Consider the following 57671-nt stretch of genomic DNA (forward strand, 5'->3'; position numbering starts at 1 on the left):
CTTTGTTGGGTTTATGACTATAGAAATAAGTGTTCTTATTGATTTCAGAAATTACAAAAAAACTTAGGAAGATACGGCTAAAACTCAAATAATTATAATTAATTTTTGTTAATATAAGGTATCGGCAATAAAGGATAGAACAACTGACATTACTTAATAATAAGTAAAAGATTAAAAGACTTAGATCATAATTAAGGATGTGAATTCAATGATAACAAGGCTAGTGATAATTGCTGTAGCGCCAGCAATTGCCTTAGGTGTAGCAGTTTACTTAAATGATCGCTACGATCGAGAACCAATTGCTTTACTTTTTAAAACATTTGCATTAGGAGCCCTATCAGTTGTTCCCGTTATTGTTGTGGAAAGATTTCTTATTAGTATTAATATATTTACAGGCCTTTTGGGTGTAGCCTATACAGCTTTTATCGTAGCAGGCTTTACTGAAGAATATTTTAAGAGGGCAGTTGTGTTACATGGAGGAGCCTATCACAGTAGACATTTTAACGAAAAGCTAGATGGTATAGTCTATTGTGTGTTTTCTGCATTAGGTTTTGCAACTGTAGAGAACATCATGTATGTGGTATTCCGCTATACAGGCAACTACTATGTTGGAATTCTACGAGGAATATTATCTGTGCCTGCCCATACGTTATTTGCTGTAACAATGGGCTATTATTTGTCTTTGGCTAAGTACTTAGAAGATGAAGGAGAAAAAAGGAAATATTATGCTAGATCCCTTTGGTTACCAATGATTCTACATGGGTTATTCAATTTTATCTTAATGGCTAGAATACCATGGTTAATGGCATTGTTTATCCCTTACGTCATTTTCCTATGGTATATGAGTATTGTTAAATTAAATGAATATACAAGGGATAGTCGGGACGAATTTAATCGCATTAATGAAATCTATGTTGATGAGGATAATAAAGGTGAAAAAGAATAGAAAATAGGTTAAAATAAAAGAGGTACTAATATAACATCAGAAAAAGGGGGATATAAAAATGTTTTATGAGATATTTGATAATATAGATGGTGTTATTTTTGATTTAGATGGGACATTAATTGATTCTATGGGAATATGGTTACAGATTGATGCAGATTATTTAGGAGCAAGAGGAATAGCTGTTCCTAATAATATGAATAAGATGACAGAGGGGAAAAGTTTTACAGAGGTAGCCAATTTGTTTAAGGAGACATTTAAATTAGAAGAATCTATTGAAGAAATTAAGGCAGAGTGGATTGGTATGGCAAAGGATTATTATGCCAATAAGATTCCCCTAAAGGCTGGGGCTGAAGAACTTTTAGTTCAGTTAAAGACTCAAGGCAAGAAAGTTGGATTAGGAACAAGCTGCTCGAGAGATTTAGCGATGGCAGTATTAAAGCAACACAATTTATTGACTTACTTTCAAACCATCGTAACCTCCTGTGAGGTACCTAAAGGTAAGCCCTCTCCAGATGTTTTTTTAAAGGGGGCAGAATTATTGAAAATTTCGGCTGAAAAGACATTGGTATTTGAAGATACCATAGCAGGGGTACAGGCTGCAAAGGCGGCAGGTATGAAGGTTGTAGCCCTATATGACCTTCACGCAGAAGAGGATCAAGAGGAGCTTAGAAATTTAGCCGACTACTATTTAGAGTCTATAGAAGAACTAGGCATAAAAGATACTGCCACTGCTTAATAATAGATGGCATAATTGAAACCATGTGATCTAAAAAATATCTAAAGAAGATCTTCCTTTTGAATTAGGGAAGGTCTTCTTTATTATAATTTATTTCAACCTATTGAGATAGTTTTTCAATAAGCTCTTTAAATCTCTCATCTTTTTCAGAAATAATACTTCCATGTCGGGTAGCGAGGGTTACACTTTCCCTATGATCTATTAGAAAAACTAAATACTTTTCATCTAATTTAATTCCTGTTGGAAGGAGTAATATACGAGTATCTTCTAATTTGCCCTTAAAGGTTTCAAGTTCTACAAATCTAGTAATCATGATCATGTTATTACTATTTGGTGTAATTGATGCAGGCTGAATTAAAAGTATGTAGTCTGCCATTTTAATTAAATCTTCATCATTTTTTGCTTGAATCACAATTTCAGTATCATTCTTATACAAATTAATGTTTTTTGATTTAAGGTTCTTTATATATTTTTTTATTTCTGTAAAACTATTATATTTTTCTTCTTGAAAGGGTACTATGTACTTTTGCTGGCTAGGGTTTTCCAAACGCTTTATCCTATCTCTTGCTGCATCTACACTAAAAACAAATTCCTCTAACGGAACATAGAAATCATGAGGATATACTGTAGAACTCATTTTGTTAAGCATAAATAGATAGTCTTCATTTTTTCTAAATAGGTTATTTGTTGCATATAGGTAAATAATATCCTCTTTTACATCAGAGAGAAGGTTTTCAGTAACTTCTACTCTAAACATACCTATGCTTTCTTCGGGAATGTCTAATACGCTACCTACTACAATATGGGTAGAGATTTTAGTAACAGCATTTTTAAAGGTTGGCTCCCAAAAATATGATCTAGTTACTATATTTTCTGGATTAAAATAATTGAATTCATTAAAAATTGGACTTGTATGACGATAAGATAAGTAATAGATACCTAAAATAATTAATAGCAAAATCAATCCTTGATTAACTAATTTTTTCATAACACTTCCTCCAAAGATTAAAAAGATACTTACAATATTATACAGTTTATTTATATTAAATACAAAGAATAGGTAATACAGTCAATAGGTAAATATAATCAATAACTAACCTGAATTGAGGAAATAGAAATAAATAATAAAAAATCATTAAAAAATAAATAAAAAATAAATAAAAAGGCACTTGTTTGATCCTCTAGAGTTGGGTTTTCCTCAACTTGTAAAGGATAAATAAGTGCCTTATTAATTGAGGAAATAGCATAATATCATAACTATAAATCTATATAAGGGTTATGGAATTTCCTCTATTAAGTACAATTTTTTACTTGGAGATTATTCTTACCATTTCTTCAATAGTTGCATTAGTTGGGATATCAAATGTACCAGACTTTAATCTTGAAGCTAGGTTTAGATTTTCAGCTGTCTGAGTAAAGGCAGAAACATCATCAATTAAACCCTTCTCTTGAAGTATTCTACCGATTCCAATACCAGGAGTACCACTAGGAATTGTAATTCTTTTAATTTCAACAACAACTAATGGATCTGTAGGTGTAGTTTCTGGAGATTCGTTATTACTGTTGTCATTGTCTTGATCTTCTTCATTTTCGTTATCAGCATCTTGATCTAAATCCTTCTCTTCTTCATCTTCGTCTTCCTTTTGAAGATCAGTAGAATCCTCTTCTTTACTATCTTCATCAAGGTCTACAATTAAGGGATCTTCCACCTCAATAGGATTAGGATTAGCTAGAGCTACAGTACTGAAATCAAACCAATTTCCAAGGTTTAAAACAACAACAGCCAACATTGCAATTGCAATGGCAATTGCCAAGAGAACATCTGTAAAGTCATGGAGCATATCTTTAATCTTTTCCATCGAATTCATTCCTTTCTAAACGAAGCTTCTGTATTAAGAATACCATATTAAAGCAGTATTTTTCAACACACTAATAAATGTAATTAAACTAAAGGAACATTCTATGAGGAAATTACATCATAATATCGTAGAATATCTGATTAATTAAAAATTAAGGAAAGTTTACATTCATTGATGTAAGTTCTAAAATAATTATTCATTTCCTCAAATATATGGATAGAAAGGTAAAGTTGTACATTTTTATCTTTATGAACAAAAAGAATAATATCTTCAAAAATATATGAAGGGCTAAAGGTATGATATACTTTGTTTGTTACTTGATTAACGAACAAAAAAGATGGAGGTAATTTAAATGAAAAAGACATTTAAAAAAATGATGGGATTAGCATTAATTGCTGTAATGTTGGTTACGACTCTTGTAGCTTGTAGCAGTACTGAAACAGGAAAAAATGAAAATGATAAAGTTGTTGCTGATCTAACAACAGATGTCGTTGTTATTGGGTCTGGTGGAGCAGGTCTAGCAGCTGCCATTGAAGCCAAAGATGCAGGAAAATCTGTTATTGTAGTGGAAAAAATGCCTATGGTAGGTGGTAATACCCTTAGAGCAACAGGTGGATTAAACGCTGCAGGGACTAGCTCGCAGGCTGCATTAGGTATCGAAGACAGCCCAGAGAGCCATTATGAGGACACTATGAAGGGTGGATATTATAAGAATGACCCTGAATTGGTTAACATATTGGCAGAAAATGCAGCAGACGCAGTAGAATGGTTAATTGGTTTAGGTGCAGATTTAAGTGACGTAGGTAGAATGGCAGGAGCAAGCCAAAATCGTTCCCACAGACCGACTGGTGGAGCCCCTGTAGGAGCCCACTTAGTATCAGTATTAAGAGATAGCGCTTTAGAAAAAGGGATAGAAATATTAACTCAAACAACTGCTACAGAAATATTACTTGAAGATGGAAGCGTTGTAGGAATCATTGCTACAGATAAAGATAATAAAGAATTTACGATTAATTCAGAAACTGTCATTATTGCAACTGGTGGATTTGGAGCTAACACAACTATGTTTGCTGAGTATGATCCGTCTCTAACTGGTTTCGGTTCAACAAATCATCCCGGAGCTACTGGTGACGGAATTGCTATGGCACTGAAAATTGGTGCAGCTTTAGTAGATATTGAAGAAATCCAGACTCATCCAACGGTTGTACCATCTAATGGTTATATGATTACAGAAGCTGTTAGAGGGAATGGTGCTATTTTAATCAATAGAGATGGTGAGCGTTTTGTTAATGAATTAGGAACAAGAGATGTTGTATCAGAAGCAACTTTAGATCAAGAAGGAAGTACTGCTTTCCTTTTCTTTGATGAAGGCGTAAGAGAGAGTTTAAGTGCAATTAATGGATATGTTGAAAGTGGTTTAACTATTCAAGGAGATACTTTAGAAGCATTGGCTTTAGAAGCAGGAATCAACTTAGAAAATTTAGAAGCTACAGTAGAGGCTTATAATAATGCTGTACAGGAAGGGGTAGATTCTACATTTGGTAGAGATGATCTACCAAGATCCCTAGAAAATAGTCAGTTTTATGTAATTGAAGTAGGTCCTGCTGTACACCATACAATGGGAGGCCTTAAAATTAATGAAAAGGCAGAAGTTTTAGATGAAGCAGGAAATCCTATAGTTGGATTATTTGCAGCTGGAGAAGTAACAGGTGGAATCCACGGAGGAAACAGACTAGGTGCTAATGCTTTAACAGATTTAATTGTATTCGGAAGAATAGCTGGAATTAACGCATCAAAATAAAGAGAAATTAACCCCCCTTTTATTTTAGTTAAACTCCCCTTTATAGTAGATTGTATCAATCTATAGAAAGGGGAGTTTTTATATGAACTTATTTACTCATTAAAATTTATTAATTATGGACTTTCCTCAAATCTCTAGTACTGAAAAGGAACAAAATTACATAATATTTTTCTAAATAGTTATAATATCCTTAAAAGGGCATATATAGTACTAATCTAAACAAAGATCGTGGGGAGGGTTTAAGATGGCAAAAAAGCCAAAAAAAATAAGTGATCCTGTGGAGTTAGAAAAGGTAATTAAAAGATCAAGCAAAAAACCTGTTTTTATTTTTAAACATGATGCTATGAATCAAGAAAGTGAAGATGCATTTCAAGAATATGTTGATTTTATAGAGGACACAGAAGAAAATATTATTTTTACCGTTATTTATGTAAGGGAGGATACAGAAGTATCGGAAGCCGTGGAGGAATTATTAGAAATTTCCCATGATACACCTCAATTAATATTATTAATTGATGAAGAAGTGGCTTGGGATGACACTGGTGATAATATAAATTTTGATAACATTAATGACGTTGTAAATGAATATATCACAGAATAAATGATATAGAGTCCATTTGTTTATTTTTACCTCTCGACATACTTCAATAGTTGCACGATCTTCGGTAGAGTGATAAAATAGATTAGTAGCAACTAGTTAAGGAGAGGTAGGGGGAACAGATGAAAAAAGAAATACTAGAGTGGGTAAAAACAATTATATTGTCAGTCTTAATCGCTCTAATCATAACGACTTTCGTAAAGCCCACGATAGTTAGGCAATATTCTATGATGCCAACATTAAATGAATACGATTTTTTGTTAATAAACCGATTTCTCTATAATAGAGGTACACCACAGCATGGTGATATAGTGGTTTACGAATCATCTTTAAAGACAAATTTAGGTAGAAATAAACTTCTCATTAAACGAGTGATTGCTGTTCCTGGAGATGAACTGTTAATTCAAGATGGCTATGTATATCTAAATGGAGCATTACTTGATGAAGATTACATTGCAGAGAAATATACAGAAGGAAAAGATTTTGAAGATACACCAATCATAATACCAGAAGGAATGATTTTTACTATGGGAGATAATCGATTCCATAGTATGGATAGTAGAGATACTGCAATTGGCTTAGTATTAATTGATGATATTGTGGGAAAAGCTTTTTTAAGATTATATCCCTTTAATAAAATTGGACGGTTAAATTAAAATTAATGGATTCCCAGTATGGGGGTCCTTTTTAATATCATCACACCTTTGGAGAGGCTATTGCTATAACAGATTTAAAATGATAAAATCTAAACATAAAAAAATTGGATATATTGTATATTATTTAGGTGGTGGGAGCATTGGAATTACAGTATAAAAAACTATACAAACCTATCATACTGGCTATGATATTAGCCTTTTTAGTAACCTTTCTATATCAACCGACCTTAGTTAAAAATTTTTCCATGAGGCCTACCTTAGAAGAGAATGATTTATTAATTGTAAATAATCGTCTAATGAATAGTAATAAACAACCGAAAATTGGCGAGATTATTGTATTTAAAACCCAGTTTAAAAACAGCGGACATAAGGAAATCACAATGATTAAACGTGTAATTGCTTTGGCAGGAGACAGGATTATTATTCGTGATGGGAAGGTATATGTAAATTCAACACAAATTGAAGAAGCTTACTTAATGGAGCCCTATACAGATGGTGAAATTGAGTTGCAGGTTCCAGAAGGGAAAGTTTTTGTGATGGGAGATAATAGAGCAGTAAGCTTAGATAGTCGAGATGAAAGTATCGGTTTAATTCATTATCATGAAATAATTGGTCGGGCGAGATTTAGGATTTTTCCTTTTTCAAAAATGGGTTTTATAAGAAATAAAAATAGTTAATCCTTATTTGGTAATGAAAAGAATTTAATATATATCAAGACATCTCAATAAACGAAAAGCATTATTTGCTAAATCAATAAAGAAATAAAAATAATATTTTAGGAAAACCTAATTATGAATCCATTTATAAGAGGAGGCTATAATTATGAAAGTAAGAGATTTAATGACCACTAATATAACCGCAGCAAATCCTAATACTCCCATTAATGAAGTTGCAAGAACAATGAAGGAATTAAATATCGGGGTGGTTCCAGTATGCGATGACAGTAATCGACCAGTGGGAATTGTAACAGATCGAGATATCGTAGTAAGAGGGTTAACATCTAATATGGCATCAACTGACCCTATAAATAAAGTAATGTCTACCCATGTGATATCTGCAACGCCAGATATGCACGTTCATGAAGCAGTTCGTCTAATGGGGGAAAATCAAATTAGAAGACTTCCTGTGGTTGAAAATGGACGTATTGTTGGAATTGTTGCTATAGGAGACTTAGCAGTTACAAATATCTACGAAGATGATGCTGGACAAGCATTAAGTGAAATTTCCACGCCAAGTAGACCAATGATGTAGCTTTAAATTAAACATACTTTAAAAAGTTCCTGCCTAAAAGCAGGAACTTTTTTAAATGATATAGAAAAAGTAGGGTATATTATATAAGGGTTTAATGATCCAAATAGAAATAATAAAATAAATGCATCATACAATTATATGAGGGCAAATATCCTATAAGGGGGATTTTATATGACAAAATCAAATAATCAAAGCAAAATAAGGGTAGAAATCGAAAACTATGGAACCTTTCACTACGATAAAGGGGTAAAAATAGAAGAAATCTGTCAAGGTTTCCAAAATGAAAAAAACATAGTCGTCGCTGCCCTTGTAGATAATGAACTTAAAGAGCTACATAACAGCTTAGATGATGATACTGAAATGAAATTATTAACAGCAACATCACCTATTGGCTCTCGTATTTACCAAAGAAGTTTAGTATTTGTATTTATAAGGTCTTGTATGGAGCTATTTTCTGGATGCCATGTTTCTGTTGAGCATTCCATTAGCAGAGGTTTATATTGTGAAGTCCATTATAAGCGGGACTTAGAAGCTAAAGATGTAGAACGAATTGAAGAGCGAATGAGGGAAATAATTGAAGAAGATGTTCCATTTATTAAAAGTCGCCTACCTGTAAGTGAAGCTAAGGATATTTTTAGAGATTATCATCAGACAAGTAAAGTTAAACTTTTAAAATATAGAGAAAAACCCTATATTAATATTTATCAGTGCGGATGGCTAAAAAATTATTTTTATGGGTATATGGTTCCTTCGGCTGGTTATTTGAGAAAATTCAAGTTAAAATACTATGCTCCAGGAATCGTCATTCAATATCCTAGAGCCCATAATGGTGGCGAGATACCAGAATTTGAAGAACACCCAAAACTATTTAAGGTTTTTAGAGAAAGTGAAAAGTGGGGAGAGATTCTTGAAATAGATTATGTTGCAGCTCTAAACGATTTAATCGTTGCAAAAAGAGAGGGAGAATTTATTCGGGTACAAGAAGCATTACATGAGAAAAAAATTGCTGAGATTGCTGATTTAATTCAAGAGCATATAAATGAAAAACAGCTAATATTAATTGCAGGACCTTCATCGTCAGGAAAAACCACCTTCGCCCAAAGATTAATGATTCAACTGAAGGTAAATGGGATGAAACCAATTTCTATTTCTTTAGATGACTACTTTGTCAATCGGGAATTAACACCCTTAGATGAAGATGGAAATTTTGACTTTGAATCCCTATATGCTATAGATATAGACTTGTTTAATCGAGATTTAGAAGCATTATTAAAGGGAGAGGAAATACAAGTACCCACCTTTAATTTTCACACAGGACAAAGAGAATATCGTGGGAATAAATTAAAAATTAATCCAGGGCAACCGGTTATTTTAGAGGGTATTCACGCCTTAAATGACGAACTTACAAAATCAATCCCTAAAAATCAAAAGTTTAAAATATATATTAGTGCATTAACTCAGTTAAATATTGATGAACATAATCGTATTCCAACTACAGACTCTAGGTTAATTCGAAGAATTGTAAGGGACTTTAAATATCGTTCAAATGATGCTACTAGAACACTTTCATTGTGGCAATCGGTAAGAAGGGGAGAAGAAAAGAATATTTTCCCTTATCAAGAAGATGCAGATGTAATGTTTAATTCAGCTTTATTTTATGAACTAAGTATTTTAAAGAAATATGCAGAGCCTTTATTAAGGCAAGTAGATCTCACCAGTTCCTATTATTCTGAAGCAAAAAGGTTATTGAAGTTTTTAAGTTACTTTGTAGCCCTTGAAAATGAAATAGACATACCAAGAACATCAATTATTAGAGAGTTTATTGGTGGAGGCGCCTTCTAAAAAGTATTGACTATAAAAATCTTTTAAGATATCTTTAAAAGAGAAACTTAACAAAGGAAGGTGCCATGAAATGGAACAAAAGTTAAGGGATATTTTAAAGACAAATAGAAGTTATATTAACAATGGAAAGTTGCCCACCTACATACCTGAACTAAGTAAGGCAGATAAGAATGCATTGGGAATTTACATTTCTGACTTAAATGGTGAAGAGTATGGCGTGGGCGACTACGAATACAAATTTACAATACAGAGTATTTCTAAAGTCGTGACATTATTATTAGCTTTAGAAGACCGGGGGCCAGAGGAACTATTTCAATTTGTAGGGATGGAACCAACAGGGGATTCATTTAATTCAATGATGAAACTAGAAATTGTTAGTCCCTCTAAGCCCTTTAATCCTATGATCAATGCTGGTGCAATAGCTGTTACATCTTTAATTAAAGGGAGTCCTGAAGAGAAATTTCAACGTATTGTTGATTTATTTCAAAAAATCACTAATAATCCTAACCTTCAAATTAATGAAAACGTTTACCTTTCTGAAAAGAAAACTGGAGATAGAAATAGGGCAATGGCCTATTTTATGCGGGATGTAGGGGTTATAAAAGGGGATGTTGAGAAAAACCTAGATGTCTATTTTAAACAGTGTTCCCTAGAAGTGACCTGTAAAGATATCGCAAGAATAGGTCGATTTTTAGCTAATGATGGAATGTTACCAGAGACAGGAGAAATTGTAATTCAATCTAAACATGCAAAAATTGCTAAGACCTTTATGGTGACTTGCGGAATGTACAATGCTAGTGGTGAATTTGCCATAGAAGTGGGGATTCCAGCCAAAAGTGGGGTTGGAGGGGGGATTATGGCCTTAGTACCAGGGAAGATGGGTATAGGGGTTGTAGGTCCAGCCTTAGACGATAAAGGAAACAGTAGTGCAGGTGTAAAAGTTTTACGCGACATTGCAGACCTATATAATTTATCAATTTTCTAATTATTACAATATTTTAATAAATATTTTGACAAAATGTAAAAAAGACAATATAATTAAAGATAAGAAACTAAAAAAAGGGGACAAATATATGAAGGATATACTAGTACTTAGGGATCTAGAACAAATCAAAGCGATTTCACATCCCTATAGGGTTGAAGTCTTTGGAACTTTTGAAGGTGATCAACCTCAATCGGCAAAGCAAATTGCTGAAAAGTTGGGAGAACCCCATGCAAAGGTTAATTATCATATTAAGAGCCTGTTAAAAGTGGGCATTTTAGAGTTGGTAGAGGAAAAAGTTAAGTCTGGAATAATAGAGAAATATTATCTGCCTGTAGCCCATAAATTAGTAATTGACAAAAGTTTTATGCAAAATATCGATGATGATGTGTTACATTCTATCAGTCAAGCTAGTCTCTCAATTTTTGAAAGAGTAAGCGAAGACTTTTACAAGGCGATCGAAAAAACATCAGGAAGACCTAAGCACATTACTTACCATAACGATTATTACCTTACAAATGAAGAGGTCAAAGAATTAATGCAAAATATTAATGAACTAGTTAAGGATTACCTAAAAGATAAGAAGGACAAGACACGAGAAAATGTAAGTCCATATTCAGTAGGGGTCATGGGAATCCCTAAATTGACCGCTCAAACTAAGCGAGGTTAATATCAAAGACCAGCACACATGCGTATTTGAAAATACGTCGTAGGCTGGTTTTTATAACGAATAGGAAAGTTCAACTTTAATAATTATTTTAAATAAGAGAACTTTACGTAATGAGTTTCAAGATAAGCAGATAACCAATTTAATGGATTAAATTGTGTAAGTCGCTTAGTTTTTTCACCTAAAGTCATCCTATAAATCTTCCGAAGGAAGACTTTGTTCTACTTTTTTCCATCAAATAGATAGTCATTTTCAAATCCTTCATATAAGCATCTGTTACTTATCATCTAATAGCAATTTATTATAAGAATCTGGGAATACTAAAGGAATAAGAATTCATTTTATTCATGTTTAAAGTAGAAACTAGATATTAGAGATGATTATGTAGGGTAAAATAGAGGCTACAATTGAAATTATTCGGCTGGAGATGAATCAATCAATGGATTACTATTTATTAATAAGTGGAATTATAATTGTATTAGGCATAGTTGGGATTTTTACAGCTTTTCTTCCTGGTACTTTATTAGTATTGGCAGGAATAATATTTTATGGATGGTCTACTGATTTTACAGTAATATCCATTAAAATGATAATATTTTTTGGCTTTCTAACATTAGCTGGTATTTTGTTTGACTACTTAGCTTCATTTATTAGTGCTAAAAGATATAACATTTCTACAAAAGGAATCTGGGGAATGCTCTTAGGTGGTGTTGCAGGTTTCTTTATATTAAGTGTCATAGGAATGATTATAGGTCAATTTATTGGAATTTTGGTTGGCGAAATTCTTGCAGGAAAGAACTTTAAAAATTCCATTAAATCGGGGACTGCTAGTTTAGTGGGATATTTATTAAGTACAGTAGTTAATATTATTATTGTAGGTATTATGCTAGGCTATTTCCTTTTTAGACTAGTGGCTAGGGGGTAATAAATGGAAAGTATAAAGAAGGCAACCCAGATCTATTTTATATTGATTATGGGGGTAGTTGGTATTTCATTTTCAGCAATTTTTATCCGCTACACAACGGCTCCTTCAAGTATTATTGCTATGTACCGAATGGGCATTACGTTTTTAATATTCCTTCCCTTTGCAATCGTTAATGGGAGGAAAGAAATAAAAAAGATTAGTAGAAGGGAATATCTATTTTGTGGTATAAGTGGATTTTTTCTTGCACTACATTTTGTGACATGGATTGCATCTCTAAACTATACAACGGTTGCTTCATCCACTATGATCGTCAGTTTGCAACCACTATTTACTGTGGGGATAGGATACTTAGTTTATCAAGAAAGAATTAGCAAAAGGGCTTTAGTTGGAATGGGATTAGCCATAGTAGGGAGTATTTTCATGGGACTAATTAATTACCATGGGGGAAGTGGTAATATAATTGGGGATGGGCTGGCTTTGGCAGGTGCATTTTTTGGTGCCCTTTATATTATAATTGGTAGGGGTATGAGAAAAAATGTTTCTTTATTAACTTACGGATTTATTGTATATGGTAGCTGTACCCTTACATTAGTTTTAATTAATTTAATGATGAAAGTCCCCTTTGCTGGTTATCCTAATCAAGATTACCTGCTGTTTCTATTGATGGCTATTGTTTGTACCATTGGTGGTCATACTGTTTTTAACTGGGGATTAAAGTATATTGAGGCAAACAAGATATCGACCTTCATGTTGGGGGAGCCTGTAGGGGCTAGCCTGTGGGCAATCATATTACTTAGAGAAATACCTAGTAAAGGACAATTTTTTAGTAGTATTATTATCTTATCAGGCCTATGGTTCTTCATGAAGGCATCGGTACAAGAAGAAAAGCATCAACTAAGTAAAGGTGAAATAAGATGTGAAACTAGATAAAGACTACTATTACAGTGATAAGAGCTGTAGTAGTAGATTTTTTTTTATGAAAAATTATCCATTAGAGGGATAAAATAATGAAAAGGAATCATACTAATAGATAGGGTATGATTTCGGATACTTCCAAGTCATACTATTTTATAAAAAATTGATTACTAAATTGTTAATTAATTTTTTAAGAATTTTAATAGGGCAAGGAAGTGTTTCAAAATGAAAAGGTCCAATAGGTTAAGGGAATGGGTAGAAATTATCGTGGTGGCGCTAGTAGTAGCATTGTTAATAGAAAATTATATCTTTGGTTTTGCAGTAGTACAAGGTAGTTCGATGGAGCCAACCATCAAGAATAATGATCGTCTCTTAGTAATAAAATTTGCCTACAATAATAAAGAACCTCAAGTGGGGGATCTAGTTATTTTTACCCCTCCAGGTAATCATAAAAAAGGTGAGTTATTTGTTAAGAGAATTGTAGCTAAAGAAGAGGAACATTTTGCTTTAAGGGAGGGGATTCTCCATATTAATGATGAAGTGGTGGAGGAAGATTATGTCCGTTCTGAAGAATATATTCAGCGAGTATACCCCTTTGTTCAGGGGATTGTACCGAAGAATTCTGTTTTCGTTATGGGGGATAATAGAAATGACAGTAATGATAGTAGGAATTTCGGCTTTATAGAAGAGAAGCAGATTAAAGGTAAGGTTGTTTTAAGGGTTTGGCCCCTTAATGAGATTACAGCATTTGTGGGCAAAAATTAATAATTTACTTTGATATCCATTAAATGAGATAAAAAAACTAGATTAAGTGGATGTATTATGTAATATGTAATATTTCAATTCTAATTCTAAAGAAGCTAATTCATTACATTGATTATATAGATATATATATTTTTATAACGTGTAGGAAAGTGCTTCTTTAATTATTTTAGTATAAAAGAATTTTACATAATGAGCTTCAACATAAGCAGATAACCAATTTAATGGATTAAATTGTGTAAGTCGCTTAGTTTCTTCACCTAAAGTCATCCTATAAATCTTCCGAAGGAAGACTTTGTTCTAAACAGCAGAATCTCTGTAGAGAACTGCTGTTTTTGCTGTCCTTCATTATTCAAAGTCAGATTTCCTTCTTTAAGAGACAAGAAATTATTCTCTTCTTTAAATTTTCCACAAGTATTACACTTTAATTGGCTATAAAGGTGCTATAATAATGTTAAAGAAGGAGTGGTGGAAAGTGGACTTAAAAATAAAAACTAAAACATTTGCTAATGAATTAGGAATAGATTTAATTGGATTCACAACTGCTGAGCCCTTTAAAGACCTAGAATCAATCCTTCTAAGACGCAAAGAATTAGAATATCTTTCAGGCTTTGAAGAAAAAGAACTAGAATTGAGAATAGACCCTAGGAAGACTTTACAGACGGCAAAATCAATTATTGTGATTGGACAATCTTATTATACAGACGAAAGTGAATTATCAAATCATTTGCAAGGGAATAGACCTAAATATTATGGGGAATTGGCAAGAACCGCATGGGGTAAGGACTACCATCTTGTTTTACAGGAAAAATTAAGGGCGTTGGGAGACTTCTTAGAAAGTCAAGTTGAAGGATTTCAATATAAAGCCTTTGTTGATACAGGTCCATTAGTAGATCGACATGTGGCCTATCGAGCGGGATTAGGTTGGTATGGTCACAATTCAACCTTAATTAATGAAAAATACGGATCATGGTTTTTTATCGGTTATATGATTACTAATCAGGAATTTGAACCAGATCAACCCATGGATAATCAATGTTTAGGATGCAATCTATGTATTAAAAATTGCCCTGCTGGAGCCATTGAGGAAGGATTTCTACTTAATACGAATAAATGCCTTTCCTGTCAGCTTCAGAAGAAAGGAAATATACCAGAAGAAGTACGGGGTAAACTTGGAAAAAGCCTCTATGGCTGCGATATTTGTCAGCTAGTTTGTCCCCATAATAAAGGAGTAAAAAACACCGCTGTTAGAGAATTTATTCCTTCAGATAGCAGTCATCTGATAGACTTAGTTGCATTATTGGATATGTCAAATAAAGAATTTAAAGTATTGTTTCAAGAAAATGCATCTGGCTGGAGAGGAAAAAAAGTGCTTCAAAGAAATGCCATCATAGCCTTGGTTAATCAGGGAGATACTGAAGCTATAAAATACCTACAACCCCTTTTAAAAGATCCAAGACCAGAGATTAGAGAATATGCTGAATGGGGGATAAGGGTATTAATAGAAAAGAATCATTTTCCAGTTGAGGAATAACTAAAATAGGAATCATTAATGCTTTTCGTTAATGATTTCTATTTTTTTGATCTATTGTCACCAAATCAATATTTAAATACTAATATAAAAATATGTAGAGTAAGGTGTCCATCGTGAATATGATGGTAGTAGTTACTATGTAATAGAGGAGGGAGAATATGAAAAAAAATCCATTGGAATTATCTTATCAACAGCTAAAAAAGATATGTGATATAAAGGATTTTGATTTCGTAACCACTGATGAGGTACCAATTATAGAAGGAATGATGGGGCAAAAAAGAGCTGAGGAAGCAATGCAGTTTGGCTTAGGGATAGAGCATAATAGTTATCACATGTATATAAGCGGACCGAAGGGGACAGGAAGGACCAGCTATGCAAAATCTTTAATTCAAAAATTAGCAAAAGAGAAGCCAGTGCCAGATGACTGGTGCTATGTCTATAGTTTTCAACAACCAGATAAAGCGATTGCCCTAAATCTTCCAGCCGGTAGAGGTAAGGTATTCCAAAAGGATATGGAGGAAATGGTAGAGGATGTAATCATTCAAGTGTCTAAAGCCTTTAATAGTGAAGATTATGATCGACAAAGAAATGAAATCTCTAGAATTTATCAAGATGAAAAAAATAGATTATTAAATTATTTAACTGCCTATGCAAAGGAAAGAAGTTTTATAATAAAAATAACCAGTACTGGCTTTGCCTTTAAGCCAATGCATAAAGATAAAGAACTAACAGAAGAAGAATATGATCTATTAGATGAACAGGAAAAAGACCATATGGAGGAATACCTAGAAGAAGTTCAGGAGGCAGCTTTAGATGTTTTAATTAAAATTAAAAACGTCGAGAGAATGGCTAAAAAAAGGTTGCTTCAGTTGGAAATGAAGGTAGGTTTGTTTGTCGTTAATCCCATTATACAAGAACTAGTAGATACCTATAAAGATTGCGAGAAAGTGGTTAGATACTTAAGAGCTGTAGAAGAGGATATAATAGAAAATATTTATCAATTCGTCGTTGAAGAAGACGATCTTCTTAATTTATCTGAAAAGATTGAAGGAGAGACGGCACTAAAGAAATATCAGGTAAATCTTTTTATTGATAATAGTAATACAGAAGGGGCTCCCCTAATTATGGAGTTTAATCCAACTTTAAATAAACTGTCGGGTTCGGTAGAATACATTAATAGCAATGGTGTACTTAGAACTAGCTTTTTGCATATCAAATCTGGTGCCATTCATTCGGCTAATGGTGGTTATCTGATGATTGAAGCGACAAAATTACTTACTAACCCCTATTCATGGGAGACCCTAAAAAGAATATTGCAAACGAAAGAAATCACCGTAGAAAATATGGGAAGTCAGTTGGGAATTATGGATGGAAGCACCCTTAAATTAGAGCCAATTCCAATACATTTAAAAGTGGTGTTGATTGGAAGTGAACAATTATATTACTTGCTCCATCATTATGATGAAGATTTTCAAAAATATTTCAAGATATTAGTAGATTTTGATCAAGAGATGGAGCGAAGTAAAGAAAGTGAGCTTAAGATGGCTCAATTTATTAGTTGTTATACAAAAACTAAAAAATTACGTCCCTTTGATAGAGAAAGTGTTGCTAAAATAGTTGAGTATAGCGCTAGACTGACGGGCAATCAAAATAAATTGACCACAAGATTTACTAAAATCATAGAAATTATTGTTGAAGCTGATCGATGGGCAGCAATTGAAAAGAGAGAAGCTATTGGGGCAGAACACATTAAAAAGGCTATAGAACATAAAAGATATCGAAACGGGAAATATCAAAAGAAAATTGAGGAAAACTTTGAAAATGAAGTAATTCTAATTGATGTTAAGGGGGAAAAAGTAGGGGTTATTAATGGCCTCTCAGTCCTTTCTATTGGAGAGTATTCCTTCGGTAAACCAAGCGTCATCACCATTACAACAAGTACGGGAAGAGAAGGGATCATCAATATAGAACGAGAAGTAAATTTAAGTGGAGAAATCTATGATAAAGGGGTGCTCATTCTAACAGGATTTATGTTAGAGAAGTTTGCCCAAGAAAGACCTTTGGCCCTATCGGCTAGAATTTGTTTCGAACAGTCCTATGGTGGGGTTGATGGTGACAGTGCCTCCAGTGCAGAACTATATGGTCTGTTATCCAGTATTTCTGGATTCCCAATAAAACAACATATTGCTGTTACTGGTTCTGTAAATCAAAAAGGATATATTCAACCGGTTGGAGGTGTAACTGAGAAGATTGAAGGATTCTATCAGTTATGTAAGCTAAGAGGGTTAACAGGTAATCAAGGGGTAATGATCCCCTATCAAAATATAGAAAATTTAATGCTTTCTGATGAAATTGTTGAGTCGGTTAAAGAAGGGGAATTTCATATCTATGCTGTTAAACATGTAAATGAAGGAATGGAGATTATTATGGGAGTAGCCCATGAAAAAATTTATGATGCTGTCAATAAAAAGTTAGACCAATATTATAATAACCTTAATAAAAAGGTAGGTTCAAAACAGAGTACAAAGAGGAAACCAAATCAAAATAATGAAGAAAATTGAGCAATATCATAACGATAAATTTATATAGGGTTTATGCAAAGATGAAAGCTGAGGCAGGATTGAACTCTAATCGGTGAAGTTTTTACTTTGCATCATATAGAATATAAAATTAATTAAGCAACTTTCTTTATGAATAAAAATGAGTAGTAATTGATAGAAACTATATCTTAAAGATTTAGAGTTAAGGTATAGTTTCCTTTTTATACGATCTATAAATTTTTCTCAATAAATTACTCTAGGAAAAAAAGCTTCAAAAAAATAAAATATTTAAACTTTAGTAAAAAAGAAGATATTTCCTCAAAGATGTGGTATCCTATGGTTGGAGTTATTTTTTACTACATAAATCTACATCTTCTGAGACTAAATCAGGCATATTTTAACCTAGTAGAAATAATCGTTTTACATGAATTAGTTGATATTTTCAGCTAAATAAGGTTAATAATATAAAATAGATAAAAATACAGAGGAGGAATAAAGATGTCTAATATTCATGAATTAAGTTTTTTAAAGGAAAAAATTCAAGAACTAAAAAATGATGGTGTTTATCGTAAGTTACCTATTTTAGAAGGTGCTAATGAATCAGAGGTAATTTTAAATGGAAAAAGTGTTATTAACCTATCTTCTAACAACTATTTAGGCTTCGCTAACCATCCTAGATTAAAAAAGGCTGCTATTGAAGCTGTTGAAAAGTATGGCGTTGGTTCTGGAGCAGTAAGAACAATTATTGGAAACATGGATATCCATGAAGAAATGGAAGTGCTTTTAGCACAATTTAAAAGAGAAGAAGCAGTAATGACCTTCCAATCTGGATTTAACTGTAATGCAGGGACAATTCAAGCTGTAACAGAAAAGGGAGACTTAATTGTTTCTGATGAATTAAATCATGCTAGTATTATTGATGGTGCTAGATTAAGTAGAGCTGATAAAACAGTTTATAAGCACTCAGATATGAATCATCTTGAATCAGTATTAAAAGAAAATAGAGATAAGTATAGAAATATCTTAATTATAACAGATGGCGTATTCAGTATGGATGGGGACCTTGCTCCTTTACCTGATATTGTTAATTTAGCAGAAAAATACAATGCTATGACATATGTTGATGATGCCCACGGTTCTGGTGTACTTGGAGAAAGCGGAAGAGGTACTGTAGACCACTTTGGACTTCATGGTAGAGTTGACTTTACAATAGGTACATTATCAAAGGCTATTGGTGTTGTTGGAGGTTATGTAGCAGGAAGTGAAACCATGAAGGATTGGTTAAGTCATAGAGGAAGACCACTATTATTCAGTACATCTTTACCACCAGCAGCAGTAGGTTCTATTATGGAGGCAGTTAGATTGTTAATGAGCACGACAGAGTATACAGATCGCCTATGGGATAACGCAAGATACTTCAAGTCAAAAATGAGTGAATTGGGCTTTAACATTGGAAACAGTGCAACGCCAATTACACCAGTTATCGTTGGAGAAGAGTCTAAAACAATGGAATTCAGTAGAAAGTTATTTGAAAATGGTGTGTTTGTATCTGGAATCGTTTTCCCAACAGTGCCAAAGGGTACAGGAAGATGTAGAGTAATGGTTACAGCTGCCCACACTAAAGAACAGTTAGATCGTGCTGTAGAAATCTTCAAAAAAGTTGGAGAAGAAATGGGCTTAATTTAATTAATAGTACTTAATTATTATATTTTGGTTAATTTTATATGAGGTAATTGCATAATTAATATTAGATTTATATTAATGCAAAATAAAAACATTACAGCTTAGTTATTAAATTTTCATAACGAATATAAACTAAGAATTATATAGTGTTATGCAATTTCGTCTACTATACAGAGGACCAGTCTTCTAAGTATTTTACTTAGGGGGCTGGTTTTTTCTGTTCCAGATTTTAGAATAGTGATTTAGTCTTGCTTTAGTTTAATTTCGCCAAAATTTGGTGATATTAAAAAGTAGAAAAGTACATCGGGAGGGTTGTCAGATGGGTAAAAAAACTTTGCAAAAAATGGCTTTAATACTAGCTTTAATACTAGTGTTGGTAGTTACATTAAACGGTTGTAGACAACAAGCCAGGCCAGAGGTAGATGAAAGAACTACTGTGGAGGTTATAGCGGTAAATCGGAAGGAAATTGTAGATGTTGTTACCCTGCGGGGACAGCTAAAACCAAGGGAAGAAGTAATGGTGATAGCTAAAACTCCTGGTCTTAAAGTAACTCAGCTAGCTGTAGAAATTGGAGATGAAGTAAAGGTAGGTCAATTCCTTTTTGAGCTAGATAAGACATTAGCTAGAAAACAAGTAGAGCAAACAAAAATGAACTATGATATTGCAAGGAGAAGTTATACCCAACAACGACAATTACAAGAGAATAATAAGCCTCAGATGGAGGACCTTGAAGATAGTCTTTCAGTTTTTCAAAATATGACAAGAGTTCCTTCTCAATATCAAGAGATGTTAAATCATAACCTAGAGGCACAAATGGCCCAGCAAAAGGAATTAGAAGTTGCACAGGCAACAGCTTCAGCTCAATTAGAACAAGCTAGAATGGCCTACGTAAATTCTTTAGAGCAATTAGGTGAATTAGAATATTTTGCACCAATAGCTGGGGTAGTCTCTCAGCTAAATATCGAAAAAAACCATATGATACTAAATAACAGCCCAGCCCTTGTCATTTCAAATATAAATGAGCTAAAGGTTACCCTATCAGTTTCTTCAACTTTATTAAATAGTCTTGAACGGGGAGGAAGGGTTACGGTTAGGCAGGGGCAAAAGGAGTTTGATGGGGTTATTAAAACCATTAACCCAATTACAGATTTAAGAAGTAACCTACATACTGTAGAAATAGTGGTTGATAATAGGGAAGGTAAAGTAACCTCTGGTGAGTTTATTCTAGTTGACATAGAAGGAGCAAAAAAAGAAAATGCTGTCGTAGTACCTAAAGCTGCTTTAGTAACTGAAGGAAAAGATACCTTTGTGTTCATTGAAATAGACGGGATGGCAAAAAAAAGAAAAGTAGAATTGGGAATAGATGCAGGAAGTGAAGTTGAAATTATTGGAGGATTACAGGGGGGAGAAGTTGTGATTATAAAGGGACAACATTTTATTGAAGATGATACACCCGTTATAGTTAGGGGGAAAAGTAATGAAGATTATTAGTTGGGCAGTAAAAAAATCAGTTTCAGTAATTATGCTGATGGCCTTGATCATTCTTCTAGGTAGTGTATCTATTTTTAGACTTTCGATGGACCTTTTACCTAAAATAAATGTACCAGTGGCTTTAGTGAATATACAGTATCCCGGAGCAGGTCCCCATGAAATAGAAAATTTAATTACTAGGCCAATAGAAGAAGCAGTAGCCACCGTCCATAATATTAAACGGATTAACTCAACCTCATCGGAGGGTAGTGCTACAGTAGTAATTGAGTTTAATCAAGATACGGATATGGATTTTGCTACATTAGAAATGAGAGAGAGAATTGATTTAGTAAAAAACTATCTTCCAGAGGATGCGCAGGCACCAATTATTTTGAAAATAGACCCAAATGCCCTACCCATCATGACATTGGGTGTAGGTGGTCAGCAAGATTTAAGCCAATTACAGGAAATAACAGAAAACAGAATAAAACCACGGTTAGAGCGATTGGAAGGGGTGGCTTCAGTCTCGATTACTGGGGGCTATCAAGAGCGGGTAGAAATCGTTGTAGACCCAGCAATACTACAATCCTATGGTATAACCGTAGATCAATTATCTGGGATTATTAAGGCAGAAAATATTAATTTGCCTGCTGGCGAAGTTTTTGATGGTGAGAGTAAAAGGTTATTTCGTACTATGGGGGAATTTGAAACCATCGATGAGCTTAAAGAACTACCTATTCCCCTGCCAACAGCCGTCACAGTTCCTTTATCAGCCTTGGCATCAGTTAATCTTACAACAGGGGAATTACAAGAAATTGCAAGAATGGATGGTCAAGAGAGTATACGGATCACCCTTCAAAAACAATCGGTGGCTAACACTGTTAGGGTAGCCAACCGGGTTAATGAAGAAATTAAGCTGTTGAATGAAGAAATCAATGGAGTTGAGATTAAACCGATTATAGACCAATCTACCTATATTAAAAACTCAATTGCGAATGTTGGCAAGACAGCTATTTATGGTGGTATATTAGCTGTTATTGTCCTCTTTTTATTTTTAAGAAACTATCGAAGTACCATTATCATTGCACTAGCCATCCCGATATCAGTACTAGCAACTTTTTGTTTGATGTTCTTTTTTGATATGACATTAAATCTATTATCCCTAGGGGGCTTTGCCTTAGGGGTGGGAATGTTGGTGGATAATGGCATTGTAGTAACTGAAAATATTCACCGATTTAGAGAAGAGGGAAATGATGCCGAAAAATCTTCAATAAGGGGAGCTCAAGAAGTTGCAATGGCAGTAACGGCTTCAACATTAACTACATTAGCCGTTTTTTTACCCATCGTTTTTGTTGAAGGTATGACAGCTCAAATTTTTAAAGAATTAGCGTTAACTGTAACCTTTGCCCTTTTAGCATCTCTGTTAATCTCCCTAACCCTTGTACCAATGTTGTCTTCCCGTATATTGGAAAAAGAATTGCCAGTTGAAGGGAATAAAAGAAATTTTATTTTTAGAGGTTTTGATAAGGGAATGGAGATTACCCATCATTATTATAAAAAGATTTTAAGAAAAAGCCTAAAGCAAAGACCTTTAGTATTAATTATTGCCTTAGCTATTTTTCTTGCATCGGTAGGGATATTAATGCAGGTAGGAGCTGAGTATTTTCCGGCCTTTGACGAGGGTACTTTTACAATTAATGTAATGCTACCCCATGGTTCCACCCTTCAGCAGACAGAAGAGGTTGTTAGTGAAATTGAAGCTATCGTAAAACAATATGAAGAAGTAGAGGCCCTATTTACCAATATTGGCGGAAGTGATGGTTTGTTCCATTCCCAAAGCAAAAGAAGTAATAGAGCTTCAATTGATGGTAAATTAGTGCCTCAAGGACAACGTAAGCAAAAAACAAATGATCTAGTTGACGATATAAGAAGGGATTTAAAGATCATTGCCGGGGCAGAAATTAATATTACTAGTACATCTTCTATTATGTCAATGGGCTTCGGTGGCACCAGCTTAGAACTGGAGATTAGGGGAGACGACTTAGATGAACTTAATAGAATTGCCAATGATTTTACGGCAATGATAGAAGAAATTGAAGGAACACGAGAGGTAGAGTCAAATTATATAGAAGGGCCACCCCAAATCGGGATGAAAATAAATCGTTATGTAACATCTAGGTATGGCCTACAAGCATTTCAAGTTGGGTCAATTGCCCGTATGATCTTACAGGGGGCTACTGCAACAAGGTTGAAGATTGATGGAAGAGAATTAGAAGTTGTTATTAAGGGGGAGCCCTATCTGCAGGAGAGCATAGGAAACTTTATGCAAGTGGCAATTGCTTCACCCTTAGGAGTAGCAGTTCCTTTAGAGGAACTAGTCACTGTACAAAGTATACAAGGTCCCACCAGTATTAGAAGGGTGGATCAAGTTAGAGCCATCACGATTGAAGCTGACATCATAAATCGAGATCTAAATTCTGTGATATCTGAAATTGAGGGGGAAATTAATGACTATTCCTTACCTGCAGGGTATACGTATCGATTTAGGGGAGAACAAGAACAATTGGTGGAAGCATTTGAAAGCTTGATTTTAGTGGTTATATTAGCTATATTATTGGTATATATGATATTAGCAGCACAGTTTCAATCACTACTACATCCCTTTACCATTATGTTTTCGGTTCCATTAGCTTTTTCTGGGGGAGCCATTGGACTATTGGTTGCTGGTCGACCCTTAAGTGTGCCAGCCATGATTGGTGCTGTTGTTTTAGCAGGTATTGTTGTCAATAATGGAATTGTATTAATAGACTATATTAATATATTGCGTTTAAGGGGGAATCAAAGGGAAGAGGCCATCATTACAGCAGGGTATACAAGACTAAGACCAATTTTAATGACCACCTTTACAACTATCTTAGGACTCATTCCTTTAGCAATTGGCATGGGGGAGGGGGCTGAAGCTCAGGCGCCAATGGCAACGGTTGTAATAGGAGGGCTCTTATCAGCAACAATTCTTACTTTAGTAGTGATACCAGTAATTTATACAATATTTGATGATTTAAAAATGAAATTTCAATCTTAATAGATTGTCCCTCCAAAACTTGGGGGAAGGAAGGATGGGAGACTATGTTAGTGGGGACCTGTACAATAAATATATTTTTGTATGATGTTCATTCCCTTAAGGAGAAAAGGCATATTGTAAAAAGTGTGATAGAAAGGATCAAATCACGATTTAACGCTTCCGTTGCGGAGGTGGGTCAAATGGATAAATGGCAGGTGGCAGAAATAGGATTCGCCTGTGTTTCTAATAGTAAGAAGCATGTGGAGGAAATGATTAATAATATTATCCAATTTATTGAAAGGGACGGAAGATTTGAAGTCTCCAATTATGACGTGGAGATTTTGTAGTAAAGGGGGATACAGATGAGGAAAAAAATGCTTAATAAAGAAGAACGAAAGCAGGCACTTGAAATATTACAGGAAGGATACCCAGGGGCAGAAAGTGAATTGAACTTTACTAATCCCTTTGAATTGTTAATAGCGGTGATACTATCTGCCCAATGTACCGATGTAAGGGTGAATCAGGTGACGGCAGAACTTTTTAAACACTATAAGACACCAGAGGATTTTTTAACCCTAACAGAAGTTGAAATGGAAAATTGGATTAAGAGTACTGGGTTCTATCGAAATAAAAGTAAAAACATTCTAGCGACCTGCCACATTTTGGTTAATCAGTATGGTGGTGAGGTTCCTCAAACCCGTGAAGAATTAATGGAGTTGCCGGGGGTGGGTCGAAAAACTGCTAATGTCGTTATTAGCAATGTCTTTGGTCAAGATGCCATTGCAGTCGATACTCATGTTTTTAGGGTCTCTAACCGTATTGGTCTTGCAAATGCCGATAATGTAGATTTAACAGAAACACAGCTAATGAAGAATATTCCTAAAAAGATGTGGTCTGAGGCTCATCATTGGTTAATACTCCATGGAAGAAGAGTTTGTAAAGCTAGAAAGCCCAACTGTGAAATATGTCCTTTAACAGAACTATGTCTATTCCATCGTAGAAATAGTAAATAAGAAAAAGGAAATTTACTTTTCATGAAGAAATAGAATAGGATAGACAGGATAGTAAGAAAGGATGTAGTCGATGGAGCATAAAAATTTCGACAAAGGAGCAATGGTCTTTGCGCTAGACATTGGTACCCGTAGTGTCGTAGGATTGCTTGGAAGCTATGAGAATAAGAAAATTATTGTTCATCATAGTGCCTTTGAGTTTCATCAAAGTAGAGCTATGTACGACGGTCAAATACATGACATACAGGAAGTTGTTAATATAGCTAAAAAGGTTAAAGAACAATTAGAAGAAAAGGCCGGCTTTCCCCTTAAAGAGGTGGCGATTGCAGCAGCAGGTAGGGCTTTAAAAACCTACAGAGTGATGATTGAAAAGGATATAGATGAAAATAAAAATATAGACAGACACCTGGTAAATAGTTTAGAAATTGAAGGATTACAAAAATCCCAAAGAGAGCTGGAGGCACAAGAGGAAGAAAATACAAGTTATTTTTGTGTTGGCCATACAGTAATCAACTATTATTTAAACGACGGCATCATCAGCAACCCAGTTGGTCATCGAGGACGTAAATTAAAAATGGATATACTGGCGACCTTTCTACCCCACGTTGTAGTCGATAGTTTGAATACAGTAATGAATAAAGTAGGGTTAGAGGTTAGTTATATGACCTTAGAGCCTATTGCTGCAATAGAAGTAGCTGTTCCCCAAAATGTAAGGCTATTAAATATAGCTATGGTGGATATTGGTGCGGGAACATCTGATATCGCTATTACAAAAGACGGAACAGTTGTAGCCTATGCTATGACCTCTACAGCAGGGGATGAAATCACTGAAACCATTGCTAAGACCTATTTGCTAGATTTTGATACCGCCGAAGCAGTTAAGTGTCAGTTTTGTAAAAAGGATGAACAACAGTTTACTGATATATTAGGGCTGCAGCATAATATTTCAACGGAAGAAATGCTTAATGCAATAGACCCAGCAATTGAATCTATAGCAAAGGATATAGCTATTAACATACTTCAGCAAAATGAAAAGCCTCCTAGTGCAATTTTTTTAATTGGGGGAGGAAGCCAAGTGCCTCGTCTTAATGAGAAAGTTGCTAGTATTTTAGAAATGCCTAAAGAGAGGGTAGTTGTTAGGGGAACAGAAATCATTCAAAATCTCACTAATCAAGAGAATCTAATAATTAAAGGACCAGAAGGGATCACCCCAGTAGGAATCTTAGCAAAGGCGATAGAAAATAAATCACAAGACTTTATCGAGATCAATGTTAATGGAAAAGATATGACCCTTTTCCAATCAAAAAAACTTAAAGTTAGCGATGCTTTAGTATTGATGGGCTTTAATCCAAGGGATTTAATTCCTAGAAGAGGTGGAGCTGTTGGTCTTACTGTAAATGGAGTAGAAAAAGTCATTTATGGAGATTATGGCCAGCCAGCAGAGATATTGGTGAATAGACAATCAGCTAATCTTGATACCCCAATTAAGAACGGCGATGCCATAACGATTATTCCTGCTAAGCAGGGAAATGATGCAAAACCTGCTCTTAAAGACGTTGTAGCCATAGATCAACGGGTATTCGTTAACGATAAGGCTGTTGATTTAATCTATAAGATATCAGTTAACGGAGAATCCATCACAGAAAATATTGCCCTTAAGGATGGAGACGTAATAAATTATCATGAATTTAAGACGTTAGAAGGATTGTGTAATCATTTATTAATAAGATATGATGGTAAAAGAATAAAAATTAACGGGAAGGAAGCCCAATTATTCGATTCCATTAAAGTGGGGGATCATATTTATTTATCTGAGATGGAAGATAACGAGGATTCACTATTGGATGAAAAACCCCAGTTAGAAGAGCAATTACAAGAAATGTTACAAGAGAAGTTACAAGCGCCTCAATCAAAACAGGATATTTGTGAGGATGAAGACATAAAAGAATCACAGGTTGAAACCATTAATATTATTTATAATGGAAATCCATTGGAAATCCCTAAGGTTAAAAAGGATATGATCTTTGTTGATATCTTTGACTATATTGATTTTAATCGTTATGAATTAAAGGGAAAATTAGTATTACGCCATAATGGAGCAGACGCTATTTATGTTGAGTCCTTAAAGGATGGAGATGAAGTTGTAATTAAGTGGGAATAAGCCTAAACAACTTAAATAAGGATCTGATGTAGGTCCTTATTTTTAATCATTTTTTAATGGAATTTAATAGCTCATTATCAAAAAATATACAGTTTATAGAAATGAATAATTTTATTTATTTTAAATAAAATGTAGTGTATACTAATTTTACCCTATACTTGCAGCAGGGAGTGATGATATGGAACCTTCAGTAATTAAGAAAAGTAGAAAAAAGCTGGTGTTATGGGTCAGTGGGGCAATTCTTCTTTCTTTTATAGCTACCCTTATAACTTTAGGAATATTAGTTTTGAACTCCAATACGATCTATGAAAATGTCTATATAGAATCCATTGATGTTAGCCATTTAACTCAGCAGGATGCAAAGTTAAGACTGGAGAGTATATTTGAAAAGGAACGGGAACGACATCATCTAAAAATGAAATATGAAGAAAAAATCTGGGATGTATCCTATGATCAAATTGGTTTCAACTATCTCTATGATGATGCAATTCAAGAAGCATTTAATGTGGGAAGAGGCGGTAACTATTTTAATCGTTTAGGCGAAATTTATCGTGTTAGGAAAAAGCCAATAATTATCCCCTTAAAGACAGAATATAATTTTGAATACTTGGAAGAAATAGTTGACGAAATTAATAAAACCATCTTTAGGGCACCCCTATCGGCTAAAATAGAAAGAAAAAATCAAGGCTTTGACATTACAAATTCTACTAAAGGAGTAGAAGTAGATGAAGAAGCTCTTAAAAAAGAACTTAGAATTGCTATAGAGAATTATCAAAATGAAACAGTTATGATACCAGTTCAATATGTTGAGCCAAAAGTAACAGAAGATCAATTAGCTCATATTACTGATGTAATGGGTTCTTTTTCAACAGTATTTGATTCTCAAGTAACTGGTAGAAGCACAAACATTTCCCTTGCTTCCAGAAGTATTAACGGGACTTTATTAATGCCAGGTGAGGTCTTCTCTTTTAATGATAAGACAGGGCCAAGGGGAGTTGCAGAGGGCTATCAAGAAGCGCCGGTTATATTAAATGGCAAATTAGTACCAGGTATTGGTGGCGGAATTTGTCAGGTATCAACCACCTTATATAATGCCCTTGTTAGGGCAGATCTGGAAATTACAAAACGACAGAATCATTCCTTGTCGGTGGCTTATGTCCCTTTAGGCCACGATGCAGCAGTCGCTTATGGTTTTTTAGATCTGCAATTTGTAAACAATACCCAACACCCAATATATGTTGAAAGCTCTGTTGCTGGAAACAGAATTTCTGTTAATATTTATGGAAAAGAGTTTAAAGATTACTCAATTAAACTATTTTCTGAAGTAGTTGAAACAATTGAGCCAACCGTTGAAGTCAAGAAGGATCCATCGCTGTATATAGGTGATAGGAAAACTGAAAGAGAAGCTAAGCGGGGTTATAAGGTAAATACTTACAAAATCTATGAAAGAAATGGTCAAGAATTTATGAAGGAACTCATCTCTAAAGATACCTATTCGACTGTAAATGGTTTAGTACTAGAAGGTACAAAACCAAGGCCACAGGTACAGGAAGATAGCAAACCCGATAAAGAAGATAACCATGAAGATATCCCTACAGACCAAAGGGATGCAGATAATGATGAACTTTAAAAATAAATGTCAATTTTAAGCGTTGTAGATGAAAGCAAAAAAGCTACCGAATTAAATTTCAGTAGCTTTTTTGATACATTATAGTGAAGTTAAAAAAAACTGTCTTCAAAATGTAACAAATAACCCTCCTTATGTATCTTCACATTTTCTTGTTCCTATGCCATAATATAGATACAAGTAATATTAAAAAGGCATAATGCTTATTCCAAATATGAAACTCATAATAACGTAGGTGTTGTTTTAATAATCGTAGAGAGAGAAAATCAAGTATAAGGAAGTGAAGCATGAAAGAGCATCTAACCTTATCCAAAGAAGAATTACAAGAGCTTTTTAAAAAGGCAGAAAAATTTAGAGGGTTGGACCCTTGGCAGTGGTTAGTAGAAGACGACATATTTGCAGTTAAATTTCAAAATATGGAAGAGACCATAATATGTTCTGTTTTGGGGAGTAAAGGAGGAGCAAGGGGGATTGCTTTTTATGTAGGCGGAGATGGGATAGAAAGTTACTTTAGACTACATGAAGGAAGGTACGATCAACAGTTAGAGCAAATCCATATTACAGACTCCTTTGTTCTATATTTTGATGAGGTGAGTAAAAATGAAGAAGGGGATTCCATCTTGTTGATGAATTCGGGAATCGACTTTGGTAGAGATAAGGAATTGCCTATTTTCCGAAGAAATGAACCAGGGTATGTTCCCCGTGTTCTTGTTGGAGACGAATTAGAACTAGTTAGTAGGATTTTATCAGTTGTTAATTATGGTATTGAAGTTGAAGGGCTGTTGATAGATCTTCAAAATCGCAGGTTGAAAATCGAAAAAAAATGTCCTGTAGTCAAGGTTAATATTGACGGAAAATATGTAAATACCCTATTATCCTATGAGTGTCTTAAGCAAGAATGTATAGAATCTATTAATAAACCAAGGCCAAAACCTTGCGACGAACTAATGCTTAAGCGGATTAGTAAATCCTATGAAAGCTCCCATTACATATTAGAGATGGACTATTTTAATTATGGTGTTGGTGTAGATGATGAAGGGCGACCATATTTTCCTGCTGTATTATTAATCGTAGATGAAGGTACTAATATTGTAGGTTATCAGATAACTCAGCCTGATTTAGCAGAAGAGGCTTGGCAGCAGTATATGATTGAATGGATTAAAGAAAAGAAAATTCTACCCTATAAAATGATATTAAGAAATAAAACACTTTATAAATATCTGAAAGGGATTCTAAGTGGACTAGGGATCAAAGTTGAACTTAGACAGAAGTTAGATAACATTCCTGCTATTAAAAAACAGTACTTTTCTAATAGAATAATCTAATAAAATAATCAAATCTGCTACGAGATATCGATCGTAGCTTTTTTTCTAACCAAAAGGAAAGTGCTCTATGTAAATTGATAAAAAGAATTCACCATCTAATTCAGTGGACATATACTTTTCTATTCGTTATAAAAAGGTTCTAGAGAAGTTTGTTAAAATAGAATTAAGTGATTGTAGCTGTAAAAGGGGTAAAAGAGTTATAGGAACCTATTTCTCATAAGTTGCGATACAATTTTCAGACTTAATAGGATATTTGTCCTATTTCGTGTAACGCTTTTGGATTTCAAATAGAATTAAACATGTCCCCATGATATAATAGAAAGTAATAACTAGCCTGAGGAGGTCAATATGGAAGCTTTACTTTACGATAAGACACTAAATTGTCCCGTATGCAGACGAGACTTTAAATCTAAAAAGGTACGTAGTAGAAAACTAATGATTGCTGAGAAGCATGATGACTTAAATATTGTATATAAAGAGGTAAATCCTCTACATTATCAGATATTTGTTTGTCCAGAGTGCGGTTACACAGGAACAGAAGGTGAATTTGAGGATATTTCACCTGTACATAAAAAGATATTTGATGATCAAGTTAGGTACAAATGGAAAGAAAGAAACTATGGCGAAAAAAGAAAAATTGAGGAAGTCATTGAAACCTATAAATTAGCTTTACTAACGGCTCAATTATTTAGAAAACCAAAGAGTTATATAGGTAATATTTGCTTAAAATTAGCCTGGGTTTATAGAGAAATAGGAGACCACAAGGAAGAAGAATTTTTAAGATATGCCCTAACCAATTTACAAGATGCTTATCAACAAGAAAAACTTGATCACGCTAGTATAAATGAAATTACAACAGCCTATATTGTTGCTGAATTAAACCGTAGATTTGAAAATTATAAAGAAGCTATCGTGTGGTATACAAAGGTGTTAGATAACCCAGAAATTAAAAATCATCGACAGCTTCAACTAAAAACTAGAGAACAATGGAGGTTAGCAAAGGAAGAATATGACCAACACAAAAATGCAGTATAAAGATAAAACCTTGTATGTTAGTACTTTAGATGTTGGAGATAATCTTCAGTTATCTATCGTTACTAATAATACAGGATTAGTATTACTAGAATTTAATGTAACAGAAACGCAATTATTTGATATAATTGCAAAAAATTTTGGCGATGTAGAAATCATTAAAGATCCCCAGCATAATCAGATCTATGAAAAAGAGATTAGGGATTATTTCCTTGGTAAACTAAAAGAATTCACCATCCCATTAGACCTAGTTGGAACAGAATTTCAAAAGCAGGTTTGGAAGACTTTAATGGAGATTCCCTATGGAGAAACCGTTAGTTATAAAGATATAGCGGTTCGCATCAACAACCCTAAGGGAATGAGGGCAGTGGGAATGGCCAACAATAAAAATAAAATTCCAGTAATTGTTCCCTGCCACAGAATTATTGGAGCAGATGGTAGTTTAGTTGGCTATGGTGGTGGACTTCATATTAAAAAAAGACTTCTAGAACTAGAAGGAATTAAGATCAAAGATCATAAAGTTCTTAAGTAGCATAAAAAGCTAGTAGATTCGGCTAATTTAGCCAGTTTACTAGCTTTTTATCTTATATTTCGAGTCCTTCTCTAAGTAGTAGTTCATTTGTTGTAATCCTCAGCATAAATATATAGGAAATGTTGATATAGGAGGAGACAATATGACACCAATTCAAAAAAATCCAATTATATTTTTACCAGGATTAATGGGATCTATGGGAGGAGATATGATTCCAGGATTAGGCCCTTGGAGTTTTGGAATAGCCAAGTGGGTATATGACCCAATTATAGATGGACTTGAAAACATAGGATATCGGAAAGAACAAAATTTATTTATCTGCTATTATGATTGGAGAAAGAGTACTGAAGAAATTGTTGAAACCTACCTATTACCTACTATAGAAAGATTAAGAAAGAAATATCCCCATCAACCAATAGATATCATCTGTCATAGTATGGGGGGAGTTGTAGCTAGAAGATACCTACAAGGTGACTATTACAAAGGGGATGTAGAACGTTTTGTTATGATGGGCACTCCAAATAAAGGTTCTATAGATGCCTATTACCTATGGAGTACTGGTACATTAATTCCTGCTAAGAAAAAATCATTGCAGACAATATTATATAAAGGATATTTATGGATTATGACAAAATTCCTCAATATTCCTATGGGGTTAAAGGATCTAGATAAACTTCATTATAGTTTTCAGGGGTTAGGGGATTTACTTCCTGCCAATAACTATGGAGATTTTTTATGTATAGATGAGGGTAACAACACTTGGGTAAGAATACCGAGAAAATATATGAAATATAAAAACACTACACTGGATAAACTAAATAATGAAATAGATCTATTGAAGGGACGGGTAAAGGAAATTTACTGTTTCGCAGGAACTGGCTTTACAACAAACCATTTATTAGTCTTAGATCAACAAGAATTGACCCAAAGAGGGAATGAAGTCATTACGGATATTATAACAACCGATGAGGGGGATAGTACTGTAACAATCGATAGTGCATCAATTGATGGGGTTGAAAGTAGAATCATCTCTAGTACCCATCGTGGAATCGTAAAAGATTGTGTAAAATATATCTATGAAATGTATGGAGTCGATTTAGATGATGTTAACAGTTCTTTTGATGAAGAAACAAAGGAAACCCTTCATATTATCATTAAAGGAAAAATAGATTTTCTTTTAGATATGGATAATCAAAGAATATTGAGTTATGAGGGGAATCGTGTCCATACTTCAGCAGAATTTATAAAAGAAGAATTTGTTGATGGATATCTGTGGATGGCATTAAAAAATATTCCCGATGGAGATTATTCTTTAAAAATAAATAGTGAAATGAAGCAGCATATCAGTGTATACGTACTGTCAACAGAAGTGGAGTTAGAATATAGTAACGAAGTAGCTTCATTGCAGCAGAAGGAGATATTGACCTTCAAAATAAAAGCCCAGTAAAAAGATAAAACAATTGATAAATAACAGATATTTTGATATGATAAATTAGAAAAGAAAACTAAAAATAGTGATGGTGCTTCAAAGCTTAATAGGGAAAGTGGTGAAAATCCACTGCAGCCCCCGCTACTGTGAGTAAGGACGAAAGCAATTTAAACCACTGATAAAGCTTATCGGGAAGGTATTGCAAGTAGAAGGATTTACGAGTCAGGAGACCTGCCAACATTATATTAAACAACCTTCGGAGGGAAGGCATGTTTCATTTTGAATGTCCACCCCTACCCCAGTTATGGTAGGGGTTTTTTGATGAAGCAGCATAGACGACTAGAAGCCATATTGAGAGGTGATTTATGGAAAAATATAAATTGACACTAGTTACTGGGGGAGCAAGAAGTGGTAAAAGTACCTTTGGTGAATCATTGCTCTATGAAGAAAAGGGGAAGGTTCTCTATATTGCCACCTCCCAAGCCTTTGATGAAGAAATGAAGGATCGTATCAAAAAACACCAAAAAAGTAGACCACAGGAATGGCTAACCTATGAAGGTTACAGTAAGTTAGATACAGAACTAGAAGTTTACCTGCCAGAAATCAGTAGTATTATTTTAGATTGTGTTACGATTATGACTACAAATCTGATGTTAGAGGAAGATGTGGACTGGGATCATGTCAGTCATCAGGAAATAGATAGAATAGAAGATAAAATTTTTCAAGAATTTATTAAGTTAGTAGAATTTATTAAAAAAAATCATATTAGAGGGATATTAATTACAAATGAAGTAGGGTTAGGAATTGTTCCTATTGACCGTTTAACTAGGATTTTTAGAGACATTGCAGGAAGAGTAAATCAATTTTTAGCTAAAGAGGCCAATGAAGTTTACTTGGTTACCTGCGGCATACCAAATCGGATTAAATAAGGGGTGTACATAAGATGAAAAAACTTGAAATAGGCTTAATTCATATCTATACAGGAGATGGAAAGGGGAAAACTACCGCTGCTATAGGGCAAGGGACAAGAACAGCAGGGGGTGGCTATAAGGTATTAATGACGCAATTTCTTAAGGGTGATGATACTGGAGAAATTAATAGTATTGAGAAAATGGCACCAAATTTTAAAATCAAACGATTTGCAGGTATTAGAAACTTTTATAGAAATTTAAGCGATGAAGGGAAACAGCAGGTTAAGGTAGAGGCAAAAGAAGGAATCGCCTATATTAAAAAGGCTTTACAAGAAGAAACTTATAATCTCATCATAATGGATGAAATTATGGCAGTTTTGTATAATGAAATATTAGAAGTCACAGAAGTTGTAGATCTACTTAAAAGTAAGCCAGAGCATGTTGAGATGATTTTAACAGGAAGAAATGCTCCTATAGAATTAGTGGAGCTAGCAGATTACGTAACTGAAATGAAGATGATTAAACATCCCTTTCAAAAAGGCATCTATGCTCGAAAGGGCATTGAAAGTTAATGGAGCGATTTATTAACACCTTACAATTCCTTACAAGAATTTCTATTAAAAAAGATAGCAGTTTTGATGAAGAATTTCATAAAGGAATCGTTTATTTTCCCATCATAGGATTAGTGATAGGATTAATTTTAACCTCCTTTTATCATTTGATGAACTATTTCTTGCCATCAGCTATGGGAATAGTCCTTACTGTTATCGTCTATATTATGATTACAGGAGGCCTCCATTTAGATGGGTTAGGAGATACCTTTGATGGGTTATATAGTAATCGCCCAAAGGAAAGGGTCTTAGAAATTATGAAGGATAGTCGGCTAGGGACCAATGCCCTATTAGCAATAGTACTGGTGATCATTATTAATATCGTAGCCCTCCAAAATCTTGATTCTGGGAAACTGTATAGAGGATTACTGTTAATGCCTATAATGGGGAGACAAGCATTGGTGTTGGGCTGCTATCGTACTAACTATGCTAGAGAAGAGGGAATGGGAAATATCTATATTGGAAAGGTAAGTAAAGGACAACTATGGATAACCTTAATAACAACGATGATTCTATCTATAATAGACTTAAAAACCCTAATATTTCTACCTTTAATGTTGATTTTTGTCGGCTGGTTTAAAAAGACCACCGCTAGGTTAATCGGAGGGATGACAGGGGATACCCTTGGAGCCCTCTGCGAATTATCGCAGTCTTTATATTTACTATTTTTAGTAATACAAATAAACTAATATTATGAATAGAGGAAATGAGACCTTAATCTTAAACTCTAAGTAGAAATTGAAGCTAAAAGCATCTACATAAAAGATGCGATAGGCTTAATAAATTTCCTCAAAAATAGGAGTAGAGAGATGGTAAAAATTAATTTAGTTAGACATGGAGAAACAGACCATAATAAAAATCAGTTTTTATGTGGATGGTCAGACCCCTCTTTAAATGATTTGGGTAGGCAACAGGCAAAAAAACTAGCCCTTCACCTAAAGGGAAAGGTTTTTGATGCAGTCTATACCAGTGGATTAAAACGAACAAATGAAACTGCAAACATGATAATGGGAAAGACGGATAAAACCATCATAGCCCACGAAGGTTTAAGAGAAATACACTTTGGAGATTTTGAAGGCCAAAGGATGAGTAACATTGAAAAAGAACACCCTCAGTTATACAAGAAGTTAAGGGATGATTCTATTCACTTTTGTTTTCCAGCAGGAGAGAGTTTATGGAAAATGCATCATAGGGTAAACAAAACAATGGAAGAGCTAATTTTAAAACATCAAGGTGAAGAAATTCTGTTGGTTGTTCATTCTGGTGTAATTAGAGCCATTATAGCTCAACTAATTACCGGTGAGATAAAAAAACATTGGCATTTTAAGATAGACCACTGTAGTTTATCGATTGTAGAGGCCCATCGAGATTTTTATCTTTTATCAAAGCTAAATGAAACAAGCTATTTAACTAGTAAATAGACTATTATCAACATAGAAATTAAAGACATAAGGAGGAAGAAAAAATGAAAAATAAATGGTTAATGTTATTAATTACCCTTCTTTTAATTACATCTGTTTTTGTAGGGTGTACAGGGAAACAAGAGGAAGTAAAGACAGATGCAAATGGAGATACAATAGCAGTGATAGGGGATGAAGCTTATCCTCTTGTTGTGGTAGATGGTTTAGGAAATTCTGTTACAATTAAAGAAAAACCTGAAAAGGTAATCTCAATTTCACCAAGTCAAACAGAGGTACTATATGCCCTCGGTCTAGGGGATAAATTAATTGCTGTTTCCGATTTTTGTGATTATCCTGTTGAAGCAATGGATAAAGAGAAGGTAGGAAGTTCTTGGACAACCAATACAGAAAGAATTATAGAACTAGAACCACAAATTGTATTTGTTTATGGAGAAGGACAGCCAGAAGCAATCGAGCAATTAACTCAAGCAGGAGTAACAATCCTTAAGTTTATGCCAGAATCAATTGAAGAGGTTTTTGAATCAATGATGGTTACTGGACAGGTTTTTGGAATTGAAGATACAGCAAAAACGATTATAGATGAATTAACAGAAAGACGAGACGCAATTGTTGAGTTAGTAAAGGGACAACCTACTCGAAGTGTATTTTATCAGGTTTGGGATGAACCACTATCAACTGCAGCAACGGGTTCATTTATTGATGAATTAATTACCTTAGCAGGTGGCGAAAACATAGCAGCTGATGCAGAAGGTGCATGGCCTATGTATAGTGTTGAAGCTTTAGTAGAAAAAGACCCCGAAGTTTATTTAGCACCTGCCCATATGGGAGAAACAACTAATTTAACGGAAGCCGAAGAACAGATGCTAATTGATAGTATTAAGGCAAGGCCTGGATATAGTCAAATCAATGCTGTAGTTAATAATCGCATTGTACCCCTAGAACCAAATATTGTTTCAAGACCTGGGGTACGAATCATTGATGCCTTAGAATTGATTGCAAAAGGAATCCATCCAGAACTATTTTAAGGAACTTTGATCCTAAAAGGAAAAATATAATTCCCGTCTTAAAAGGACGGGAATTCTTATATGGAGGAAATAATGGGTAAGAAATCTAAAAATACTAGAAACATGGTCTTGTTAATCTTGCTGTTGTTTGGGGTGATTGTCTTTGCATCCATCTCTGGAGCAGCTAATATAACACCTTTTAATAGTATAAGAATTATTTTAAGTAGACTTCCTATCATAGGGGGACTCTTTGATTTAGAGGGAATTCCCGGTTCCCACTTAACAATCATTTTAAACATCAGGCTTCCCCGTATTTTGCTTGCTTTTATTGTAGGGTTTGGATTATCGATTGTAGGAGTTGCCCTACAGGGATTATTAAAAAACCCTATGGCAGATCCTTTTATTATGGGAACCTCTTCGGGGGCAGCCTTAGGGGCTGCAATAGCAATATTTTTCAAACTAAATCGTGTTATTTTTGGTGTGGGGATCATCTCTGTTTTTGCTTTCTTTGGTGCTTTACTGGCGACATTAATTGTTTATAGCTTAGCAAAGGTTAAGTCTAAAGTGCCTGTAACAACCCTACTGCTGGCTGGAATAGCAGTAGGACAATTGTTTACTGCCTTCATGTCTTTAATTATGGTAGTTTCTTCAAAAGATGTTACTACAATTGTTTATTGGACAATGGGGAGTTTTTCTGCTAGAGGATGGAGTCATCTTCAAGTGGCAACAATACCAATTTTATTAGGAAGTGGAATCATATATATTTTTGCTAAGGATTTAAATATTTTGCTATTAGGAGAAGCTACCGCTCAAAATACAGGGGTAGAGGTAGAAAAGGTCAAAGGAATCATCCTAGCCGTTAGTGCTTTGGTTACAGCCTTTGCTGTATCTGTTAGTGGAATTATAGGATTTGTGGGGTTAATTATCCCCCATATAGTTAGAATGCTTGTTGGACCAGATCATAGAACTTTAATTCCAGCCAGTGGAATTTTAGGAGGAATTTTTCTAATTATTGCCGACACTTTGGCAAGAACAATTATTGCTCCTACAGAGGTACCAGTGGGAATTATCACTGCCCTTGCAGGTGGTCCCTTCTTTATCTATTTATTAAGAAAGTCAAAAAGAGTGATTTAGGAGGGAGAAAAATGGATCATTCCATATCAGCTAAAACCATTACTTTTAAGTATGATGAAAATATAATTATTAACCAACTCAGTTTTGAAATTAAGAAAGGCTCCTTTATTACCATTATCGGACCAAATGGGTCTGGTAAGTCTACTCTATTAAAGTTAATAGCAGCAAATTTAAGTCCCGATGATGGTACAATTTTAATCAATCAACGTCAACTTGTAGATTTTAAAATGAAGGACTTAGCTAAGGAAGTGGCTGTTGTACCCCAAGATACCAATGTTTCTTTTGACTTTGATGTCTTCGATATTGTTTTAATGGGTCGAAACCCCCATTTAAAAAGATTTCAAAAAGAAAGTGATGAAGATTTTAAAATTGTAAGGGAGGCAATGGAGCGAACTGGTACATGGCATTTGAGGGAGAGAAGAATTAATGAAATTAGCGGTGGAGAAAGACAACGGGTGATTATCGCTAGGGCTCTAGCTCAGCAACCTAAGATGATATTATTAGATGAGCCTACTTCATCCCTTGATATTCACCATCAGATAGAGGTGTTAGAGTTACTTAAAGGATTAAACCGAGAAAAGAAAGTAACAATTGTTGCTGTATTACATGACATGAATTTAGCCGCAAGATATAGTAGTGAAGTAATGTTACTTCATCATGGTAGTATTGTAACTATGGGAAATACCGAAGATGTTATGACGGTAGAGAATCTACAAAGGGCCTACGAAATGGAAATGGTTATTCAACGGAATCGATACACAAATTCCTTAGAAGTTATCCCTTTAGCAAGGAAAGTAAAACAAGAAGAAGTAAATAGGATCAAGATTCATCTCATTTGTGGAGGGGGAACGGGTAAAGGGTTATTACAACCCTTAATTGAAAAAGGCCATGAAGTAACCATGGGGGTCGTTAATGTAGGAGATAGCGACTGGGAGTATGGAAGATTATTTTCAGTGAAAATGGCAGAAGAAACACCCTTTAGAGAGATTAGCCAAAGGGCATTAACAGAGGCCAGTATATTGGCAGAAGAGGCGGACTTGACCTTAATAACCAGTGTTCCCATTGGTTGGGGTAATATTAAAAATTTAGAAATTGTTAAAGGTACATTATCTAAAGGGAAAAAGGCATATCTGTATAAAACAAATCAATGGGGAGATCAGTATGATTATACTGATGGAAAAGCCACAGTTATGCTAAAGGAATTAAAGCAGATGGGCTTAGAGGAAATCTATTCTATTGATGAACTTTTTAATAAATTGGAGGGATAATAATGGGTGAAAAAAGGGGAATAAGTACAGAAAAAACAACAAGTAAAAGTATAATGATGCAAGGAACTGCTTCATCTGTGGGCAAGAGTCTATTAACGGCTGCCCTATGTCGGGTATTATATCAAGACGGCTATCGGGTAGTACCTTTTAAATCGCAAAATATGGCTTTAAATTCCTATATCACCGATGAGGGGATGGAGATGGGGAGGGCTCAGGTTATGCAGGCAGAGGCTGCAAACATTAAACCCCATGTACTGATGAATCCTATATTATTAAAGCCTTCTGCCGACACAGCTGCTCAAGTAATTATAAAGGGAAAAGTGCAGGGTAACATGACAGCCGCCACATACCATCAATATAAACCACAGTTAAAGGAGATGCTAAGGGAGGTTTATAGGGAACTGGCAGAAGAATATGATGTAGTTGTTTTAGAGGGGGCTGGAAGCCCTGCAGAGATCAATCTAATGGAAAAAGATATCGTTAATATGGGGATGGCTGAAATAGCAGATGCACCTGTTATATTGGTAGGAGATATCGATAGAGGAGGGGTATTTGCTTCGATATATGGCACCATTATGTTATTAGATAAGTACAGAGAGCGAATTAAGGGTGTTATTATAAATAAATTTAGAGGGGATAAAACAATTTTAGAACCAGGTCTAAAGATGTTAGAAGACCTAACAGGGGTCCCTGTGTTAGGGGTAATACCATATGGAGATTTTGATATCGAGGATGAAGATAGTGTAACCGAAAGGTTTAATCAAAAATTAAAAGGGAATGCAAAAATTAAAATAGACATTATTAAACTCCCCCACATTTCAAATTTTACAGATTTTCATATTTTAGAAACCTTCCCAGAGGTACAGATTAGGTATGTTAAGGGAAGGGACCAAATAAAAAATCCAGATATGATTATTATCCCAGGATCCAAAAACACAATAGCAGACTTAAAATTTATCAGAGAAAGTGGGTTAGAGAAGGAAATATTAACTGCCCATAAGGAAGGAAGCTTAGTTTTTGGCATCTGTGGGGGTTATCAAATATTAGGTAAATGGATTAAAGACCCACAGGGAGTAGAAAGTTCCCTTCAAGAGATTAGAGGATTAGGCTTACTAGATATCGAAACTATTTTTGAGGGAGAAAAGGTGACTACTCAGGTAGAGGGAGTTATTGATAAAGATAGAATTAGTTTTATAGATACTCAAGAAGATTTTTATATTAAGGGATATGAAATCCATATGGGAAGAACAAAACTAGGTGAAAACACTAAACCCTTTGTGAAAATCGTTAATAAATTAGGAGAGGCCACCGACTATTTTGATGGTGCAATTAGTGAGGACTGTAGGGTAATGGGAACTTATCTTCACGGGGTCTTTGATCAGTTGCATTTTACCCGTAGACTGATGAGTTATTTTATTGAAATAAAGGGGCTAGAGCCTCTTCAAGAGGGACAACTTACTTTAGAGGAATATAAAAACAAAGAATACGATAAGTTAGCTAAGGCCTTTCGAGAAAATGTCGACATGGAAAAAATCTATCAAATATTAGGAGTATAATTATGGAAATATTAATAGGGGGATATATATTAGACCTAATTTTTGGAGATCCACAAGGATTTCCTCATCCTGTACGTTATATCGGTAGTTTAATTTCTTTTTTAGAGAAAAAGCTTTATTCAGATAAGAGCAATAAAACCCTTTTATTAGGAGGGACAGGACTAACTCTAGCCGTGGTAGTAACTACCTATTTAATTACCTATAGTTTAATAGCGCTGATGAAGATTCTTCATCCCCTAGCAGGAACCATCGTCTCAATTATTCTTGCTTATACAGTGTTGGCAACAAAATGTCTTCATAAAGAAAGTGAGAAGGTACTCATCCATTTAAAGAACCAAGACCTTTTAGGGGCGAGAAAGTATTTATCTTATATTGTTAGTCGTGATACAAGCCAGCTAGAAGAGAAGGAAATCGTACGAGGAACTGTAGAAACGGTTTCGGAAAATATTTCTGATGGAATCATCGCTCCACTTTTCTATTTGTTTTTAGGGGGTGTGCCTTTGGCAATGGCCTATAAGGCAATTAATACCCTCGATTCAATGGTGGGCTATAAAAATGATCGATATCTTTATTTTGGTAGAGTTTCAGCAAAGTTAGATGATGTGGTGAATTATATTCCAGCTCGACTAACGGTGATCTTCATTGCCATAGGTGCTTTGATCTTAGGGAAGGACAGTAATAGGAGTTTTAAAATAGCATTAAAAGACGGTAGAAACCATAATAGCCCTAATTCTGGCTATCCTGAGGCAGCTGTTGCAGGGGCATTAGGAATACAACTAGGGGGAGATAACTTCTATTTTGGTAAAGTTGTACATAAACCTACAATAGGTGACCCTACTTATCCATTAGAATCAAAACATATTTTAGAAACAATAAAACTGATGTATGCAGCCTCTGCCTTGGCCTTATTATTTTTTCTAATTCTTCAATTACTATTAACAAAGGGGGTCCATTAAATGATCCATGGGGGCAATGTATCTGAAATAGAAAAAGAGTATGGAATAAGCCGAAAAGAAATATTAGATTTTAGTGCAAACATTAATCCTTTAGGAGTACCAGAGACCCTTAAAAAAATTCTGGTGAATACAATTTCAGACTTGATTAATTACCCAGATATAAATTATGATGATTTAAAAAATGCCATTGGGGAAAAATATAAACTATCACAAGACCATATATATGTCGGCAACGGTGGTGTACAGGTGATATTCGATTTTATTAGGGCTGTAAAGCCAAAGAAGAGCTTGGTGGTACATCCTACCTTTGCAGAATATGAAAGAGCCCTACAAGGGGTAGAAAGTAAAATAGAAGAATATCAGCTTAAAGAGGAGTCAGAGTTTCTTTTAAATGTAGAAGACCTGCTTCAAAAAATTGATGAAGGCTATGATCTTGTGGTCCTTTGTAACCCTAATAATCCAACAGGAACCTTAACATCAAAAGAAAAACTTAAGCCTCTTATGGAGCTATGTCAAAAAAAAGGTACGTTTTTATTGATAGATGAGGCTTTTATGGACTTTATTGAAGCGGGGGAGGAGATAAGTCTATTAACCGACTGCAAAGATTGGGATCATCTATTAATAACCCGCTCCTTTACCAAGTTTTATGGTATTCCAGGGTTGCGCTTAGGTTTTGGCGTATGTTCCCATCACGGGGTTCTTAATCAGCTAAATAAGCAAATGATCCCTTGGACAGTAAATACCTTTGCCAGTAATTTTGGAAAGGTATTATTAGAAGAAACTAGTTATGAAGATAGTACTTATCAATGGCTAAAAAATGAAAAAGCTTATTTCATAAATGAATTAGAAAAGCTAGGGTTGTTTAAAATTTATCAATCTTCTGCTAATTATATTTTTATGAAGCTACTTAATGATGAAATAGATGTTAAAACTTTGAGAGAGGAACTTATCAAACATCATATTTTAATTCGAGATTGTAGTAATTTTAAAGGTCTAGACAATAGGTTTTTAAGAATAGCCATAAAAGATTTTAAGGCGAATCAACGGATGATTCAAGCCCTTAAGTCAGTTTTTAACTGTTAAAAAACTAATATTTAGAGTGATGATCATAAAAAAACCAGCTAGATGCGTATTAGAAAAATACGAAAAATGCTGGTTTTGGCAGTATCTAGGCTCCGCTACAACTAGGGCACACACCATAGAAACTTAATTGCTGTTTTGATATTTTGTAGTTTGTTTTTTCCTCTACAACACTTGCTAATTCAGAGAAGGAATCTTCAAAAAGATCTTCTACCTTTTGACATTTAGTACAAATAAGATGGGGATGGCTAGTGGCAATAAAGTCATACCTGAAACTGTTTTCACCGACATTAATTACTTGAATAAGTCCTAATTCTTCAAATAGCTCTAAGGATTTATATACAGTTGCTAAACTAATAGTCGGATAAGTAGGGGCAAGTTTATTGTAAACTGCCTCTGCATTAGGATGGGTAGGGCTGTCTTTTAAGGCATTGTAAACTGCTATTCTTTGGGGAGTAATTTTACAGCTACCGTTCTTTAATACTTTGATTAAATTCTCCATTTATTCACCGCCTAAGAAATAATAATTATTAATTATAATGTTATCTTAATTATAAAATAATGTTAATAAATTGTCAATCGTCATAATGGAAAATAATATTAATTTTTTGACAAATAACAACCGAAGGAGGGTTAAAAATGAAATATAAATTAGTTGTTATGGATATGGATGGTACATTGTTAAATGGAAACAATGAGGTTAGTGAAGGAACACAAGTGGTGTTAAAGGAAGCTGCACAGCAAGGCGTAAACTTAGCCATAGCCACAGGAAGAATCTACACCTCTGCAAGAAAATATGCAGAATTATTAGGGATTGAAGCCCCTATTATTGCTTGCAATGGAGCGTTGATCAGAAATCGTGTTAGTAATGAGGTGATCTATCATAATGAAATTTCAAAAGAAGATGCAATACAGGTAATTAAAATTGCAAAAGCCCATAATATATACTTTCATTTTTATGGCCAAGAAAAACTTTATGTTGAAGAAGCGGGGTTGCCCTATCTATGGGAATGCTATTGGGGTGGAAGAAATAGAAATAATGAAAAAATCGATATCGAAGAGATTAAGGACGCAATGGATTATATTGAAACTGAAAAACCGCAAATCTTGAAGTTTGTTTTAGTAGACCAACAGCCAGAGAAATTAATCGCAATTAGAAAAGAACTAGAGAAAGTTTCCACAATTGAAGTTGATAAATCGTGGCATAACAATTTAGAAATCATGAATAAAGGTGTTTCTAAAGGTAAGGCAATTAGCCAACTGAGTAGGCTTATGGGAATAAAAAAAGAAGAGGTTATCGCTTTTGGAGATAATTATAATGATCTCTCGATGAAGGACTATTCTGGAGCATTTGTGGCAATGGGAAATAGTGAAGAAGAAGTAAAAAAGGCAGCTACCTTTTTAACAACAACTAATAATGAAGATGGTGTAGCAGAAGGAATAAAGAAATATGTTTTAAGTGAATCGTTATTAGAATGAGGAAATTGCATAATTAATTTTATTTTATATATTAAAGCAAATGAAAACTCCGCTGTTTAGTGCAACAACTTATATATCATGGTAGTGGTTTAATGGTCCTTAAGATCTTAAACTGCTACTTGTTATTTTTTGAAGGAAATTATCCTTTATAGGACGAAGTATTACTTATAGAATTAATATTTATGGAAGTATAATTCTCTCCCCATCATTCTTAAAAGAAGCAGAAAGAAATTGAGAAATAAATTATACTGTATTGTCCTTTAATTGAAAGATTATTTAAAAAGAGTGTTAGAAGGATGTGTATGAGGTGAAAAAAGAAATTGTTTCGGTAGTAGCATGTAAAGATTACGACTATCTTAAAGTAAGGGCTGCAATAGAGAGAAACTTTGAAGATTTAGGTGGTATCAGTCGATTTATTAAAAAAGGGGATCGGGTATTACTGAAGTTGAATCTTCTAATGAAAAAGAAGCCAGAAGAGGCGACAACAACCCATCCGATATTTACCAAGGCATTAGCTAGTATATTAATAGACTATGGAGCAGAGGTGATTATAGGTGATAGCCCAGGAGGCCCTTTTAATACTAACGCGTTAAAGGGGATCTATAGAGCTTGTGGGATTGAAAAAGTAGCAGAAGAGGTAGGAGCAAAATTAAACTATAATACCAACTCGGCTGAAATTGAAAATAAGGAGGGGTTGTTATTAAAGAAAATTACGGGAATAGCAGTCCTTCAAGAGGTAGATCAAGTCATTTCAGTCTCTAAGCTAAAAACCCACGGGATGATGCTCTTTACAGGGGCCGTTAAAAATATGTTTGGGATAGTAGCGGGTTTGGAGAAGGCAGAATATCATGTTCGGATGCCTAAAAATGTAGATTTTTCTAATGCATTGGTGGACATTTGCATAGCTGCCAAGCCAGTACTATCCTTTATGGATGGAATTGTAGGGATGGAGGGGGCTGGCCCAAGTGCAGGAGATCCACGGGAAATTGGAGCTGTACTTGCGTCAACAAGTCCCTATCACTTAGATGTAGTGGCAACTAATATAATTAATTTAAACCCGATGAAAGTACCAACGATTCAAAGATGTGTAGAAAGAAGCCTTTGTAAGGGAAATTTTGAAGACATCCAACTGAAGGGAGATCATTTAGAGCAATTCAGAATAAAGGATTTTATTATTCCAGAAATCAGAAGCATAGATTTGCTTGAAGGTAAACTTCCAAAGTTTTTAAGAGAAATACTAAATTCAGCTATGCAACCTAAGCCAGTTTTTACCCATGAAACCTGTGTAGGTTGTGGAGACTGCGGAAAATTCTGTCCACCACAGGTGATTACCATGACAGAGAAAAGACCCTTTGTTGATTTAGAAGGCTGTATTCGATGTTTCTGTTGTCAAGAACTATGCCCAGTAAAGGCAGTAGAGATCCATAGACCCTTATTAATGAAGTTAATGGCAAGGTTATAATGAATTAGTAGAAACAAGGTATAGGAATCCTCCCATTGGAAAGAAATAGTATAGATATTATTTTCTAGGGAGGTTTTTTAATGAAGAATAGAAGAGTGACTGAGGCAATTGTATCAATTGCAAGAAACAGGGTAGAAGAAAAATCTATTGTAGAAGCCCTTAATCTATTGCCAATAGAGGCTATCATAAAACCAGAGGATTGTGTAGTGATCACACCTAATTGGGTTAAGTCCCAACCGCCCCATACAGCAACAGTAGTAGGGCCTGAAACCCTACGGGAACTTATTCAATATGTTAAATCAAAGAATCCTAAAAGAATTGTTGTAGCAGTAGGATCAGGGGGCGATGATACTAAAAATGTCTTTAGAAATATTGGCTATGATAGAATAATTGAAGAGGAAAAAGTCGAGTTTGTAGACCTAAACTTTGGGCCTTATATTAACCTAGCTTTAGGTCATGAGGTAATTAATCAAACTGAAATGAACAAACTCATGATGGAAACAGATGTTTTAATTAGTTTTACTCAATTGAAATATCATGAGGAAGCTACAATGAGTGCTTCAATTAAAAACATTGCATTGGGATGGCCTCCAGCTGAAGTTCATGGTTTTCCTAAGAAAAAGCTTGGAATTCATGAAGACTTACATGGCTTTATTGTTGCAATGACGAAGAAATTTCCTGCCGACATCTCAATTATTAGTGTGGATAAAGCCATGATTGGGACAGGGCCCTCTGATGGAAAGGCTGTTAATACAGAAGGGTTAGTTATTGCATCAACTGATGCCGTTGCAGCCGACGCCATTGGTGGAAGACTTCTAGGCTTTCTGCCCCAAGCAGTACAATATCTATACACCCTATATCGTGATGGTGTAGGAGAGGCTGATCCTAAAAAGATGACAATGAGGGGTGTTACTTTAGCCGATGCAGAAAAGATTTTCTCTGTTGCTGCTTATGGGCAAGAGGTTGTATTAGATCAGAATAATCAAATTAAGGATCTACATGGAAATAGATAAATAAAAACTTCGGTGAAAACCGAAGTTTTTATTCTCCATCAGTAGATGGGGATTCTTTTAATACATAATTAATCCCTATTGTGCTTGGGCCACAATGACTTGCTATAACACATCCAGCAGTTAAAATAATTACTTCTCTATCAGGTATAATCCTACTAATTTCAGACTTTAGATAATCTGCCTCTTCGTGGGCAATTGAATGAATAATGATGATTTTCTTGCTGGAAATAAGTTGAGCATCTTCAATTACTTGATTTAACAGAGCTGTAACAAGCTTTTCTCGTTTTCCCTTATTCTTTTCTCCAAGGACTAACTTTCCTTCTATAACATGGAGCATAGGTTTAATACCTAACATATTGCCCATGATACTTTCTAAAGAAGTACAACGACCGCCCTTGCGAAGATATTCTAAGGAATCTACGATAAAGGTAGTTCTAACTTTAGGAACTGTCTCACGAATTTTAATATCTATGGTTTCAAAGTCTAGACCTGCTTTTACATATTCAGCTGCCTGTAAAACTAATAAGCCTAAACCTGTGGAGATATTTAAAGAGTCAATTACTTTTATTTTTTGGTCTTTAAACTCATTAGCAGCAATTTTTGCATTTTGGATTGCTGATGCTAATTTTGAGGATGTACCAATATAAATGATCTCCTTACCTGCATCTACTTGACTCTTAAAAATATCATAATAATCGGAAGAACTAGGAGCGGCAGTTACAGGTAGTTCACCTGTAGTTGCAACGCCTTCATAAATAACCTCAGGAGAAATATTAATGCCATCCTTGTAGGTGTTGTTTTGAAACTGAAGATACATAGGAACTACTAATATATTAAATTTATTAAGAAGACTCAAAGAAAGATCACAAGTACTATCGGTTACTATCTGGATCATTGATTAACCCCCATTAAGGTAAATTTTAATTCTTTGTTATATCATATTACTATATTACTAAAAATTGATTAATTTTTAAAGCCTAATGGTATATATTACAATAAGTTTTAACAAAGAAAGAACTTTGCTATAATATTTAGGGTAATAATAAGTTATATTTTCAATAATAGACAGGAATTATACAATTTTAAACTTATGGGGATAAATTATTCTAAAATAAGGAGGAAAAAATTTGGATTTACGAATTAGAACTGCCGAATTAAATGATATTACCCAGATTGTGGAAATTTATAATCAGGGGATAGAAGACAAGATAGCAACGTTAGAAACAAAAACAAGAAACTTAAAGGAAATGACAAACTGGTTTAATCAAAAGGGACCAAGGTTTAAGGTAATTGTGGTGGAAAATACAGAGGGGATAATTTATGGGTGGGCTTCTTTAAATGTATTTAATCAAAGGGAATGTTATGATGGTGTAGCAGATTTCTCCATCTATATTAGAAGAGATATGAGGGGAACAGGTCTAGGCAAAAGATTATTGGAGAATTTAATTGAGGTTGCCCGTAAAGAAAAGTTCCATAAGCTAGTGTTAAGTACATTTAAAATCAATGAGGCTGGTCAAAGGTTATACCATTTAATGGGTTTTCGAGAAGTCGGAACATATATAAAACAGGGAAAAATTGGTGATAATTGGGTAGATATCACCATAATGGAGAAACTTTTAATTTAAGCATTGTTGATAATTCAAACAATAAATATTGCACTTTTCGACAAAATAATAAAAAAAATTACAAAGATTACATAATAATTCTTTACATTTGTGAAGGGATGATTATAATAAATAAAGAGAAGGATAATACTAAATTATATTTTTAGTATTAATAGGAATGGGAGGATCATAAAAATGAATATTTCTATGCAGGGTTCAAAAGAAAAATTATTAAGTCTGTGGGTAAAATACTCTACAATCTATAAAAATGATATTGAAACAAAGGAAGAAATTAGGGCTAAAAGAAAAGAAATTAAAGCCGATCTAGAAAAACTGGGAATCACTGAAGTAGAAATGTTTGGAATAGATGGGGACACCTATACACTTCGTTATTTACAAAGGGGAAATAAAATTTTTTCAAAGGTAGACGTACCATCGGGTAAATAGATTTTGGTTAATTGTTTATGGAACACTTCATATTGAAAAGAGGTAAGGACTAAATAGGTTAGATTTCTATCCAATTTAGTCCTTTATTATTAAAAAACCTACTGGGGAACTACTGGGAAACCCTAAAAATATCTATCTTTCATTGATTTCTAAATATATTGAAGTTATAATATGAATAGTCTATAGCATGTATATTTAGGAATTGGATAAAACCAATTAAAATTCCATAGTTAAGGTAATATGCAATTTTCTCAGTTAATACCACGGATGTATGGGGGTGAAAGATTAATGGGCCATAGTTATATTATTTTATTTTTCTTTTATGGATTAGCCTTTTTTTCGATGGGTATTTCTGCCCTACAACAGATGGTTCCTAAAGGGACAAACTTTTATCTACTAAAAGCTATTAAATACTTAGGTTATTTTGGTTTAGTTCACGGTATTACAGAATGGATTATTATGATAAGGTTGACTAACATCTATCCAGATCACGAACTGCTATTAATTGTAATAGCCACCTTTCTAAATGCCCTTTCCTTTACATTTTTATGGGCCTTTGGTATAAAACTGAGGGCTTACAAAGGTCGTTATGAAAAACTAAATAACTCTTTACCATGGGTTATTTTTACCCTTTGGTTTCTAGGGTTTATTTTTTCCTATCACTATTATAGAACAGATATCCTACAATGGTTGTTTATAGAGGATACAATAAGTAGGTACTTTATCGGATTACCAGGAGCTTTGATGGCAGCATTTGCCCTAAATAAAAATGCTAATTACTTTTTAAAATTGAAGTTAAGAGATATATCCTTCAAACTTAAAGGAATGGCTCTATTATTTCTTTTGTATAGTATATTTGCTGGAATAATTGTTGATAAAAGCAACTTTTATCCTGCTCATCTAATCAATAAGGAGCTATTCTATACTGTTTTTAAATTTCCAGTAGAAGTTGCAAGGGCTAGTTCTGCCATAGGAATCACCCTATTATTTATCAGTGTTATTGATATTTTTAGATGGGAGACTAATCAAAAAATTGAAATGCTCTCAAAAATACAATTAATCAGCAAAGAAAGAAGAAAATTAGGGAGAGAACTACATGATGGGATGATTCAAAACCTGTTTGCCACTGGACTTCTGGTGGAAAATCTCATCGATGTAGAAGAAAATGAAGAAAAACAAGTATACCTAACACAAATTAAGAATAGTTTAAATGAATCAATTGAGCAGATTAGAGCCTTCATTATAAAAATTGCTACCCAAAATATTAATACAGAGGAACTAAAGGAAAGATTATCAGAATTAGTGGCTACCTTTGAAAAAAACGGAAAGATCCCAATCCAATTTAATTACTACGTTTCTGATATGGCAATGGGCTTTTTATCCAATGAGAAGGTAACTCAAATGTATTACATTATACAAGAGGCTGTAAGTAATGCCATAAAACATTCATCTGCAAAGCTAATTACCATTACTATAGATGGTAATTTAAAATCCGTTGTGGCTACAATAGTCGATAATGGCATCGGCTTCGATATAAAAGATCAATTACCCGGTCATTATGGATTAACCTCAATGAAGGAAAGGGCTGCATCTATTAACAGCCGAATATCAATTATCAGTAGTGAAAAAGGGACAAGAGTACAAGTAGCTATTCCATGGGAGGAAACTTCAAATGATGCAAAAAGAAATTAAGTTATTATTAGTGGATGATCATTCTATTGTTCGTTGGGGTATTCGTTCTCTAATTGATCGTACACCAGGTTTATTCGTATGTGGAGAAGCTGGAACTTTGACAGAAGCCTATCAGTTAGTTAAGGAACTAATGCCAGATATTGTATTGTTAGATATTAAATTACCAGATGGTGATGGAGCTGCTGGTTGTAGAGAAATAAAAAAAATAGATGATAAAATTAAGGTAATTATGCTAACCGCCTATGCTGAGGATTCAATTGTCTTAGAAACGGTCAAATCGGGGGCAGATGGATATTTGTTGAAAAACATAGAGAGTAAAACAATTATTAAAGCAATTCAAGATGTTGCAGCAGGAATATCAGTTTTAGATTCAACTGTAGTGGGGAAAATGATGAATGTTGTTAAAAGAAGTAGCGAATCAGAAGAAGTCTTAACCCCACAAGAGAAGAAGATATTAGACTATTTAAGCCAAGGCAAAACAAATAAGGAAATTGGTGAAGCCCTCTTTATTGCTGAGAAGACCGTTAGAAATAATGTGAGTAGAATAATGAAGAAAATTAATGTTTCAAATCGAACAGAAGCTGCAATCTATTGGCAGAGACAAAAGTCCCTTGAATAAGGGACTTTTGTCTTTAAGAAGGGACAATTGACAAATATACAACAATCTCTTTTCCCAGTATGATAAGTATATAACAAATATTGTTTGTTAATTATCAATTTAAATTAATGGAGGGGACAAAAATAATGAAAAAAGGATTAATACTATCTCTTGTACTACTATTAGTAGTATCAATATTTATTGGATGTACCAAGGATACTGCCCAGCCAGTTTCTGAAGTAAATGAAAGCAAAGATGTAACAACTGACGTGTTAGTAATTGGCGGTGGAGGAGCTGGTTTAGTTTCAGCAATCACTGCAGCAGAAAGTGGTGCAAACGTTATCTTAGTGGAAAAAATGCCAGCAGTTGGTGGAAATACAATTATTTCTGCAACTGGTATGACAGCTTCTGATACAAGATTACATGAAGAAGCAGGTATTCCTTTTACAGTTCAAGATCATATTGACAGAACGATGAAGGAAGGTAAAGACCTACCAAATCTTGAATTAGTTACAGTTTTAGCTGAAAATAGTAATGCAGGGCTTGAATGGTTAGAGTCACTAGGGCTAGAATATAAGCTTAATGAAAAAGAGCCATGGTGGATTGTTCCTGTAGAAGGACATTATGGGTCTTTAATGGTTGATGCCTACAGAAAAGAAGCTGCTAAGCATAGTAATCTTGAAATTAGAGTAAATACTGCTGCAGAAGAATTAGTAGTAGAAGATGGTAAAGTAGTTGGAGCAGTAGTTAAAGGTAAAGAAGGCCAGTATACGATAAAAGCCAATGCAGTAATCTTAGCTACTGGTGGTTTAGGAAATGCACCAGAAGTTATTGCAGAATATAATTCTAAGTATGCAGGTGGAACAGGAACAATGAGTACCGCTGGACCAACAGGAGATGGTTTAAAAATGGCTACGGCTATTGGTGCAGCAGTAGTTGATATGGAACATCATATGATGAGACCTTTAGCAACACCAGGATACTGGATTAGAGAGACAGTAGTTGGTGAAGAAGGTATTGGTGGAATCCTTGTAAATAAGGCGGCTGAAAGATTTACAAGCGAAACACAACACAGATGGGATCTTGTACCTGAAGTTGCAGCTCAAGAAGGTGGCGTTACCTATGTAATCTTTGATGCAGATGTGGCAGCAACCAATAATGGTGCAGCAGCAATTAGAAATGCTAGAATGGTTGAAGCTGATACAATAGAAGAATTGGCTACAAAACTTGGATTAGACCCAGCCGCTTTAGAAACTACAGTTGATGCTTATAATAACGGAGAAGATGAGTTTGGTAGAACTTCAATGGGGAAAGTAACAACAGCTCCTTTCTATGGCGTACAAGCTGAAGTATCATCTCACTTTACTATGGGTGGATTAGCCTTCAATAAAGATGCACAAATTTTAGATACAAATGGTAATGCAATTCAAGGACTATACGGGGTTGGAGAAGTTCTTGGTGGACTTTACGGAGCTGGCCGTGTAGCTGGTAACGATACAATGGGTAACGTTGTATTTGGTAAAATAGCAGGAACTAATGCAGCAAATCAATAATAATAGTTAAAAAGCAAAATAAATTCTCCCTTTTAAAACCATTCAAAGTTGAAAGCTCAACTTTGAATGGTTTTTTTTCTATAACGAATAGGAAAGTTCGACTTTAATTATTATTAAAATAAGAGAACTAATATAAATTTAATATTAATTATGCAATTTCCTAATTATAAAAATTATAATTGTCAGAAAAGTCAATTGACATCTTTAGTGATGGATGATATAATCAAATCAATCAAAAACAATCATAAAAAATCAAAAACAATACTAATCAATCAAAAATCAGTCATAAATAGATCATCATCAGAATAGATTATAGAGATGAAGGGAGGCTTCAAATGTTTGCTGAAGAACGAAAGGCTAAAATTCTTGAAATATTAAACAACACTCAGCGTATACAGGTTAATGACCTTACAGAGGCACTACAGGTATCTGAATCCACAATTCGTAGAGATTTACAAGATTTAGAGCAGGCGGGACTTCTTAAGAGAACCCATGGTGGAGCAGTAAAATTAGAAAATACTGGATTTGAGGCAACTATGGTGGAAAAAGAGCAGGTCAATATAGATGAGAAAATAGAGATTGGAAAACGGGCAGCAGCTTTTATAGAAGATAACGATACAGTCATATTAGATGCGGGGACAACAACTTTACAAATTGCAAAAAATATCACTGCCAATAATGTTACTGTCTTAACTAATTCAATTTTAATTGCTACAGAGCTATCCCAAAGAACCAATATTAATGTAGTAGTAACGGGAGGTCATGTCAGACGGGAAACCGTTTCTATTGTAGGGCCATTAACAGATAAAATTATCCAAAGCTTTAGAGTTGATAAAGTATTTATAGGAGCTAATGGAATTACCCTACAGGATGGTTGTACTACCCCCAATTTAGATGAAGCCCATACGAAAAGAGTGATGACGAAATCGGGAAAAGAAATTTATATTGTAGCTGATCACACTAAATTTGGTAAAGTATCCTTTTCAAGATTTGTTAGTCTACAAGAGGTTGATGGGATAATTACAGATAAAGGAATAGATAATAAAATTGTAGATAAGTTTGCTTCTAAGGATATACAAGTCATCTACACTTAAGGAGGACATTATGATTACAACAGTAACCCTTAATCCTGCAATTGATCAAAGATTAGATTTTGATAGCATTCAATTGGGAAAAGTTAATCGAGTCATAAATTCAAAGCAAGAAGCTGGTGGAAAAGGCATTAATGTTTCAAAAGTTTTAAGGGGATTAGGTGAAGATTCTACCGCAACAGGATTTATTGGCGGAGGATCAGGAGTATGGATTAATAACTGGTTAAAAATGAAGGGAATTAAAACAGATTTTGTTCTAACAGATACAGAAACAAGAACTAATCTAAAACTGATAGACCATAATAGTTTTATGATTACAGATATCAATCATGGTGGAGACCCGATCAAAGAGGTTTACCTGAAGGCTCTCTATGAAAAAGTTGGTGAGCTAGTAGAAGTCAGCGAAATTCTTGTATTATCAGGGAGTCTACCCAAAGCTACACCTAGTCATGTGTATAAAGATCTGATGGAAATTGCAAATAAAAGGAACTGCATTACAATTCTAGATGCCGAGGGGGAGGCCCTTCTAGAGGCTATTGAAGGAAAGCCCCATATGATTAAGCCCAACATTCATGAGCTAGAAAGCACCTTTAAAGTAAAGATCAATAACGAAGAAGACATAATCAATAAAGCAAAGTTTTTTTTAGAAAAAGGGGTTCAATTAGTGGTAGTCTCTATGGGGGAAGAGGGAGCCATGCTAATTAGCAATACAGAAGTACTAAAGGCTGAGACAATAAAGGTGGAAGTCAGTAGTACGGTTGGAGCAGGAGATTCAATGGTGGCAGCCTTTGCCTACGGTATCAAAAAAGGGCTTCAATTAGAGGAAACTTTTAAATTAGCAATCGCCTCAGCCACCTTAAGTGTAAGTAAAGGAACAACCCTTCATGATTTGGAAGAAATAAATAACTATGTTAAAGCAGTAAAAATAAAAAAACTAAAGTAAAGGAGAGTAAGTATGGAAATAAAAGATATTTTAAATAAAGAGTTAATGATATTAGATCTTCAATCAATAACAAAAGAAGAAGTAATTCAAGAATTAATAAAACCTTTATTAAAGGAGGGGATTGTAACTGATGAAGTGAGTTTTTTAAAAACTGTAATGGAAAGAGAAGAACAGTCAACTACAGGAATAGGAATGGGAATAGCTATTCCCCACGGAAAGTCATCTGTAGTTAAAGCACCAGCTATAGTCTTTGGAAAATCCAAAAATGGAGTGGAATTTCAATCTTTAGATGAAGAACCTAGCTATATATTCTTTTTAATAGCTGTACCAGAAAATTCTAATGACCAACACTTGAAGGTTCTTAGTCAGCTATCTCGAAAGCTTATGAACGAAGATATACGTGAAAATTTATTAAAAGCCACTACTAAAGAAGATGTATTTAATGCTTTTGATTAGCTGATAAAAATAGCATATTTAAAAGAAGGGGGATTAATATGAAAAAGCTAATTGCAGTAACTTCTTGCCCAACAGGAATTGCCCATACCTATATGGCGGCGGAAGCTTTAGAGAAGGCAGCTAAGAAAAAAGGAGTCGAAATAAAGGTAGAGACCCAAGGATCTGTTGGTGTAGAAAATCAATTAACCGAGGAAGATATTAGAGAAGCCCATGCAGTGATTATTGCAGCTGGTGCAAATATCTCTAAGGAAAGATTTAAAAATATTGCAATAATCGAAGTTCCTATAGCAGAGGCTATAAAAGCTTCAGATGACATAATTGATCGTGCCCTAAATGTAAAGGCTAAAGAGGATAAATTAGCAGATTCAGTTACTGAAATTAAACAGCAAAGAAATGAAACAAGAACAGGACCATATAAACATTTAATGAGTGGCGTTTCCTTTATGCTCCCGTTGGTAGTTGCAGGGGGATTAGCAATTGCCCTTTCCTTTATCTTTGGGATAGAAGCCTTTCAAGAGGAGGGAACACTAGCAGCGGCATTAATGCAGATTGGTGGAGGAGCTGCCTTTGCCCTCATGGTTCCAGTATTGGCAGGTTATATAGCCTACTCAATCGCTGAAAGGCCAGGTTTAGCACCAGGTTTAATTGGTGGTATGATCGCATCACAAATAGGGGCGGGCTTCTTAGGTGGAATTGTTGCAGGTTTTATTGCTGGTTATGCAACAGCGTATCTAAAGAAAATTATTAAACTTCCTAAATCTTTGGAAGGTTTAAAGCCAATATTAATTTTACCTTTATTATCTTCCTTAATTGTTGGGCTTTTAATGATTTATGTTATAGGTACACCAGTTAGTGGAATAATGAATGCCATGACCAACTGGTTAGAAGGTTTAACTGGAACCAATGCACTTTTATTAGGTGGAATATTAGGAGCAATGATGGCTGTTGATATGGGAGGTCCAATAAATAAGGCTGCCTATACCTTTGCAGTAGGGTTATTGGCTTCAAATGTATTTGAACCACAGGCTGCAGTAATGGCAGCAGGGATGACACCGCCATTGGGATTGGCATTGGCAACAATGTTATTTAAAAATAAGTTTACAAAACCAGAGATAGAAGCAGGAAAGGCAGCATGGGTTTTAGGGATATCCTTTATTACTGAAGGCGCTATTCCTTTTGCAGCAGCAGATCCCTTTAGGGTTATTCCATCAATTGTTGCAGGTTCTGCGGTAACTGGTGCTCTATCTATGGTGTTCGGAGCAACCCTAAGGGCACCCCATGGAGGAATTTTTGTTCTTCCAATACCTAATGCAGTTGGTAATTTGGGAGGGTATGTAGTATCAATTTTAGTAGGTACGGTGATAACGGCTCTATTATTAGGGGTCTTAAAGAAAAAAGCAACTCAATAATCTGACTCTAAAACAAATGACAATTAAATCTGGCAGAAAGGAAGTTGAAAATGGTTAAAGAAACGGTAATAATAAACTGCGAAGCAGGGCTACACGCAAGACCTGCAACCCTTCTAGTGAAAGAGGCAGGAAAGTATAAAAGTGAAATTACTTTGATCAGTGGAACTGTTGAAATAAATGCTAAAAGTATAATGGGTATTATGGCGTTAGGAGGGAAGAAGGGGCAATCGATAGAAATTAAGGTAGAGGGTACTGACGAAAAGATGGCATTGGAAGCTATTGTGGCTCTATTTAACTCAAATTTTGGTGAATAGAACAGAGGTGACAAAAATGTTTAGAGGAACAGGAGCTTCACCAGGAATTGCAATAGGAAAGGCTTTTTTAATTGAAAAGGAAGAAATCAAGATAGAGCAAAGAAGTATTCAGGATATAGATTTTGAAATAAATCGTTTTAATACAGCCTTAGAAGAATCAAAAAAGCAAATTGAAATGATTAGACAGAAGGGTTCAATAGAGCAAAAGAAAATTTTAGAGGCCCATATTATGATCCTCGAAGACCCAGAATTAATTAAATCTGTGGAAGCTAAAATTAAAACAGAAAAGATTAATGTAGAAGCAGTATTAAAAGAAGTTCTAGA

54 protein-coding genes and 1 riboswitch (1 of these 55 only partly in view) are annotated in these 57671 nt (G+C 34.4%); of the genes, 50 read left to right on the forward strand and 4 right to left on the reverse strand.

Annotated features, from left to right (window positions below):
• Positions 1-208: 208 nt before the first annotated feature.
• Positions 209-946, forward strand: coding sequence for a PrsW family intramembrane metalloprotease (locus T335_RS20555; RefSeq protein ID WP_034328379.1), 738 nt, complete (start codon positions 209-211; stop codon positions 944-946).
• 58 nt (positions 947-1004) lie between these two features.
• Positions 1005-1682, forward strand: a complete 678-nt coding sequence (locus tag T335_RS0111690; protein WP_051569281.1) for an HAD family hydrolase — start codon at positions 1005-1007, stop codon at positions 1680-1682.
• Positions 1683-1782: 100 nt separating this feature from the next.
• Here T335_RS0111690 and T335_RS0111695 read toward each other — a convergent pair whose 3' ends face one another.
• Both T335_RS0111695 and T335_RS0111700 read right to left on the reverse strand, forming a co-directional pair.
• On the reverse strand, positions 1783-2670 hold the full coding sequence (locus T335_RS0111695; protein WP_026477718.1) for a hypothetical protein: 888 nt from the start codon (positions 2668-2670) through the stop codon (positions 1783-1785).
• Between the two features lie 319 nt (positions 2671-2989).
• Complete coding sequence (locus tag T335_RS0111700; RefSeq protein ID WP_026477719.1) at positions 2990-3541, reverse strand: MltG/YceG/YrrL family protein; 552 nt, start codon at positions 3539-3541, stop codon at positions 2990-2992.
• A gap of 352 nt (positions 3542-3893) precedes the next feature.
• On the opposite strand from T335_RS0111700, the gene T335_RS0111705 reads away from it, so the two are divergent.
• From T335_RS0111705 to cobD, 34 genes are all read left to right on the forward strand, one after another.
• Complete coding sequence (locus T335_RS0111705) at positions 3894-5342, forward strand: flavocytochrome c (protein ID WP_026477720.1); 1449 nt, start codon at positions 3894-3896, stop codon at positions 5340-5342.
• Between the two features lie 244 nt (positions 5343-5586).
• Positions 5587-5943: a monothiol bacilliredoxin BrxC family protein gene (locus T335_RS0111710; RefSeq protein WP_026477721.1), complete on the forward strand. Its 357-nt coding sequence runs from the start codon at positions 5587-5589 to the stop codon at positions 5941-5943.
• 119 nt (positions 5944-6062) lie between these two features.
• Entirely contained in the window at positions 6063-6596 is a 534-nt protein-coding gene (gene lepB / locus T335_RS0111715; RefSeq protein WP_026477722.1) for a signal peptidase I, read from the forward strand.
• Between the two features lie 140 nt (positions 6597-6736).
• The gene (lepB, locus tag T335_RS0111720; RefSeq protein WP_026477723.1) at positions 6737-7273 is read left to right on the forward strand and encodes a signal peptidase I; all 537 of its coding nucleotides are present in this window, start codon (positions 6737-6739) and stop codon (positions 7271-7273) included.
• A 145-nt stretch (positions 7274-7418) separates the two neighbouring features.
• On the forward strand, positions 7419-7847 hold the full coding sequence (locus tag T335_RS0111725; protein WP_026477724.1) for a CBS domain-containing protein: 429 nt from the start codon (positions 7419-7421) through the stop codon (positions 7845-7847).
• A 171-nt stretch (positions 7848-8018) separates the two neighbouring features.
• Positions 8019-9689 (forward strand): nucleoside kinase, encoded by a 1671-nt coding sequence (locus tag T335_RS0111730; protein ID WP_026477725.1) that lies wholly within the window; start codon positions 8019-8021, stop codon positions 9687-9689.
• 70 nt (positions 9690-9759) lie between these two features.
• Positions 9760-10674, forward strand: a complete 915-nt coding sequence (gene glsA, locus T335_RS0111735; protein ID WP_026477726.1) for a glutaminase A — start codon at positions 9760-9762, stop codon at positions 10672-10674.
• Positions 10675-10762: 88 nt separating this feature from the next.
• On the forward strand, positions 10763-11341 hold the full coding sequence (locus tag T335_RS0111740) for an ArsR/SmtB family transcription factor (protein ID WP_026477727.1): 579 nt from the start codon (positions 10763-10765) through the stop codon (positions 11339-11341).
• Positions 11342-11777: 436 nt separating this feature from the next.
• A complete protein-coding gene (locus T335_RS0111745) occupies positions 11778-12263 on the forward strand; it encodes a DUF456 domain-containing protein (protein WP_026477728.1) in 486 nt (161 codons plus the stop codon).
• 3 nt (positions 12264-12266) lie between these two features.
• Positions 12267-13193 (forward strand): DMT family transporter, encoded by a 927-nt coding sequence (locus T335_RS0111750; RefSeq protein WP_026477729.1) that lies wholly within the window; start codon positions 12267-12269, stop codon positions 13191-13193.
• A 210-nt stretch (positions 13194-13403) separates the two neighbouring features.
• Positions 13404-13943 carry a signal peptidase I gene (lepB, locus tag T335_RS0111755; RefSeq protein ID WP_026477730.1) on the forward strand — a complete coding sequence of 180 codons (540 nt, stop codon included), beginning with the start codon at positions 13404-13406 and terminating at the stop codon, positions 13941-13943.
• A gap of 472 nt (positions 13944-14415) precedes the next feature.
• Positions 14416-15474, forward strand: coding sequence for a tRNA epoxyqueuosine(34) reductase QueG (queG, locus tag T335_RS20560; RefSeq protein WP_051569282.1), 1059 nt, complete (start codon positions 14416-14418; stop codon positions 15472-15474).
• A gap of 158 nt (positions 15475-15632) precedes the next feature.
• A complete protein-coding gene (locus T335_RS20565; RefSeq protein ID WP_034328382.1) occupies positions 15633-18035 on the forward strand; it encodes a Lon protease family protein in 2403 nt (800 codons plus the stop codon).
• A gap of 477 nt (positions 18036-18512) precedes the next feature.
• A complete protein-coding gene (locus T335_RS0111770; RefSeq protein WP_026477731.1) occupies positions 18513-19700 on the forward strand; it encodes a glycine C-acetyltransferase in 1188 nt (395 codons plus the stop codon).
• Positions 19701-20016: 316 nt separating this feature from the next.
• A complete protein-coding gene (locus T335_RS0111775; RefSeq protein ID WP_026477732.1) occupies positions 20017-21189 on the forward strand; it encodes an efflux RND transporter periplasmic adaptor subunit in 1173 nt (390 codons plus the stop codon).
• Complete coding sequence (locus T335_RS0111780) at positions 21176-24250, forward strand: efflux RND transporter permease subunit (RefSeq protein ID WP_026477733.1); 3075 nt, start codon at positions 21176-21178, stop codon at positions 24248-24250. Before T335_RS0111775 ends, T335_RS0111780 begins: the two co-directional genes overlap by 14 nt.
• Positions 24251-24294: 44 nt before the next feature.
• A complete protein-coding gene (locus T335_RS0111785; protein WP_026477734.1) occupies positions 24295-24576 on the forward strand; it encodes a DUF503 domain-containing protein in 282 nt (93 codons plus the stop codon).
• A gap of 15 nt (positions 24577-24591) precedes the next feature.
• Entirely contained in the window at positions 24592-25242 is a 651-nt protein-coding gene (gene nth, locus T335_RS0111790; RefSeq protein ID WP_026477735.1) for an endonuclease III, read from the forward strand.
• A 70-nt stretch (positions 25243-25312) separates the two neighbouring features.
• On the forward strand, positions 25313-27400 hold the full coding sequence (gene pilM, locus T335_RS0111795) for a pilus assembly protein PilM (protein WP_026477736.1): 2088 nt from the start codon (positions 25313-25315) through the stop codon (positions 27398-27400).
• A 178-nt stretch (positions 27401-27578) separates the two neighbouring features.
• On the forward strand, positions 27579-29030 hold the full coding sequence (locus tag T335_RS0111800) for a VanW family protein (protein WP_026477737.1): 1452 nt from the start codon (positions 27579-27581) through the stop codon (positions 29028-29030).
• A 284-nt stretch (positions 29031-29314) separates the two neighbouring features.
• A complete protein-coding gene (locus T335_RS0111805; RefSeq protein ID WP_026477738.1) occupies positions 29315-30352 on the forward strand; it encodes a DUF7309 domain-containing protein in 1038 nt (345 codons plus the stop codon).
• A 348-nt stretch (positions 30353-30700) separates the two neighbouring features.
• Positions 30701-31387: a DUF2225 domain-containing protein gene (locus T335_RS0111810; protein ID WP_026477739.1), complete on the forward strand. Its 687-nt coding sequence runs from the start codon at positions 30701-30703 to the stop codon at positions 31385-31387.
• On the forward strand, positions 31362-31916 hold the full coding sequence (locus T335_RS0111815) for a methylated-DNA--[protein]-cysteine S-methyltransferase (RefSeq protein WP_242837293.1): 555 nt from the start codon (positions 31362-31364) through the stop codon (positions 31914-31916). The genes T335_RS0111810 and T335_RS0111815 overlap by 26 nt, the downstream gene beginning before the upstream one ends.
• A gap of 142 nt (positions 31917-32058) precedes the next feature.
• A complete protein-coding gene (locus tag T335_RS0111820) occupies positions 32059-33363 on the forward strand; it encodes a lipase family alpha/beta hydrolase (protein WP_026477741.1) in 1305 nt (434 codons plus the stop codon).
• 54 nt (positions 33364-33417) lie between these two features.
• Positions 33418-33598, forward strand: a riboswitch (cobalamin riboswitch).
• A 112-nt stretch (positions 33599-33710) separates the two neighbouring features.
• Complete coding sequence (cobU, locus tag T335_RS0111825; RefSeq protein ID WP_026477742.1) at positions 33711-34274, forward strand: bifunctional adenosylcobinamide kinase/adenosylcobinamide-phosphate guanylyltransferase; 564 nt, start codon at positions 33711-33713, stop codon at positions 34272-34274.
• A gap of 14 nt (positions 34275-34288) precedes the next feature.
• Positions 34289-34828, forward strand: coding sequence for a cob(I)yrinic acid a,c-diamide adenosyltransferase (locus tag T335_RS0111830; RefSeq protein ID WP_026477743.1), 540 nt, complete (start codon positions 34289-34291; stop codon positions 34826-34828).
• Positions 34828-35556, forward strand: a complete 729-nt coding sequence (gene cobS, locus T335_RS0111835) for an adenosylcobinamide-GDP ribazoletransferase (protein WP_026477744.1) — start codon at positions 34828-34830, stop codon at positions 35554-35556. Before T335_RS0111830 ends, cobS begins: the two co-directional genes overlap by 1 nt.
• A 120-nt stretch (positions 35557-35676) precedes the next feature.
• Positions 35677-36288: a histidine phosphatase family protein gene (locus T335_RS0111840; protein WP_026477745.1), complete on the forward strand. Its 612-nt coding sequence runs from the start codon at positions 35677-35679 to the stop codon at positions 36286-36288.
• A 44-nt stretch (positions 36289-36332) separates the two neighbouring features.
• Positions 36333-37313 carry an ABC transporter substrate-binding protein gene (locus T335_RS0111845; RefSeq protein ID WP_026477746.1) on the forward strand — a complete coding sequence of 327 codons (981 nt, stop codon included), beginning with the start codon at positions 36333-36335 and terminating at the stop codon, positions 37311-37313.
• Between the two features lie 72 nt (positions 37314-37385).
• Positions 37386-38426: a FecCD family ABC transporter permease gene (locus tag T335_RS0111850; RefSeq protein WP_026477747.1), complete on the forward strand. Its 1041-nt coding sequence runs from the start codon at positions 37386-37388 to the stop codon at positions 38424-38426.
• An 11-nt stretch (positions 38427-38437) separates the two neighbouring features.
• Positions 38438-39694 (forward strand): heme ABC transporter ATP-binding protein, encoded by a 1257-nt coding sequence (locus T335_RS0111855; protein ID WP_026477748.1) that lies wholly within the window; start codon positions 38438-38440, stop codon positions 39692-39694.
• A 2-nt stretch (positions 39695-39696) separates the two neighbouring features.
• Positions 39697-41250 (forward strand): cobyric acid synthase, encoded by a 1554-nt coding sequence (locus tag T335_RS0111860; protein WP_051569283.1) that lies wholly within the window; start codon positions 39697-39699, stop codon positions 41248-41250.
• 2 nt (positions 41251-41252) lie between these two features.
• The gene (gene cbiB, locus T335_RS0111865; RefSeq protein WP_026477750.1) at positions 41253-42206 is read left to right on the forward strand and encodes an adenosylcobinamide-phosphate synthase CbiB; all 954 of its coding nucleotides are present in this window, start codon (positions 41253-41255) and stop codon (positions 42204-42206) included.
• The gene (cobD, locus tag T335_RS0111870; RefSeq protein WP_026477751.1) at positions 42207-43289 is read left to right on the forward strand and encodes a threonine-phosphate decarboxylase CobD; all 1083 of its coding nucleotides are present in this window, start codon (positions 42207-42209) and stop codon (positions 43287-43289) included.
• Between the two features lie 85 nt (positions 43290-43374).
• On the opposite strand, the gene T335_RS0111875 is transcribed toward cobD, so the two are convergent.
• Positions 43375-43788 (reverse strand): transcriptional regulator PerR, encoded by a 414-nt coding sequence (locus T335_RS0111875; protein WP_026477752.1) that lies wholly within the window; start codon positions 43786-43788, stop codon positions 43375-43377.
• 137 nt (positions 43789-43925) lie between these two features.
• On the opposite strand from T335_RS0111875, the gene T335_RS0111880 reads away from it, so the two are divergent.
• The 3 genes from T335_RS0111880 to T335_RS0111890 all read left to right on the forward strand — a co-directional run bounded on the left by T335_RS0111880 (position 43926) and on the right by T335_RS0111890 (position 47240).
• Positions 43926-44765, forward strand: a complete 840-nt coding sequence (locus T335_RS0111880; RefSeq protein WP_026477753.1) for a Cof-type HAD-IIB family hydrolase — start codon at positions 43926-43928, stop codon at positions 44763-44765.
• A gap of 307 nt (positions 44766-45072) precedes the next feature.
• A complete protein-coding gene (locus tag T335_RS0111885) occupies positions 45073-46227 on the forward strand; it encodes a DUF362 domain-containing protein (RefSeq protein ID WP_034328386.1) in 1155 nt (384 codons plus the stop codon).
• 80 nt (positions 46228-46307) lie between these two features.
• A complete protein-coding gene (locus T335_RS0111890; protein WP_026477755.1) occupies positions 46308-47240 on the forward strand; it encodes a DUF362 domain-containing protein in 933 nt (310 codons plus the stop codon).
• 28 nt (positions 47241-47268) lie between these two features.
• On the opposite strand, the gene T335_RS0111895 is transcribed toward T335_RS0111890, so the two are convergent.
• Entirely contained in the window at positions 47269-48135 is an 867-nt protein-coding gene (locus T335_RS0111895) for a DegV family protein (protein ID WP_026477756.1), read from the reverse strand.
• A 232-nt stretch (positions 48136-48367) separates the two neighbouring features.
• Between T335_RS0111895 and T335_RS0111900 the strand changes: the two genes are divergently transcribed.
• The 11 genes from T335_RS0111900 to ptsP all read left to right on the forward strand — a co-directional run.
• Positions 48368-48865 (forward strand): arsinothricin resistance N-acetyltransferase ArsN1 family A, encoded by a 498-nt coding sequence (locus T335_RS0111900; protein ID WP_026477757.1) that lies wholly within the window; start codon positions 48368-48370, stop codon positions 48863-48865.
• A gap of 174 nt (positions 48866-49039) precedes the next feature.
• Positions 49040-49291 carry a hypothetical protein gene (locus T335_RS0111905; RefSeq protein ID WP_026477758.1) on the forward strand — a complete coding sequence of 84 codons (252 nt, stop codon included), beginning with the start codon at positions 49040-49042 and terminating at the stop codon, positions 49289-49291.
• Between the two features lie 288 nt (positions 49292-49579).
• Positions 49580-50983, forward strand: coding sequence for a sensor histidine kinase (locus T335_RS0111910; protein ID WP_026477759.1), 1404 nt, complete (start codon positions 49580-49582; stop codon positions 50981-50983).
• Entirely contained in the window at positions 50964-51602 is a 639-nt protein-coding gene (locus T335_RS0111915; protein WP_026477760.1) for a response regulator, read from the forward strand. Before T335_RS0111910 ends, T335_RS0111915 begins: the two co-directional genes overlap by 20 nt.
• 125 nt (positions 51603-51727) lie before the next feature.
• Entirely contained in the window at positions 51728-53134 is a 1407-nt protein-coding gene (locus T335_RS0111920; RefSeq protein WP_026477761.1) for an FAD-dependent oxidoreductase, read from the forward strand.
• Positions 53135-53469: 335 nt separating this feature from the next.
• Positions 53470-54228: a DeoR/GlpR family DNA-binding transcription regulator gene (locus T335_RS0111925; RefSeq protein WP_026477762.1), complete on the forward strand. Its 759-nt coding sequence runs from the start codon at positions 53470-53472 to the stop codon at positions 54226-54228.
• 10 nt (positions 54229-54238) lie between these two features.
• Positions 54239-55168, forward strand: coding sequence for a 1-phosphofructokinase (pfkB, locus tag T335_RS0111930; protein ID WP_026477763.1), 930 nt, complete (start codon positions 54239-54241; stop codon positions 55166-55168).
• Positions 55169-55180: 12 nt separating this feature from the next.
• Entirely contained in the window at positions 55181-55624 is a 444-nt protein-coding gene (locus T335_RS0111935; RefSeq protein ID WP_026477764.1) for a PTS sugar transporter subunit IIA, read from the forward strand.
• Positions 55625-55662: 38 nt separating this feature from the next.
• On the forward strand, positions 55663-57033 hold the full coding sequence (locus tag T335_RS0111940) for a PTS fructose transporter subunit IIC (RefSeq protein WP_026477765.1): 1371 nt from the start codon (positions 55663-55665) through the stop codon (positions 57031-57033).
• Positions 57034-57083: 50 nt separating this feature from the next.
• Positions 57084-57347, forward strand: a complete 264-nt coding sequence (locus T335_RS0111945) for an HPr family phosphocarrier protein (protein ID WP_026477766.1) — start codon at positions 57084-57086, stop codon at positions 57345-57347.
• Between the two features lie 16 nt (positions 57348-57363).
• Positions 57364-57671: the start of a phosphoenolpyruvate--protein phosphotransferase gene (ptsP, locus tag T335_RS0111950; protein ID WP_026477767.1), read on the forward strand. It continues 1387 nt past the right edge of the window; only the first 308 of its 1695 coding nucleotides appear in the window; its start codon is at positions 57364-57366; the stop codon falls past the right edge of the window.

This window comes from Alkaliphilus transvaalensis ATCC 700919 (assembly GCF_000621485.1).
GTDB lineage: Bacteria > Bacillota > Clostridia > Peptostreptococcales > Natronincolaceae > Alkaliphilus > Alkaliphilus transvaalensis.

Excerpts from the sequence above, each read along its gene's own strand:
- T335_RS0111905 (WP_026477758.1), top strand. The coding sequence starts at position 49,040 with ATGAATATTTCTATGCAGGGTTCAAAAGAAAAATTATTAAGTCTGTGG.
- T335_RS0111810 (WP_026477739.1), top strand. The coding sequence starts at position 30,701 with ATGGAAGCTTTACTTTACGATAAGACACTAAATTGTCCCGTATGCAGA.
- T335_RS0111945 (WP_026477766.1), top strand. The coding sequence starts at position 57,084 with ATGGTTAAAGAAACGGTAATAATAAACTGCGAAGCAGGGCTACACGCA.
- T335_RS20555 (WP_034328379.1), top strand. The coding sequence starts at position 209 with ATGATAACAAGGCTAGTGATAATTGCTGTAGCGCCAGCAATTGCCTTA.
- T335_RS0111805 (WP_026477738.1), top strand. The coding sequence starts at position 29,315 with ATGAAAGAGCATCTAACCTTATCCAAAGAAGAATTACAAGAGCTTTTT.
- T335_RS0111700 (WP_026477719.1), bottom strand. The coding sequence starts at position 3,541 with ATGGAAAAGATTAAAGATATGCTCCATGACTTTACAGATGTTCTCTTG.
- T335_RS0111710 (WP_026477721.1), top strand. The coding sequence starts at position 5,587 with ATGGCAAAAAAGCCAAAAAAAATAAGTGATCCTGTGGAGTTAGAAAAG.
- T335_RS0111695 (WP_026477718.1), bottom strand. The coding sequence starts at position 2,670 with ATGAAAAAATTAGTTAATCAAGGATTGATTTTGCTATTAATTATTTTA.
- T335_RS0111745 (WP_026477728.1), top strand. The coding sequence starts at position 11,778 with ATGGATTACTATTTATTAATAAGTGGAATTATAATTGTATTAGGCATA.
- T335_RS20565 (WP_034328382.1), top strand. The coding sequence starts at position 15,633 with ATGAAAAAAAATCCATTGGAATTATCTTATCAACAGCTAAAAAAGATA.
- T335_RS0111775 (WP_026477732.1), top strand. The coding sequence starts at position 20,017 with ATGGGTAAAAAAACTTTGCAAAAAATGGCTTTAATACTAGCTTTAATA.
- pfkB (WP_026477763.1), top strand. The coding sequence starts at position 54,239 with ATGATTACAACAGTAACCCTTAATCCTGCAATTGATCAAAGATTAGAT.
- T335_RS0111880 (WP_026477753.1), top strand. The coding sequence starts at position 43,926 with ATGAAATATAAATTAGTTGTTATGGATATGGATGGTACATTGTTAAAT.
- T335_RS0111830 (WP_026477743.1), top strand. The coding sequence starts at position 34,289 with ATGAAAAAACTTGAAATAGGCTTAATTCATATCTATACAGGAGATGGA.
- T335_RS0111800 (WP_026477737.1), top strand. The coding sequence starts at position 27,579 with ATGGAACCTTCAGTAATTAAGAAAAGTAGAAAAAAGCTGGTGTTATGG.
- T335_RS0111740 (WP_026477727.1), top strand. The coding sequence starts at position 10,763 with ATGAAGGATATACTAGTACTTAGGGATCTAGAACAAATCAAAGCGATT.
- cobS (WP_026477744.1), top strand. The coding sequence starts at position 34,828 with ATGGAGCGATTTATTAACACCTTACAATTCCTTACAAGAATTTCTATT.
- T335_RS0111850 (WP_026477747.1), top strand. The coding sequence starts at position 37,386 with ATGGGTAAGAAATCTAAAAATACTAGAAACATGGTCTTGTTAATCTTG.
- T335_RS0111725 (WP_026477724.1), top strand. The coding sequence starts at position 7,419 with ATGAAAGTAAGAGATTTAATGACCACTAATATAACCGCAGCAAATCCT.
- T335_RS0111690 (WP_051569281.1), top strand. The coding sequence starts at position 1,005 with ATGTTTTATGAGATATTTGATAATATAGATGGTGTTATTTTTGATTTA.
- T335_RS0111895 (WP_026477756.1), bottom strand. The coding sequence starts at position 48,135 with ATGATCCAGATAGTAACCGATAGTACTTGTGATCTTTCTTTGAGTCTT.
- T335_RS0111820 (WP_026477741.1), top strand. The coding sequence starts at position 32,059 with ATGACACCAATTCAAAAAAATCCAATTATATTTTTACCAGGATTAATG.
- T335_RS0111750 (WP_026477729.1), top strand. The coding sequence starts at position 12,267 with ATGGAAAGTATAAAGAAGGCAACCCAGATCTATTTTATATTGATTATG.
- T335_RS0111705 (WP_026477720.1), top strand. The coding sequence starts at position 3,894 with ATGAAAAAGACATTTAAAAAAATGATGGGATTAGCATTAATTGCTGTA.
- cobD (WP_026477751.1), top strand. The coding sequence starts at position 42,207 with ATGATCCATGGGGGCAATGTATCTGAAATAGAAAAAGAGTATGGAATA.
- T335_RS0111785 (WP_026477734.1), top strand. The coding sequence starts at position 24,295 with ATGTTAGTGGGGACCTGTACAATAAATATATTTTTGTATGATGTTCAT.
- T335_RS0111915 (WP_026477760.1), top strand. The coding sequence starts at position 50,964 with ATGATGCAAAAAGAAATTAAGTTATTATTAGTGGATGATCATTCTATT.
- T335_RS0111860 (WP_051569283.1), top strand. The coding sequence starts at position 39,697 with ATGGGTGAAAAAAGGGGAATAAGTACAGAAAAAACAACAAGTAAAAGT.
- T335_RS0111910 (WP_026477759.1), top strand. The coding sequence starts at position 49,580 with ATGGGCCATAGTTATATTATTTTATTTTTCTTTTATGGATTAGCCTTT.
- T335_RS0111935 (WP_026477764.1), top strand. The coding sequence starts at position 55,181 with ATGGAAATAAAAGATATTTTAAATAAAGAGTTAATGATATTAGATCTT.
- T335_RS0111920 (WP_026477761.1), top strand. The coding sequence starts at position 51,728 with ATGAAAAAAGGATTAATACTATCTCTTGTACTACTATTAGTAGTATCA.
- lepB (WP_026477730.1), top strand. The coding sequence starts at position 13,404 with ATGAAAAGGTCCAATAGGTTAAGGGAATGGGTAGAAATTATCGTGGTG.
- glsA (WP_026477726.1), top strand. The coding sequence starts at position 9,760 with ATGGAACAAAAGTTAAGGGATATTTTAAAGACAAATAGAAGTTATATT.
- T335_RS0111890 (WP_026477755.1), top strand. The coding sequence starts at position 46,308 with ATGAAGAATAGAAGAGTGACTGAGGCAATTGTATCAATTGCAAGAAAC.
- T335_RS0111925 (WP_026477762.1), top strand. The coding sequence starts at position 53,470 with ATGTTTGCTGAAGAACGAAAGGCTAAAATTCTTGAAATATTAAACAAC.
- T335_RS0111840 (WP_026477745.1), top strand. The coding sequence starts at position 35,677 with ATGGTAAAAATTAATTTAGTTAGACATGGAGAAACAGACCATAATAAA.
- T335_RS0111855 (WP_026477748.1), top strand. The coding sequence starts at position 38,438 with ATGGATCATTCCATATCAGCTAAAACCATTACTTTTAAGTATGATGAA.
- lepB (WP_026477722.1), top strand. The coding sequence starts at position 6,063 with ATGAAAAAAGAAATACTAGAGTGGGTAAAAACAATTATATTGTCAGTC.
- T335_RS0111875 (WP_026477752.1), bottom strand. The coding sequence starts at position 43,788 with ATGGAGAATTTAATCAAAGTATTAAAGAACGGTAGCTGTAAAATTACT.
- pilM (WP_026477736.1), top strand. The coding sequence starts at position 25,313 with ATGGAGCATAAAAATTTCGACAAAGGAGCAATGGTCTTTGCGCTAGAC.
- T335_RS0111770 (WP_026477731.1), top strand. The coding sequence starts at position 18,513 with ATGTCTAATATTCATGAATTAAGTTTTTTAAAGGAAAAAATTCAAGAA.
- T335_RS0111780 (WP_026477733.1), top strand. The coding sequence starts at position 21,176 with ATGAAGATTATTAGTTGGGCAGTAAAAAAATCAGTTTCAGTAATTATG.
- cobU (WP_026477742.1), top strand. The coding sequence starts at position 33,711 with ATGGAAAAATATAAATTGACACTAGTTACTGGGGGAGCAAGAAGTGGT.
- cbiB (WP_026477750.1), top strand. The coding sequence starts at position 41,253 with ATGGAAATATTAATAGGGGGATATATATTAGACCTAATTTTTGGAGAT.
- T335_RS0111730 (WP_026477725.1), top strand. The coding sequence starts at position 8,019 with ATGACAAAATCAAATAATCAAAGCAAAATAAGGGTAGAAATCGAAAAC.
- T335_RS0111845 (WP_026477746.1), top strand. The coding sequence starts at position 36,333 with ATGAAAAATAAATGGTTAATGTTATTAATTACCCTTCTTTTAATTACA.
- T335_RS0111940 (WP_026477765.1), top strand. The coding sequence starts at position 55,663 with ATGAAAAAGCTAATTGCAGTAACTTCTTGCCCAACAGGAATTGCCCAT.
- T335_RS0111815 (WP_242837293.1), top strand. The coding sequence starts at position 31,362 with ATGACCAACACAAAAATGCAGTATAAAGATAAAACCTTGTATGTTAGT.
- nth (WP_026477735.1), top strand. The coding sequence starts at position 24,592 with ATGAGGAAAAAAATGCTTAATAAAGAAGAACGAAAGCAGGCACTTGAA.